Below are 55,758 nucleotides of genomic sequence, written 5' to 3' on the forward strand. Positions count from 1 at the left end.
GTCTCTACCAGCTCGACCGTTTCCGTAGGCGTCTGAGCGCCGACGGCGGCTTGCTGCGGGTGATCCGGGCATCCGCCTACTACGAGCTGATCTGTCAGCTCGCCGGCTACGGCGAGATGCTGCCCACCGCGGTGTCTCCGGTCCTCGTGACGACGCTGGATCACGGTGCCGTGGACGGCCGGCTGCGGCGCGCGAGCAGACCCCGGGCCGCCGCTCGCGCCGGGGCCGGCTGGGCACGGGCCTGAGCGAAGGACCTACCTCTGCGGCTGCCCCGGCAGCCCGCGTGCCGCGACCACGTCCTGGGCGATGTCGAACAGCTTGCGGTTCTCGTGCGAGGACAGCCGTTGCAGCACGGCGAAGGCAAGGTCGTCTTGGAGGTCGTACTTCACCATGATGATCCCGAGCGCCTTCCCGATCGCGGTACGCCGGTCGTTGGCCAGCCGCAGCCCGTCGATCTGTTGCGCGGACGCCACCGCCATCGCCGCGTGCACGGCCAGGACGCGGGCCATCTCCTGCGCCTCGTCGTCGAACGCGTCGTGCTCGGTCGAGTAGACGTTCAGAGCCCCGAGCTGCCGGTCGTTGGTGAACAGCTGCGTGCACAGCATGCTCTTGATGCCGTGATCCGCCACCATGCGCGGACCCCACTGCGGCCAGCGGTCCTCACGCGCCAGGTCACTGGCGACGACCTGCTCGTGCTCCCAGGCCGCGTCCAGGCACGGTCCCTCCCAGAGCTCGACCTGGAGCTCGTCGCCACGCTGGGCGGCCACCGAGGTCGCGCCGATAGTGTCCACCCGGCGCCCGCGTTGGGCGATCGAGATGCCCGACTCCGTGTGCGGACCGAGCAGCTCCACCGCCGCTCGGCAGATGCGATCCCCGACCTGCCCGACGTCCTCCCCGGACTGCACCTCCCGGGCGATCTCTGCCATGCGGGCACTGATCTCATCAGAGGCCATACGTGCGACGCTACCGGTCCGTCGGGCGCTTGGGAACCGAGGTTCAGCCCACCGCGGACCCTGCCGACGTGCACGTGCGGCAGGGGCAGCTGCTGCGGCCGAGCAGGTCGACGACGACCGTGTGGGTGTCGGCCCCGAGGTCCGGACCGGGACCGCTGACGGGCACCGAACGCTCCCCCAGGAGGGGGACGATCCCGGGGAAGGCGACCGCCGCGGTTGTGCCGCCGACGTCGACGGGCAGGTGCTGGACCATGCCGCGGGCGACGTACTGCTGGTCGGTGGCGATGTCCTCGGCCGTGTAGATCGGTCCGGCCGGCACGCCCGCAGCGTCGAGGACCTCCAGCACCGCGGCGCGGCTGCGGGCGCCGGTCCAGGCGTTGACGGCGTCGTCGATCTCCTCGCGCGCCGCCCATCGGCCGGCGTTGGTGGCGAGGTCGGGTCGGGTGGCGAGGTCGGGGCGCTCGATGGCGTGCATGAACCGCCCGTAGATCGAGTCGCCGTTGCCGGCCACGACGACCGTCTCCCCGCCGGCGCAGCTGTAGGCGTTCGAGGGGGCGATGCCCTCCATCCGGCCGCCGGCGCGCGCCCGCAGGACGCCGTGCGCGGAGTAGTCGGGCAGCAGCGACTCCATCATCGAGAACACCGCCTCGTGCAGCGCGACGTCGACGTGCCGCTCTGTCGGCGCCCACGGGCGCTCACCCCGGGTGCGCCGGTTGCCGCGGTCGAAGAGCGACATCACGATCCCGAACGCGGCGTACAGCCCGGCGATGGAGTCGCCGATCGAGACGCCCACCCGCGACGGCGGCCGGTCGCTCTCGCCGACCAGCTCGCGCAAGCCGCCGTACGCCTCCGCGACCGCGGCGAACCCGGGACGCTGGGACATCGGGCCGGTCTGGCCGAACGCGGAGATCCGGGAGACGACGAGCTCGGGGTTGCGCGCGGCCAGCACGTCGGCGCCCAGGCCCCACTTGTCGAGGGTGCCGGGCCGGAAGTTCTCGATCAGGACGTCGGAGACCGCGACCAGGTCGAGCACGGTGTCGCGCCCCTCCTCGGTGCGCAGGTCGAGCTCGATCGAGCGCTTGCCGCGGTTGATGGTGCGAAAGAGCATCGAGGTGTCCCCGGCGTAGAGCCGCCAGTTGCGCAGCTCGTCACCGGTCCGCGGGCGTTCGACCTTGATCACCTCGGCGCCGAAGTCGGCCAGCAGCCGGCCGGCCGTGGGGGCCGCGATGTAGTTGCCGAGCTCGATCACCCGGACCCCGGCCAGCGGGAGCGCCTCTGCGTCCGGGGTCGATGCGGTGGTGGCCTCGGATGCGCTGTCGGTCATGGGTCCATGATCTCGGCACCTGCGCCCGGGAGCGCTGCTCGACCGCGGGGTGGTCTGGCCCGGGGGTGCTCGCGATCGCGGGTGGTCTGGCCTGGGGGTGCGCGTAATCGCGCAATTGCTGGGAAAAGCACCGGTCCCGGCACGAACCAGGTGTTTTTCCCAGCAATTGCGCGGATAGACACCGACCCCGGCCGCGACCGGGGCTCACCCCATCGCCGGCGAGAGTGCTCGGGCCAGCAGGTCCGGGTGGGTCAGCGGCACCATGTGGGCGCCGGCGCCGAGCTCGACCACCTGCCGCCCGCCGCCGGCCTCAGCGGCACCGCCCGAGCCGTCACCGGCGGCGCCCGCGCCCGTGCCCCGGCCAGCCAGCGACCACAGCCAGTCGCGCCGCGCGATGCGGTCGTGGGCGCCGCGGACCAGCACGACCGGGCAGCTGACCTCGGACAGGGTGGCGGCGAGGTCGTCGCGGCGGGCGACGTCCATGGTCGCGAGCATCGAGCGCAGCGTCGTACGCCGGTACTGGCGCACGAGCAGGGGCACCTGGCGCGGGTCCTCGTGGACGGCGGTCCGCAGCCACAGCGCGGCGAGACCGGGCCAGGAGCGGGCGCGCGGGTCGGTGGCCGGGCCCACGAGGACGAGCCGGGACACCAGGTCGGGGCGCAGCCGGGCGGCGTGCGCGACGACCTGGCAGCTCGAGGAGTGACCCAGCAGGGTCGTCGGCGCCGACAGCCCGTCGCACAGCTCCCGCGCGAGCTCGGCCAGCGACGGCGCGCCGGTGGGCTCGACCGGCAGGCCGTACCCGGGCAGCAGGCGCACCGCCTCCTCCCCCACGCCCCAGCGGGCCAGCACACCGCGCCACGCCTCGACCCCGAGCCCGAGTCCAGGTACGGCGACGATGGAAGCACTCACGGCGCCAGTGTGCCGGGTCACCCGAAGGCCCCGCCCGCACGCGGCGGCGCTGGGTACCGGCGCGCATGGCCCGATCCACCAGACCTACCCGAGCCGCGGTCGCCGCCACCGACTCCTGGACCGACCCCGACGGCATCCGTTCCCCGGCCGGCGAGGTCCACGCCTGGCTGCCCGGCACCAACCAGACCGTGTGCGGTGTACCGATCAAGAAGGCGCGGCTGGGCCGGTTCTCCCACATCGACTGGCTCGACGTGCAGCCGGCGACCGGACGCGACGCGGACCGGGTGGCCTCCGTGTGCCGCCGGTGCCTCGCCGGCACCGGTCACCGCCGCGACGAGAAGCCCTGGACGCGGACCGACCCGCGCCCCTGAGGGACGCGGGCCGGTCTCTTCTCGGCTCGAGCTCAGCGGGTCTTGCGCGGGGCCTTCAGCTGCAGCCCGGCCACGACGCCGGCGTGGTCGGAGGCCCAGCGCGGCGTGGTCTCGGCGATCGGCGTGGCGCCGACCACGCGCGCGAAGCGGGTCTGGACGCCACGGGTCAGGATCAGGTCGATCCGGGTGCGCAGGCTCTTCGTCGGGTTGTCCAGCGTGCCGCTCTGGCAGCAGGTGAAGCCGGGCGCGCTGCCGCGGACCGCCCACACGTCGTCGAACCAGCGGCGCGTCAGGTCGGCGTACGTGCTGGTCGTGGAGACGTCCGGGTCGGCAGGCGAGTTGAAGTCGCCGGTCGCGATCACCGGGCGGCCGGCCTTGGCCGGACCGGCGAGGAACTCGGCGGCCTGCGCCTCCTGCACCGCGGCGAAGCGGCCGATCTCCAGGTGGGTGTTGAGGAAGCGGAACTTCGAGCCACGCAGCGTGCCGTCGACGTACACCCAGCCGCGCCCGAAGTCGAGGGTGAGGCCATCGGTGCCCGGCACCGGGAAGGACTGCTGCTTCGCGTAGCGGCCGGTCACGGCCTTCCCGAGCTCGAGGCCGCGGATCCCCTTGCGGACCAGGATCACGTCACGGTCCTGCAGCGTCACCGCGCAGTCGAAGCTGCTGGTCGAGGCGACGTTCACGCAGCCGAACTGCGGTGCCACCAGCGGCACCGGGCCGATGGTCGCGTTGTCCACGACCCCGGCGACGCGGTAGGACAGGCCCTCCTTGCGCAGTGCGGACTGCAGGATCCGCAGGAAGTCGTACGACGGGGGGTTCGCGCCGGCGGCCAGCGGGAGCGTCGTCCAGCGGGTGACCTCCTGCAGGCCGATGAGGTGCGGCTTGGTGCGCGCGACGGTCTTGGCGATCGCGGCGGCGCGGACCGGGAACCTGCTGGCCACGGCGCCGCCGTAGATCTGCGCGGCCGCGCCGAGGAACTCCCCGGCCGTGCCGGCGTCGAGCGCCGGGTCGAGCGAGGAGCCCAGGTAGAGGTTCTGCGTCATCACCTTCAGCTTCGGACCGCGCTTGGCTTTCCCGGGCTTGGCCTTCCCGGGCGCCTCCCCCTGCCGCTCCGAGACCGCCGCGGAGCCCGGGGCACCGCGCTCGGCGGTCGCGGGACCGCCCGCGGCGAGCATGCCGACCACCAGGGCGGCGGAGGCGGGGAGGGCGAGCAGGCGGTGCGTGAGTCTCATAGGTGCGTGTCCGATCGACGTGGCGGTCCTCGCTGACCGCGGTGGAGGCCACTGTGCGTGCCCTCGGCGCCCCGCGCATCCCCGTTCCGGGGGTAATGGGACTCCGGTCCAGACCGCCCGGCCTCAGCGTCGGCTCGAGGGTCTCGACCAACCGTCGGTGGCGGCTGAGAGGCTGTCCCCATGTCCCGGGTCGCGCTCTCCCGACTGCCCGGCGATCGGGTGCTGGTCGTCGACGGGACGGCCCGCCGCGAGCTCGCCGCGGCCGACCTGGCCGCCTACGTCGCCGCGCGCGAGGCCGACTCGCCGCGCTGGGTCTGGGACGACACCGCGCGCTGGTATCCCCCGCTGCTGGCCGCCGGCGTGCGGGTGGCTCGGTGTCAGGACCTCCGTCTCACCCACCACCTGCTGCGCCGCGCCCCGGCCGTGGACGCCGGGCTGCTGGTCGGCGAGCAGTCGGCGCACTGGGACCGCCTCGGCCCGAGCACCCCCTCGGACCCCGCGCTCTTCGCGGTCGACGACGCCTCCGAGTGCCTGCGCGCCGACCTCGAGGACGCCCGTCAGCTCGAGGCGGTCGCCGCCTCCGCGGAGGCCGGCCGGCTGCGGCTGCTGCTCGCCGCCGAGTCGGCCGGGGCCCTGGTCGCCGCCGAGATGACCTACGCCGGGGTGCCGTGGCGCGTGGACGTGCACGAGCGCCTGCTCACCGACCTGCTCGGCCCGCGGCCACCCCGTGGCGCCCGGCCGCGGGGCCTCGAGGCGCTGGTGCAGGAGGTGCGCAGCGCGTTCGACGCCCCCGGGCTCAACCCCGACTCGCGCCCCGAGCTGCTCGCTGCGCTGCGGCGTGCGGGCCTGGAGGTGGGCGACATCCGCGCGTCCACGCTGCGCGCGCTCGACCACCCCGGCATCGCGCCGCTGCTGCGCTACAAACAGCTCGCCCATCTGTTCTCGACCAACGGCTGGGCCTGGGTCGACCAGTGGGCCAGCGGGGGTCGGTTCCGCCCGTCGTACCAGCCCGCGGGCTCGGCCACCGGCCGCTGGTCCTCCAACGGCGGCGGGGCGCTGTCGTTCCCGGCGCAGGTGCGGCCCGCCGTTGTCGCCGACGACGGCTGGCTCCTGGTGGTCGCCGACGTCGCCCAGCTCGAGCCGCGCGTGCTGGCCGCGATGAGCGGGGACCGGGCGCTGGCCCGCTCCGCACGCGGCACCGACCTCTACCAGGGGATGGTCGACGACGGCGCCGTCGCCACCCGCAACGACGCCAAGCTCGGCCTGCTGGGGGCGATGTACGGCGCCACCAGCGGCGAGAGCGGTCGAATGGTCGCCGGGCTCACCCGGCGCTACCCCGAGGCGTTCGGCCTGGTCGAGCGGGCGGCGCGCGCGGGCGAGCGCGGCGAGGCGGTGCGCACCCTGCTGGGGCGCGGCTCCCCCGCGCTCGGCGAGAGCTGGGAGCTCGACACCGGCGACGCCCCGGCGGACCCCGACGCCCAGGCGCGGCTGCGCCGGGCGTACGGCCGTTTCACCCGCAACTTCGTGGTCCAGGGCACCGGCGCGGAGTGGGCGCTGTGCTGGCTCGCCGACCTGCGCAACCGGCTGTGGCGCCTCGGCGGCCCCGGTCCGCTCGTCTCACGCCCGCACCTGGTCCTCTTCCTCCACGACGAGGTCGTCGTGCACACTCCCGCAGCCCTCGCCGAGGCGGTCGCCGCCGAGGCGCGCGAGGCCGCCGCGACCGCGGGTCGGCTGCTGTTCGGCGACGCCCCCGTCGACTTCCCGCTGACGGTCTCCACGGTGCGGTCGTACGCCGAGGCGGGCAAGGCCGGCGCGGAGCTCCCGGCCACCTGATCCATCGACGCTCCCGGCTCGCCGAGCCGGGCCGCCTGCATGACGTGCCCGCCCCCGGGCCAGTAACGTCCGGACATGGAGTCCGAGGAGCGGGTCCGACACATCGTGGTGATGGGTGTCTCGGGAGTCGGCAAGACCACCATCGCGAAGGGCATCTCCACGTTCACCGGCTGGACCTTCGCCGAGGGCGACGCGTTCCACCCCGAGGCCAACGTCGCGAAGATGCACGAGGGTCACCCGCTGACCGACGAGGACCGGTGGCCGTGGCTGCGGGCGATCGGCGCGTGGATGTCCGCGGAGATCGCCGAGGGACGATCGGCAGTCATCACCTGCTCGGCACTGCGCCGGGCCTACCGCGACCTGCTGCGCGAGGACCGGCCCGAGGTGGAGTTCTGCCACCTCGCGGCGCAGGCGGATCTCATCGGCGACCGGCTCAGCCACCGCGACGGCCACTTCATGCCCCCCTCCCTGCTCCCCAGCCAGTACGCCACGCTCGAGCCGCTGGAGGACGACGAGCCCGGCGTCACCGTCTCGGTCGAGGGCCCGGTCCCCGACGTGCTCACCCGGGTCGTCGCCTCCCTGCACCTTCCCGACCGTCGCGCCGACGATCACCCCGACCCGACACCCGACCAGAGAACCCAGACAACGGAGTGACCCATGGAGCTCACCGACGCCGGCAACACCCAGCTCGTCATCGCCGCCCTGCTCGGCATCGCCGCCGTGGTGGTGCTCATCGTGTGGGCCAAGGTGCACCCGTTCCTCTCGCTCATGCTCGGCTCGGCGGTGATGGGCGCCGTCGCGGGCGTCGCACCGCTGGACATCGTCGAGAGCTTCACGGCCGGGTTCGGTGACACCGTCGGATCGGTCGGCCTGCTGATCGCGCTCGGCGCCATGGTGGGCAAGATCCTCAGCGACTCCGGCGGCAGCGACACGATCGTCGACACCATCATCGGCCGGGTCGGCAAGGCCGGGCTGCCCTGGGCGATGGCGCTGATCGCGGCCATCCTGGGCCTCCCGCTGTTCTTCGAGGTCGGCGTGGTGCTCCTGGTCCCGGTCGTCATCCTGGTCGCCCGCAAGATGGACATCCCGATCATGCGCGTCGGCATCCCCGCCCTGGCCGGGCTGTCGGTGCTCCACGGCCTGGTGCCGCCGCACCCCGGCCCGCTCGTCGCGATCGACAACCTCGGCGCCGACCTCGGCCTGACCCTGCTGTTCGGGCTGATCGTCGCCTTCCCCACCCTGGTCATCTGCGGGCCGCTGCTGGCCCGCTTCATCGAGCAGTGGGTCCCCACCCACGCCACCACGCTGGCGATGTCACCGGCCGGCTCCGCGGGCACCGGCACGGCCGACGCCGGCCCCGGCGGTCCTGACGGCCCCGACGGTCCGGCCGCCGCGCCGGAGGAGGCGCGCACCCCGCTGGCCGAGGGCGTCACCCGGCGCCCCGGCTTCGCGGCCGCCGTCATGTGCATCACCTTGCCGGTGGTGCTGATGCTCGCCCGGGCGATCGCGGAGCTCACGATCGACAACGACGACAGCCGGGTGCTGCAGACCCTGGTCTTCATCGGTACGCCGGCCGTCGCGCTGCTCGCCGCGGTGCTCGTCTCGATGTGGTTCCTGGGCTTCCGCACCGGGATGAACCGCACCCAGGTGGAGCGCTCGCTGGGCTCCGGGCTGCCGGGGATCGCGTCGATCCTGCTGATCGTCGCCGCCGGTGGCGGCTTCAAGGCGATGCTGGTCGACGCCGGCGTCGGTGACGTGATCGGCGACTGGGCCACGGACTCCGGCATCTCCGCGCTCCTGCTGGGCTGGCTGGTCGCCGTCGGGGTCCGGCTGGCCACCGGCTCCGCGACCGTGGCGACGATCACCGCCAGCGGCATCGTCAGCGGCGTGGCCTCCAACCTCGACTCCCCCGAGCTGGCCCTGCTGGTGCTCGCGATCGGGTGCGGCTCGGTGTTCTTCAGCCACGTCAACGACGCCGGCTTCTGGCTGGTCAAGGAGTACTTCGGGCTCACCATCGGGCAGACCATCAAGTCCTGGTCGGTGATGGAGACCGCGATCTCCGTGGTCGGGCTGGCCTTCGTGATGCTCCTGAGCCTGCTGGTCTAGGCACCGGGCGCGCTCATCGTGCGCCCCCACCGGGGGCCGACGCACGCAGACCGCGCTCGGCGAAGTCCACGAGCCACGCGAAGCTGTCATCCACGTCGGTGGGCATCGCGAACCCACCGGCCGCCTCGAGCACGGCGAAGCCGTGGAGCAGGCTGCGCAGCGTCCGCAGCGCGTGGACGGTGTCGGCCTCGTCGATCCCGTAGCCCACCAGCACCCCGGCCAGGGAGTCCAGGACACGTGCGCCGGCAGCGACGAGCGGGTCGTCCGGCCGGCCGTCGGGGTCGACGCGGACGGTGGCGGCATAGCGGCCGGGATGGGCGAGGACGTAGCCGCGGAACGTCAGTGCCGCGGCCGCCAGGGCGTCCTTGCCCGCGCGGCCGGCCACCGCGTCGCGCAGGGCGTCGCCCAGCTCGACGAGGGCGAGCACCGCGATCCGCCGGGTCAGGTCGGCCTGGCCCTCGACGTGCTTGTAGAGCGAGGGGGCGCGGACACCGAGCCGCTCGGCGAGGAGCCCCATCGTCACGTTCGCCAGCCCGACCTCGTCGGCGAGCGCGGCGGCGCCGGCCACCACGGCCTGCGGGTCGAGGCCTGCCCTAGGCACGGGCATGTGCCTCGAGGAAGGCCAGCAGCAGCGCGAGCGTCTCGTCGGGGAACTGCGTGTGCGGGTAGTGGCCGGCGCCCTCGATCACCTCCAGCGTCGCGAGACCCGGCGGCATCGCCGCGACGATCGCCTCGCCCTCCGCGCGCGGGTCCGCCCAGTCGGGGTCGAGCGACCCCTCGACCACGAGCGCGGGACATCCGACCCGGCCGAGGTGGGCCCCGGCGTCGACCGGGGCCGAGCGGCCCATGCTCCGCAGCGCCTGCATCCGGCCCGGCTCGCCGAGCTCGGTCTCGATGCGCCGCAGCTGCTCCTCCCAGTCCGCCGGCCGGCGGCCCGGGTAGGCCACCTCCAGGTAGCGCCGCCACCAGGTCGCGCTGCCGAGCGCGGCGGCCATCAGCAGCCGGAGCATCGCCGTGCGGTGCCGGGCGGCGCGCAGGTCGCGCAGGCGCAGCGCCTGCTTGCGGGTGAACGGCGCCAGCTCGACGATGCCGGTCACCAGGTCCGGGGCCTGCGCCGCCGCGATGGTCACCGCGCCGCCGGAGACCGAGTGGCCGACGAGCACCGCGGGACCACCGAGGTGGCGCACCAGAGCGAGCAGGTCCCCCGCGATGTCGGTGCGCGTGTACGCCGACCACGCCGCGCTCGAGCGCCCGCAGCCGCGCAGGTCGAGCGCCGCGACCCGATAGCCGGCCTCGAGCAGACCGGGCGTCACGAACCGGTACGCCGCGCGGCTGTCGCCCATCCCGTGGGCCAGGACGACCAGCGGGCCGGTGCCGGCCACCTCGTAGGCGATGCGTCCGCCCTGGCGAGCGAGAAACTCGGTCATGTCAGCCTCCTTGGCTAATGTTCATAGCCTCCAGGCTAACACCGTTAGCCCCCGCTGCGCCTCACCCGGCCGAGCTGCCCACCGACCGCCTGTCCGACTGCCTGTCCGCCCGCCTGCCTGCCGACCGGGCGGCGAGGATGGACCGGCGCTTGTCGAGGGAGACGACGAGGGTCACCAGGACCGCCACCCCGAGGATGCGCAGCCAGCTCTCCCAGCCCAGCGGGGCGGTCTGGAACAGCGTGTTCATGGCCGGCACGTAGGTCAGGGCCAGCTGCCCGATCGCCTGCACCGTGACGCCGACCAGCAGCCACTTGTTGGTGAACAGCCCGACCTTCCACGACGCGCCGGTCAGCGAGCGGCAGATGAAGAGGTAGAACGCCTCGACCGTCACGAACAGGTTCACCGCCGCGGTCCGGCTCGCCTCGAGCGACGACCCCGCGTCCCGCTCGTACTGGAACACCCACCACGAGCCCACCACCAGCAGCGCGGAGACCAGCGCGGTGCGCCAGACCATCGGACGGGTGAGCAGCGGCTGACGCGGGTCTCGGGGCGGGCGGTCCATGATCCCGGCCTCCTTGGGCTCCCAGGCCAGCATCAGGCCGAGCGCGACCGCCGTGGTCATGTTGATCCACAGGATCTGGGTGGGAAGGATCGGCAGGCTGGTGCCGAGCAGGATCGCGACCAGGATGACCAGGCCCTCGCCGAGGTTCGTGGGCAGCGTCCACACGATGAACTTCGTCAGGTTGTCGAAGACCCCGCGACCCTCCTCCACGGCCGCCTGGATGGTCGCGAACTCGTCGTCGACCAGCACCATGTCGGCGGCGTCCTTCGCCGCCTCGGTGCCGACGACCCCCATCGCGATCCCGATGTCGGCCTGCTTGAGCGCGGGTGCGTCGTTGACGCCGTCGCCGGTCATCGCGACCACGTGGTGGCGGGCCTGCAGCGCGCCCACCAGCCGGAGCTTCTGGTCCGGGCTCACCCGGGCGAAGACCGAGGTGCGCTCGACGGCGTCGGGCAGGTCCTCGTCGGCGATCCGCTCGAGCTCGCTGCCGGTGAGCACGCCGGCGGGGGCCCCGTCCCCGAGGATCCCGACCTGGCGGGCGATCGACTGCGCCGTCGTCGCGTGGTCGCCGGTGATCATCTTGACCTGCAGCCCCGCATCGCGACAGGTCCGCACCGAGGTCCGCGCGGTGTCGCGGGGCGGGTCCATCATCGCCTGCAGCCCGGTGAGCACCAGGCCGTGGCCGCGGCCCGCCGCGAGGTCCTCGAGGGCGTCGGGACCGGGGTCGAACGCGATGGCGGTGGCCAGCACGCGCATGCCCCCTGCGGCCAGCCGCTCGGCGGCCGCATGCACGGCGTCCTCCTCGAGCGGTCGGCTCGTGCCGTCGCTGCCCATCTGGGCGGCGCAGCGCGCGAGCACCCGCTCGACCCCGCCCTTCACCAGCAGCACCTGCTGCCCGGTGGCAGGGTCGGTGTTGACGGTGGCCATGTACTGCCGCTCGGAGGTGAACGGCACCGAGCCCGTGCGCGGCATCGCATGGGGAGTGATCCCGAAGCGCTGGGCGACGACCAGCATCGCGGTCTCGGTCGGGTCCCCGATGCCGACGCCGTCCTCGCCGAGTCGGGACTCGTTGCAGGTGGCACCCGCGACGAGCGTCCAGCGCAACGCCTCGTCGACGAGGGTCTCGGGGTGCGCGGCGACCGCGCCGGCGGGCTGCCCGGTCCCGTGCCCGACCGGACCCTCGACCGGACCCTCGACCGGGACCTCCTGGGTGCTGGTCCACAGCGTCTGCACGGTCATCCGGTTCTCGGTCAGCGTGCCGGTCTTGTCCGAGCAGATCACCGTCGCCCCGCCGAGCGTCTCGACCGCGGGCAGACGGCGGATCACCGCGTGCCGCTTGGCCATCCGGGAGACGCCGATCGCGAGGGTGATCGCCACGGCGGCCGGTAACCCCTCGGGGATCGCGCCGACGGCCAGTGCGACCACGGCGACGAACATGTCGGCAGCCGGCTCCCCGCGCAGGACGCCGACGACGAAGGTGAGCGCGGCCAGGCCCAGGATGATCGCGGTGAGCCAGGCGCTGAACGACGCGAGCTTGCGGGTCAGCGGGGTGGCCATCGTGTCCGCGCTGCCGATCAAGCGGTGGATCTCGCCCAGCTGCGTGGCGGCGCCGGTGGCGACGGTGATGCCCGACCCCGTGCCGCTGGTGATCAACGTGCCGGAGTAGAGCATGTTGCGCCGGTCGGCCACCACGGTGTCGCTCGGCAGCAGGGAGTCGGCCTTGTCCACCGGCAACGACTCACCCGTGAGCGCAGACTCATCCGCCCGCAGCTCGGTCCCCTGGACCAGGCGCAGGTCCGCGGGGACCTTGTCACCGGCCTCGACCAGCACCAGGTCGCCGGGCGCCAGGTCCTCCGAGGAGACCGTCCGCACCGACCCACCACGCACGACCCTGGCCTCGGTGCGCACCATCGAACGCAGCGCGTCGAGGGCCGACTCCGCCTTGGACTCCTGGATGAAGCCCAGGATCGCGTTGACCACCACGACGCCGGCGATCACCGAGGCATCGACGTACTCGCCGAGCAGGAACGTGACGACGCCCGCCGCGATGAGGACGTAGACCAGCGGGCTGTGCATCTGGCGCAGGAAGCGCAGCACGGGGCCGGTGGTGTGCGGTCGCGGCAGCTGGTTCGGTCCGTAGACCTCGAGGCGCCGGGCCGCCTCCTCGGGAGCCAGGCCGTCGTCGGCATCGGTGTGCAGGAGCGTCAGGACGTCGGCGACCACGAGGTCGTGATAGGTCCGTTCGCGGGGGTCAGCAGTCTCCACGTCCATCCTTCGAGTCGAACGCCGCGGCGGGGTGTGCCACAGGGCCGATGGTCCCACCCGTGCGGGTCGTCCTCGCACCGGCGGTGCCACACCGCGGGTCGCGTGCCCAACGGCTCGGGTGGAGCACCTCGCAGGACCCCGCCTGGGTGGGACGTTCGTCCCGAGGGACAGCGGACCCGGGCCCTGCTGCGCGCGCTCGGCGCGCGAGACCTTGGGGGTTTACCGGCGAGCCAAGGTGGGAGTCATCGTGTCCCGTCCAGCCCGGGCGTCGAGCGTCGTGCTCAGCGTCCCCCTGCGAGATCTCGATCCCGCGTTGCGCTTCGCGGTGCGCGAGGCACAGCTCCTCGGCAGCAGCCTGCGCATCGTCGGCCACGAGGGCGCCGGACCACGCGACCGCACTGGTCCCTCGCCGCCGATGGAGCGCGCGCTTCGCACCGCCCGGGCGCTGGCCGGGCCGGCGGCCGTGATCACCGCGGAGCTGCACCCGAGCCCGGTGGTGGAGTCCGCGCTGCGCGCCGATCCCGACGCCCGCGTCGTGGTCGTGCAGCGCAGCGACGTCGATCCGCTCCTGGAGGCGCTGGGCAATCTGGAGGCGTCCGCCAGCGTCCCCGCGGTGGCCTGTGTGCCGCCGGGATGGCACGTCGTCGCGGACCCGCGACACCCGATCACCGTCGCCGTCGACGACCCGGTGGACTCACGCCACCTCCTGCGCGCGGCGCTGGGCTTCGCGGCCAGCCACCGCCTCCCGCTGCGCGTCGTGCACGCCTGGGCGCTGAACCAGCCCTCGGGTGGCTCGCCGCCCACGGAGGCCGTGCTCAGCCGGTGGTCGCACCTCATCGGCGAGGAGCTCGGTCGGATGCGCGAGAGCACGGACGTCTTCGTCAACCTCGAGATCCAGCTCGCCCCGCCGGCCCAGGCACTGGTGGAGCACTCGCGCGAGTCGACGGCCCTGCTGATCGGCGCGCGCCGCGCGGCGTACGGCGCAGCTCCCGGGCTCGGGCTGCTCACCCGCGTGCTGCTGCAGCAGGCCGCCTGCCCGGTCATCGTGGTGCCTGACGCCCCGGTCTCCGCGCTGCACCCCGGCAGCGCCGACGGCAGCGCGCCGCCCCTGAGCGGACGGTTCTGAGGGGGCCGGTCCGAGCAAGGCAGCGGCGCTACCCCGGGACGTCGTCGGGCGAGGGCACCCACCACAGCAGGCTGGTGCCGCGGTCCTTCGCCGAGGAGACCGTCAGCGACCCGCCGCGACGCTCGGCGCGGAGCCGGACGTTGGCCAGCCCGCTCTCCTGGACGTCGTCGGGCATCCCACGGCCGTCGTCGCTCACCCGCACGGTGACGCCGTCTCCGACGCTGACCTCCACCGCGCAGATCGCCGAGTGGGCGTGGCGCACCGCGTTGGACAGCGCCTCGGTCAGCACCGCCAGCACGTCGGGGAGCAGATCGTCGGCGCCGAGGAGCCGGACCGGCCCTCGGAACTCCAGCGTGGGGTGGAACCGCATCATCCGAGCCGCCCGCTCGACCACCTCGACGACGACGGCGCGCGGGTCCCCGGCGTCCGGCTTGGCGCGCAGCCCGAAGATCGTGCGACGGATGTCGCGGATGGTCACGTCGATCTCCTCGATCGTGGTGTCCAGGCGCCTGCTCATCTCCTCGGCGTCGCCGATGCCGGCCGTGCCCTGCAGCTCCAGGCCGATCGCGAAGAGCCGTTGGATGACCAGGTCATGCAGGTCCCGGGCGATCCGGTCCCGGTCCTCCAGCACCGCCAACCGCTGCTGGTCGCGCCGGGCACGGGCGACGTGCAACGCGAGTGCGGCCTGCTCAGCGAACAGCATCGGCATCGTCGGGTCCCGCGAGACGTCGGCCGGGTCGACGTCGTTCCACCAGGCCAGGCCGACCACGCCCTCGACCCCGATCGCGCTGCGCAGCGGGACGACCAGGGCCGGGCCGGCACGCGGGCCGCCGAGCGCCCCGGCGACGTCGACCGCGCGGGGGTGCTCCGCGAGACACCGCACCGTCAACGGGCGCCCGGACACGGCCACGCACCGCTCCAGCGAGCGGGTGAAGTCCAGCTTGTCCATCACGGCCGGATCGGCCGGCAGCCCGGAGACCGCCTGCAGCACCTGGTGCGCGGGATCGGGTCCGACGACGACCCAGGCCACGTCCGCCCCGGCGAGCTCCCGGGTGCGGTCGGCCACGATCTGCAGCGCGTTGTGGTCGGCCTCGGGCCGCAGGAGGGCGGTGGTCAGGTCGGCCGCGGCGGCCAACCAGCGCTCGCGGCGCTGCGCGTCCTCGCGCAGGCGGGCGTTGTCGATCGCCACCTCCGCGGCAGCAGCGAGCGCCAGGACGATCTGCTCGTCGTGCGCGGTGAAGTCCGTGCCGTCCACCTTGTCGGTGAGGAAGAGGGTGCCGGGCTCCTTCTCCCCCAGCCCGACCGGGACGCCGAGATAGGAGCCCGTCGGGGACTCCAGCAGCCCGAAGCCCTCGGGCAGCTCGGTGAGCTGGGCGACCTCCTCGTCGGTGAGGCCGTGGGCGACGAGGGGGCGCTGGCGGGTTCCGGATCCGACCACGAGCACCGCGTGGCGAGCCCGCGCGATGTCGGCGGCGGCCTCGATGATGACGCCCAGCAGGTCCTCCAAAGAGAGGTCGGCCGCCATCGTCACGACCGCGTCGAGCAGCAGGTGCCAGCGGTCCGGCTCGACGTCCAGGCCGTCGATCTGCTGGGTGGCGATCCGCATCAGGTCCTCAAATGACGTGTCGTCCCTCGTCGTGGACGACCGCCCCTCACGCAGCTCTCCCGAGATGTCTCGCATGGTGCTCCTATGCGAAGGACCGCAGGCCACGTCGGCCGCGATCCACTGTCGAAGGTAACAGCCGTGGTCGACACCGGCCCCGCCCGATCACGACCACCGTTTCGGCGGCCCAGCCACCGTGTCGACGGTACGCCGGGGGCCTCGGACGGTCTCCTCCCGTGCGCGGCCGTCACATCCGGGCCGAGCCTGGTCACCGAGGGGCGACGCCCTGACGCGCGGCGATGATCGCGGCCTGGGTCCGAGACTCCACGCCGAGCTTGCCCAGCATCGTGGAGACGTAGTTCTTGGTCGTCTTCTCCGCCAAACCCAGCCGGGCCGCGATCTGGCGGTTGGTGAAGCCCTGGCCCACCAGCTCCAGGACCTGGTGCTCCTTGGGGGTCAGGTGTTTGGTCACGGGGTCCTCGGGCGGCCCGTTGCGCAGCCGGCTGAGGACCTGGGCGGTCACCGCGGGGTCGAGCATCGACTGCCCGTCGGCCACCCGCCGGACGGTGTCGATGAAGTCCGCGGACTTCACCTGCTTGAGGACGTAGCCGGCCGCGCCCGCCATGATGGCGGCGAAGAGCGCCTCGTCCTCGTCGTACGACGTCAGCATCAGGGCGGCGATGCCCGGGTCGACCGAGCGGATCTGGCGACAGACCTCCACGCCGGTACCGTCGGGCAGCCGGACGTCGAGGATCGCGATGTCGGGGCGCAGCGCCGGGATGCGACGGGCCGCCTCGCCCGCCCAACCCGACTCCCCGACGACCACGATGTCGCCCTCGCGTTCGAGCAGGCCGCGGATGCCGTGTCTGACGAGCTCATGGTCGTCGAGTAGGAACACCGTCACGGGGCGGCGCGGTTCCTGGTCGGGGTCTGCGGAGGGGTCCCACATGAGACCGACCCTATGACCTGCGCCACACGATCCGCCCCGGTCGCTAGCCATCCCGTCCCGGGACTTTGGTCCCTAGTTTCGATGATGACGAGGCGTACGCCGCGGACTCGTCGCGCACCCGCCGCCGGACGGGCCGGACGGGCGACCTCGGGTCCTTCGACGTGGGGGCCATTCGTCCCTGTCCGAGCGGCCGTCAGCGATCCCACGCTGGCTCTTCAACCTCATCGCAGCGGAGGGAGACGAGCGTGGACGCTGCCACTCACCGAGTCGACATCACCGATCTGGCCGAACGCCTGATCGCCGAGTTCGGCGCCCTTCTCTCCCCCGGTCTGATCCGGCGGGTCGTCTACCAGGCCGACCACCTGGTCCTGCGCTGTGCGAGCACCGCGCGCAACCCTGTCGTGCTCTGCGAGACGATCGCGCGCAGCCTGCTCGACGAGCGCGTCGCCAGCGAGGCGCACGACGGCGACATCGCGCCGGCGTGACCACCGCCGCGATGTCGCGTCGCGCGCGCAGCAGCGCTGCGTGCTGGGACCGGTGCCGCCCCGCTCAGGAGACCGCCGAGCCGATGCAGATGAGCACCAGGCAGAGCACGAACAAGATGATGACCAACGGCATCACGAACCTGACGTAGTGGTCGTAGCGGACCTTCGCCAGCGCGAGCCCGCCCATCACGACCGCGGACGTCGGGGTGATCAGGTTCACCAGCCCGGACGCCGACTGGTACGCCGTCACCACCATCGACCGCTCGACGCCGGCGAAGTCCGCGAGCGGCGCCAGGATCGGCATCGCCAGGGCCGCGTGGCCCGAGGACGACGGCACCAGGAACGCCAGGGGGATGTTGACCAGGAACATCAGCCCGCCGAACAACCAGGACGAGCTGTCGCCGACGACGTTCTCCATCGCATTCAGGATCGTCCCGGTGATCTCGGAGTTGTTCATGATCACCGTGACTCCGCGGGCCAGCACGATGACCAGCCCGACCCCGATGAAGTCCCCGGCGCCGGAGACCACCGTGTCGGTCACGCCCTTCTCCCCCATGCCGCCGAGCACCCCGACCACGATCGACATCGCCACGAAGAGCGCGGCGAGCTCGGGGAAGTACCAGTCCAGCTGCCAGGAGTAGCTCTCGGCCTCCGGGCCATTGATGACCTGGGCCCACGGGACGATCGAGAAGATCATGAACACGAAGGTGACCCCGACGATGCTGAGCACCAGCTTGTCGCGTCCGCTGAGCGGTCCGGCGTCGCGGGTTCCCTGGGCGCGCAGCTCGTCATCGCCCTCCGCCTCGCCGACCATCGAGGCGCTGGGGTTGGCTTTCACCTTCCGGGCGTAGCGCAGCACCCACCAGATCCCCACCGGGACCAGCAGGACGTACATGAGCAGGCGGAAGGCGATGCCGTCGCCGATCGAGATGTCGGCGGCCCCAGAGGCCACGCCGGTGGCGAACGGGTTCACCGTCGAGGCCAGCACGCCCACACCGGCGCCGACCATGATGACCCCCACGACGACCAGGCGGTCGTAGCCGAGCGCCAAGATGAGCGGGATGATCAGCGCGTAGAAGCCGAGCGTCTCCTCGGCCATGCCCTCGGTGGTGCCGCCGATGGAGAACAGGATCATCAACACGATGATCAGCACCGAGCTGCGGGTGCGCATCCGCGACGCGACGCGCGCGACCCCGTTCTCGATGGCACCGGTGCGCATGCACATCGTGATGAACACGCCGATGGCGATCACGAAGAAGAAGACCCCGGCGGCGCCGTACAGCTCGCCGACCTCGTAGGGGCCGACGAACCCGTCGTCGTTGAGGACGCCGTACAGGCCGTTGATCGGCGCGAGGAACAGCTGACCGAACCTCTGCCCGAGGGTGAGCGGGTCGCTGGTCTCCTCGTAGCTGCCGGGGATCGGGCGGCCGGTGTCCGGGTCGTTCTGGTAGCTGCCGGTCGGCACGACGAAGGCGAGCAACCAGACCAGCAAGGTGACCGCGGCGAGCACCGTGAGGGCGCTCGGGAACCGGAAGGTCTTGGGCTCGGAGCTCGACGTGTCGATCGCGTGGTCAGGAGTACGGCGTCGGCGGAAGGAAACCATGGGCCTGCCTCTCTGCTCGGCAATGAGCCTGCTCAACGAAGCATCCGGCGCTGGTGCGTGAGACCTGCCGAGGGTCATAGCCGCAGTGGGACCTTGGACCCTCATGGTCGCTGCGGCGCAGGCGTTGTGTGGGAAGCCAACCAAGCAGAAGGAGGGGCCATGGCGCTCCAGGTCAATTCCGAAGTCGGCCTTCTCAAGCGGGTGATCTTGCACCGGCCCGGGCTGGAACTGAAGCGGCTGACACCGAGCAACAAGGACGAGTTCCTGTTCGACGACGTGCTGTGGGTCAAGCGGGCCCAGATGGAGCACGACGCGTTCGCGAGCACCCTGCGCGACGTCGGGGTCGAGGTGCACCTGCTCGGTGACCTGCTCCAGGAGACGCTCGCCATCCCCGAGGCACGCAAGCACGTGCTGAGCCACACCCTGGACGAGCGCCTCTACGGCCCGTTGGCCATCGACACGATCTACGGACACCTGGACTCGTTGCCGGACCAGGCGCTCTCGGAGATCCTGATCGGTGGTCTGACCAAGGCCGAGCTGCTCGAGCACGTCGGCGAGCCGTCCTCCGTGGTCATCCAGGCACTCGAGCCGCACGACTTCCTGCTGACCCCGCTGCCGAACCACCTGTTCACGCGCGACACCTCGGCCTGGATCTATGACGGGGTCTCGATCAACGCGATGCGCAAGCGGGCCCGCATGCGCGAGACGCTCCACTACGACGCGATCTACCGCTGGCACCCGTTCTTCGCCGGCCAGGACTTCAACGCCTGGGGCGAGGGTGCCGCGGCCGGCGCCGCCACGACGGAGGGCGGCGACATCCTCGTGATCGGCCGCGGCGTGGTGCTGGTCGGCATGAGCGAGCGCACGACGCCGCAGGGTGTCGAGCGCCTGGCCCGGCGGCTGTTCCAGGAGGGCAGCGCCGAGACCATCGTGGCCCTCTCGATGCCGATGAGCCGGGCGTTCATGCACCTCGACACCGTCATGACGATGGTCGATGAGGAGACGTTCACCAAGTACGCCGGCCTCGGGATGCTGCCGTCGTACACGATCAAGCGCGGTGACAAGCCCGGCGAGCTGGACGTGACCTCGCACGCTCCCGACGACATGCACAACGCGATCGCGCAGGCACTCGGGCTGGAGAAGCTGCGCATCCTCACACCGATCCAGGACGTGCACGCGGCCGAGCGCGAGCAGTGGGACGACGGCTGCAACGTGCTCGCCCTGCGTCCCGGCGTCGTGGTCGCCTACGAGCGCGCCGTCACCACCAACACCTACCTGCGCAAGAAGGGGGTCGAGGTCATCACCATCGCCGGGAACGAGCTCGGCCGCGGCCGCGGCGGACCGCGCTGCATGAGCTGCCCGCTCGAGCGCGAAGGGATCTGATCGCGATGGCTTTCAACCTGCGACACCGCAGCTTCCTCAAGGAGCTGGACTTCACCGCCAAGGAGTGGACGTTCATGCTCGATCTGGCGGCCGAGCTCAAGCAGGCGAAGTACGCCGGCTCCGAGCAGCCCCGGCTGAGCGGCAAGAACATCGCGCTGATCTTCGAGAAGACCTCGACGCGCACCCGCTGCTCCTTCGAGGTGGCGGCGTTCGACCAGGGCGCCCGGGTCACCTACCTCGACCCCTCGGGGTCCCAGATCGGCCACAAGGAGTCGATGGAGGACACCGCCCGGGTGCTGGGCCGGTTCTACGACGGCATCGAGTACCGCGGGTCGCGGCAGGAGAACGTCGAGACCCTCGCGAAATACTCCGGGGTCCCGGTCTGGAACGGGCTGACCGACGAGTGGCACCCCACCCAGATGCTCTGCGACATGCTCACGATGCGCGAGCACTGTGCCAAGCAGGACCGCGACATCACGTTCGCCTACCTGGGCGACGCCCGCAACAACATGGGCAACTCGCTGCTGGTCACCGGCGCGATGATGGGCATGGACGTGCGGGTCGTCGCCCCGAAGGCGCTGTGGAACACCCAAGAGATCGTCGACGCGGCCCAGGCCCGGGCCCAGGAGACAGGCGCCCGGATCACCCAGACCGAGGACGTCCGTGCCGGCGTGGAGGGGGCCGACTTCCTCTACACCGACGTCTGGGTCTCCATGGGCGAGCCGCCGGAGGTCTGGGACGAGCGCATCGACCTGCTCCGCGACTACCAGGTGACGGCCCAGGTCATGGAGGCCACCGGCAACCCGCAGGCCAAGTTCATGCACTGCCTGCCGGCGTTCCACGACCGCCACACCAAGGTCGGCGAGGACCTCTTCCAGCGCACCGGGATGGAGGCCCTCGAGGTCACCGACGAGGTCTTCGAGTCCCCCGCCTCGATCGTCTTCGACCAGGCCGAGAACCGGATGCACACGATCAAGGCCGTGCTCGTGGCCACCCTGGGGGCCTGACATGCGCATCGTGGCCGCCCTCGGCGGGAACGCGCTGCTCCAGCGCGGCCAGCGCCCGGACGCCGACGTCCAGCAGGCCAACGTGCGCCGCGCGATCGCGGCCCTGGCCCCGCTCGCCAACGAGCACGAGCTGGTGATCACCCACGGCAACGGCCCGCAGGTCGGTGTCCTGGCGCTGCAGAGCGCCTCCGACCCGCGCCTCACCTCGCCGTACCCCTTCGACGTGCTGGGCGCCCAGACCCAGGGGATGATCGGCTACTGGCTGCTGCAGGCGCTGCAGAACGAGATCCCGCGGCATCCGGTCGCGGCGATCATCAACCAGACGCTGGTCGAGGCCAACGACCCGGCCTTCGAGAACCCCACCAAGTTCGTCGGTGAGACCTACGACGAGCAGACCGCGCGCAAGCTGGCCGCCGAGCGCGGCTGGCAGATCCGCCAGGACGGCGAGTCCTGGCGACGCGTCGTGGGATCCCCGCGTCCCCAGCGCATCGTGGAGACGCCGCTGATCCGGCTGCTCCTCGAGAGCGGCGCCATCATCATCTGCGCGGGTGGTGGCGGGGTGCCGGTGGTGCGCGACGAGACCGGCGAGCTGCGCGGTGTCGAAGCCGTCGTCGACAAGGACCTCGCCAGCTCGGTGCTCGCCGAGGCCCTGGACGCGGATGCGCTGCTGGTGCTCACCGACGTCCCGGCGGTGATGCGCGACTTCGGCACACCCGACCAGGCGCCGATCCACCGCGAGACGCCGCCGGGACTGCGTGCGGTGACGTACGCCGCGGGCTCGATGGGACCGAAGGTCGAGGCGGCCTGCCGCTTCGTCGAGGTCACCGGCGGGGTGGCGGCCATCGGCAGCCTCGACGAGGCCTCCGCGATCCTCGACGGCAAGTCGGGGACGATCGTCACCACGAACGGGCGCTACCGCGACTGACGCGACACCCGGCGCCCCCCGGGGCGCTGTGACGGCTGCCGTCCGGCCCGCCGGCCGGACAGCAGCCGCGTCGGCAGCCGCGTAAGCAGCGTCCGGGGCCCTCCTGCGTGCCCGCGGTGACGCGGCAGTCGTCGTCGCAGGCCGGTGGCAGTGACACGAGGAGCCCGATGACCGAGCAGCTCGACGTCGCCGGGGGCCTCAGCGCGGCCGAGGCCGCCGAGCTCCTCGCCCGGCACGGACCGAACGAGATCCCCCCGGCCCCGCAGGAACCCGCGTGGCGCAAGTTCCTCGCCCAGCTGACGCACCTGCTGGCGATCCTGCTGTGGGTCGCCGCGGCACTCGCCGTACTGGCGGGGTTGCCCGAGCTCGCCGCCGCGGTGGTCGTGATCATCGTGCTCAACGCGGTCTTCGCCTTCTGGCAGGAGTACCGCGCCGACCGGTCCGCCCAGCAGCTGCTCGCGCTCGTCCCGGCGCGGACGCGCGTCGTGCGCGACCACCGGGTCACCGACGTCGACGTCGTCGACCTGGTGCCGGGCGACCTGGTGCTGCTCGCCGCCGGGGACCGGGTGGGTGCCGACGGGGTCGTGGCGGCGGGTGACGGGCTGTCCTTCGACGAGTCGGTGCTCACCGGGGAGAGCGTCGCGGTGCCGCACCCGCCCGGCGAGCGGGCGCTGTGCGGGACCTACGTCGTGCAGGGCGAGGGCCGGCTGCAGGTGGACGCGACCGGCGCGAGCACCACGCTCGCGGGCATCTCCGAGCTCGCGAGCAGCGCCGAGCGACCGCCGAGCCCGATGACCGTGCAGCTCAACAAGGTGGTCCGGGTGATCGCGATCATCGCGACCACCACCGGTGTCGGCCTGGGGGCCGCGTCCCTCGGCCTGGGCCTCGGGGTCACCGAGGCGTTCCTCTTCGGCGTCGGCGTCTCGGTCGCCCTGGTCCCGGAGGGGATCTTGCCGACCGTCACCTTGTCGCTGGCCCGCGGGGCCCAGCAGATGGCCGGACGCCAGGCGCTGGTGCGTCGCCTCGACGCCGTGGAGACGCTGGGCGCGACGACGTTCATCTGCACCGACAAGACCGGGACCCTGACCCAGAACCGGATGAACGTCGTGGAGGTGGCCACGCCGCACGGACGGGTCCGGGTGCACGGAAGCGGCTACCGCCCCGACGCCGAGCTGCTGGGCGAGCCGGACGCCCGGCGCGACGTGGTGACGGCGGCGATGCACGCGACCCGGTGCGTCACCGGCCGGGTCCGCGAGAACGAGGGCACCTGGAGCGCGTCCGGCGACCCGATGGAGGCGGCCCTGCACTGCCTCGCGCTGCGCGCGGGCGCGGACACCACCGACCCCGACGAGCGCTGCGCCTACAGCGCCGAGCGCATGCGGAGCTCCGCGCTCACCGCCGGCGTGGTCTCGGTGCTCGGCGCCCCCGAGTCGGTCCTGGCCCGCTGCACGAGCGTGCCCGACGGCGTCGCCGCGCAGGTGGCCGACCTCACCGACGCCGGCTATCGCGTGCTCGCCGTGGCCAGCGGGCGCTGGGACGGGGCCGCGGGGCAGGAGATGGAGCAGGACCTCAGCCTCGCCGGACTGCTGGCGCTGCAGGACCCGCCGCGCGAGGACGTCTCGGAGGCGCTGGCCACCTGCCGGCGGGCGGGCATCAAGGTCGCGATGATCACCGGCGACCACCCGCGCACGGGAGCCGCGATCGCCCGGCAGATCGGCCTGCTCGGGCCGCGCGGTGTCGTGCTGGACGGCGCCGACCTCCCCGAGGACGACGAGGGCCTCGCGGCGGCCATCGACGGCGAGGCCGCGGACGGCGCGGTGGTCGCCCGCGCGACTCCGGCCGACAAGCTGCGCATCGCCCGGGCGCTGCGGGGGCGCGGGCACGTGGTGGCGATGACCGGGGACGGCGTCAACGACGCTCCCGCGCTGCGGGAGGCCGACGTCGGCGTGGCGATGGGGGCCAGCGGCAGCGACGTCGCCCGAGAGGCCGCCGACATGGTCCTGCTCGACGACCACTTCGTCACCATCGTGACCGCCATCGAGCTGGGGCGGGCGACCTTCCTCAACGTCCGGCGCTTCCTCACCTACCACCTGAGCGACAACGTCGCCGAGCTCACGCCGTTCGCCGCCTGGGCACTGAGCGGCGGCGACCTGCCGCTGGCGATCGGGGTCCTGCAGGTGCTGGCCCTGGACATCGGCACCGACATGCTGCCCGCCCTGGCGCTCGGCGCGGAGCCCGCGCGGCGCGCGGTGATGGCTGGTCCCCCGCGCCGCCGGATCGTGGACCGCGCCGTCGTGGTGCGCGCGTTCCTCGTGCTCGGCGCCACCGAGGCGGTCCTCGCGCTGGGCGCGTTCACCGCCGTGCTGCTCGCCGGCGGCTGGCGCTGGGGTGAGGACCCCTCCGACGCGCTGCTCGCGACCGCCTCCGGCACCGCCTTCGCCGCGATCGCCCTGGGCCAGATCGCCAACGCCTTCGCGTGCCGCAGCGCCTCCCGGCCGGTGTGGCAGATGCGGCCCACCGGCAACCGGCTGCTGCTGGCCGCGGTGGCGGCCGAGGTCGTGCTGCTGCTGGTGTTCCTCGGGGTCCCGTGGATGCGGGACCTGCTCGGCGGCGGCTGGCCCTCGGGGCTCGGCTGGGCGCTGGCGGCGCTCGCCGTACCCGCGGTGCTGGTGGCGGACGCCTCCTCGAAGGCCCTGGGACGGCGGCGCCGGAGCGGGCCGCCGGCCCCCATGCCTCGCGGGGCCCCGCGGTGACCGACCAGGGCCGGCCGAGGAGGGTCCTGCTCCCGGTCGGCGGGGTCGAGGACCACCACGCGGGGGTCGCGTTCGCGGCCCAGGAGGCGGTACGCCGGGGCTGCGACATCGACGTCCTGCACGTGGCCCACCCGGCCGGACGCGAGGACGGGTCGGGGGTCTTGGACATGGCGGAGACCGTCGTCGAGCGCACCGTCGAGGCCGCCCGGCGCTCGCTGGGTCGCGCGCGTCCCGCCGTGCGCGGTCGGCTCGCACGAGGCGACGTCGTACCAGCGCTGGTCGAGGACAGCCGGCAGGTGGCACTGGTCGTGCTCACCCGCCGCCACGCGCGGGGAGCCGTCGTGCTCAGCACGATGACCGTGGCCAACGCCCTCGGCGCGCACGCGCATGCACCGGTCGCCGTCGTACCGCCCCGCTGGAGCCCGGGCACCACGACCGCGCCGATCCTCGTCGGGATCGGGGGCCGGCACGCGGAGTCGCGCCATGTCCTCCGGGCCGGGCTGGAGCAGGCGCGCCGCTGCGGTGCCCGGGCGGAGCTGGTGCACGGCTGGTGGTACTCCGACGCCTACGACGACCTGGTCCTGTCCGGCCCGACCGGCAGGGCCGAGACCGCGCGCCGGCGGGCCCGGCTCGCCGCGGAGCTGGCGCCGGTGCTCGCGGACTTCCGCGACATCGACGTGCGCCTCCGGGTCGAGCACGGCCGACCCGCACGGCTCCTGCTCGAGGCGACCGAGCGCGCCCAGCTCGTGGTGCTGGGTCGCCACCAGCCGTTGCTGCCCTTCGGCTCCGAGCTCGGGCCGCTCACCCGGGCGGTGATCTCCGGCGCGGCCTGCCCCGCCCTGATCGTCGGCTCGCCCGCGCCGGCCGCCGGCCCCTGAGCGGCCCCGAGCCGCTTCGGGGTCCGCTTCGGGCCGATCAGGGGCGCTCAGGGGCGGGCGGCGCTCACGACCCGGTGCGGGTGATCGGGATCTTGCGGGAGCCGCCGGCATCACCGGCCGGCATCGAGACGGTGAGCTGGCCCTTGGCGTACTCCGCCGAGATGTCCTCCGCGCGGGTGCCGGGCGGCAGCGGGATCGACCGGGCGAAGCTGCCGTAGCGGATCTCGGTGCGGTGCCGGTGGTGCTCCTCGGCGCGGCGTTCCCCGCGCAGCTGGAGCATGTCACCGTCGATGGACAGCTCGAGGTCCTTCTCCGGGTCCACGCCGGGGAGATCGACCCGGATGAAGCGCCGGTCCCCGTCGACCCACTCCTCGATGCGCACCTGGGGTTGGTCGACGGTCGAGTTCATCCAGCTCATCAGCTCGGCGAAGAGTGACTGGTTCTCGCGCTGCAGCTGCTTGCTCATGTCGGGGGTTCCTCTCGTCGCGGGCGGCGTCCTGCCTCTGGTCACGCAAACGGCCCCGGCTCCCGCACGGCAGGGCAGAACGTCCTCGCCGGTGCCGGGCGTTCGGCCTCACGCCCTCGCGGGCCGACGCCACGCGCGCCCGCGAAGGACAGCGGCCCGGGTCCGACCTCGATACGCCGACGGCGGGTCCAAGGTCATCCGCGACCAGCGCCATTGGGCCCTGCGACCGGCGGCGCGGCGCCGGCCACGGTAGTGCCATGAGCACCGCCCACGACTCCCCCGACAGCACCGGGACCGGCTACCTCGAGCGACACCGCCGAGCGACCGCCACCGGGGCCCTCGTGCTGCTGGTGCTTCTCGGAGTGCTGCTGGGAGCCGCCGTCGGCATGGGCCTGGTCCGCCTCGTCCATCTGCTCCTCGACACCGTCCCCGGCATGGCATGAGCCGGCGCCGCCTTCTCGCCTCCGAGCCTCGCCCGGACGAGGAACCCCAGGAGGATCCATGCAGCTGACACTTCCCACCGGACTCACCCTGGACCCCGCCCTGGTCGCGCTCTACCAAGACCTGCACCAGCATCCGGAGCTCGGCTTCAAGGAGCACCGCACCGCCTCGCTGGTCGCCGAGCACCTGCGCACGATCGGCATCGAGACCACCACCGGCGTCGGCGGCACCGGTGTCGTGGGGGTGCTGCGCAACGGACCCGGGCCGACCGCGCTGCTGCGCGCCGACATGGACGCCCTGCCGGTCACCGAGGACACCGGGCTCGACTACGCGAGCACGGTGACCGGCGTGAGCCACGCCTGCGGTCACGACCTGCACACCACCTGTCTGCTCGGGGCGGCGCAGCAGCTGGCCGCCGACCGCTCCACGTGGTCAGGGACGCTGGTCCTGGTCTTCCAGCCGGCCGAGGAGCTCGCGGCCGGCGCCCAGGCCCTGGTCGACGACGGGCTCTACGAGCGCTTCCCGAAGCCGGACGTCGTCCTCGGACAGCATGTGGCGCCGCTGCCCGCCGGGAAGATCGCCGGGCACCCGGGGGCGTCGTACGCCGGCTCGGACTCGCTGCGGGTGACCCTGCTGGGCAAGGGAGCCCACGGGTCGATGCCGCAGAGCTCCGTGGACCCGGTGGTGATGGCCGCCGCGACCGTGCTGCGGCTGCAGACGATCATCTCCCGCGAGCTGCCCAGCACCGAGGTCGCGGTGCTCACCGTCGGATCGCTGCACGCGGGGCAGGCGGCGAACGTGATCCCCGGCGAGGCCGAGCTCCAGCTGAACATCCGCAGCTACGACGAGGCCAGCCGCCAGCACATCCTGGACAGCGTCGAGCGGATCGTGCGCGGCGAGGCCACCGTGGCCGGCGCCCCCCAAGAGCCCACGATCGTCGAGTTCGAGCGGTTCCCGGTCGTGATCAACGACCACGACGCGCTGGCGCGCACGTTCGCGGCGTTCGGCGACTGGCTCGGACCCGACCACCTGCTCGACCCGGGCGCGGGCGCCGGGAGCGAGGACGTCGGCATCCTGGCCACGAGCGCCGGTGCACCGCTGTCGTTCTGGTTGCTGGGCGGCAGCGACCCGTCGCTGTTCACCACCGGCGACATGACCGACCCCGCACTGCTCAAGGTGCCCTCGAACCACTCCCCGAAGTACGCGCCGGTCATCGACCCGACGCTTCCGCTGGGGATCACCGCGCTGGTCACGGCAGCGCGGACCTGGCTGCCGACGCGGACTGCGTGACACGTCGGCGGTCAGGCTGAGGGGCACGGCCGAGGTTTCCCCCCGACGCCGTGCCCCTCAGGCCTGCGGTCTGCCCGCCACAAGGGCCGACTCGGCGCGCCATTGGCGCCGACTCGCGCAACCATTGGCGCCGACTCGGCGGGGTGTCCTAGGAGGGCGGGGCGGCGGCGCAGGCGACGCAGGTGCTGGCCGCCGGGCGGACGGCGAGCCGCTCCGCCGGGATCGGCCGTCCGCAGCGGACGCACACCCCGTAGCTCCCGGCCGCCACCCGCTCCAGTGCGGCGTCGATCTCGGCGAGCCGCTGCTCGGCGAGGCGGACGTGGGTGTCGACCTGCGAGCGCTCGTAGGCGATCGTGTGCCCCTCGGGGTCGTGCTCGTCGTCGGCGTTGGAGTCGCGCGAGGCCTCCACGAACCGTTCCCGGTCACCGCGCAGCCCCGCGAGCCGCTCCAGCACCGCCTGGCGCTCCGCCGCGAGCCGTGCCGCCGCTTCGTCGGGGCTCGTGGTCACTCCAGGCCGCCGTCGCCCGGGACTCCTGACGGCGCCCGCTGCTCACTGACCTGCTCCCCGGACAGGCCCGGGGTCGGGGTGGGAGTACCGGTCGGGGTTGTCTCGTCCGGCTCCTCGGAGGCCCCGTCGCTCGGCGTCGGCGTCGGCGTGGGCGTCGGGGTGGGCGTCGGCGTCGGCGTCGCGTCGTCGGGTGCCTCGCTCGTGCCCTCGGACGGCGTCGTGCCTCCGTCCTGGTCCTGGCCGCCGTCGCGGTCCGGGTCGTCCCGGTCCTTGCGATCGCGGTCGGGGGTGTCCCGATCGGTGTCCGAGCCGGTCAACCGGCTGATCGAGGTGCCGCCGCCCTTGTCCGAGCCGCCGGTGTAGGAGGAGACCGGGTTGCCGAGCACGGCCTCGACCACGCTGAGCGCCAGGACCGCGGCCGCGAAGGTGCCGGCGGCGTACACCCCGATCCGTCGCCAGGGCAGCGCGCGCAGCCGCTCGCCCCACGAGCGCGGCACACGCTGCACGGCCTCATCGAGCTCGGCCTCGGCCTCGGCCAGCCGCTCACCGGCGTCGTCGAGCTCGTCGTGATCGGCAGCGGGGTCCTGAACGGCCCGTCGTACGTCGGCCTGCGCGACACCCACCTTCTGCAGCGCCTGCTGGTGGACGGCCGCCACCTTCTGCCGCGAGCGGGCCAGACCCTGGCTGTAGAGCGCGGTGGTCACGGTCGCGGCCACGCTGCCGAGCGCTGCCCCGACCAGGGTCCCTGCCGCTCCCAGCGTGGAGAGCAGGACCGCGCTCGATACCGCCGCCAGGGCGCCGGCAGCGGTCCGTACCCAGTCGATGTCCAGTCGGTCTTTCTTCTCCTCAGCCATATCGCCCTTGACGGTACCGGCCGAGCCCACCCGCTCCCATGGGCCAGCTCACCCGCTGCGGTGCCCCCCGCTCGGCTCCGGCGACAGGGGTGTCCAAGACCACAGGCGCACGCCGGTGCGTCTCGCTCGCGGGGTTCGACCGCGTGCTAGCGTCCTCGGCGAAAGGGAGTAGTCCCCAACATCCGCGTCGACATGCTGACCCCCGGGTCCGGTGCGGAAGGCCACCACTGGTGGCGGACGAGACTTTCGACCAGCTTGCCGACCCGTTGAGGGCGCCTGGTCGAGAGACGTCCCCGCAGCCCGGGTCGCCCTCGACCTCGCGTCGAGAGGAACCGATGTCCGCCTTCCTGCTGTCCACCGCCGTCATCTTCATCGCCGAGCTCGGCGACAAGAGCCAACTCATGGCGATGACCTTCGCCGCCCGGTACCGCGTCCGTGACGTGCTGATCGGCATCACCGTCGCCACCGCGATCGTCCACCTCGCCTCGGTGGGCATCGGGTACGCGATCGGCGACGCCTTCGCCGACTACCAGGGCTGGATCGGGATCGTGGCCGGTGTGGCCTTCCTCGGCTTCGGCGCCTGGACCCTGCGCGGGGACGAGCTCACCGAGGAGGAGGCCAACAAGGCCCGCACCGCCTCCGGCGCGGCGATCCTCGCCGTGGGTGTGGCGTTCTTCCTCGCCGAGCTGGGCGACAAGACCATGCTCGCGACGATCACGCTGGCCACCCAGGAGGGCTGGCTCGGCACCTGGATCGGCTCCACGGTCGGCATGGTGGCCGCCGACGCGCTCGCGATCGTGGTCGGCGCGCTGCTCGGCCGCAAGCTGCCGGAGAAGGTGATCAAGTACGGCGCCGCGGCGCTGTTCGCGATCTTCGGCGTGCTGCTGCTCGTCGAGGGTGTCGGCGCGATCTGAGCCGCCGGAGCGAGGTTGATCACCCGGGCGTCGGTGACCGGCACAATCTGGCGCGGGTACCGATGCGATATGAAAGGCTGAGACGCAGACGCCGGGTGCCTCCGGCGACGACGACTGCGCCGCCGCCGACGAGAGGCATGCATTGACCACCGAGGAATCCGGCCACGTCCGCGTACCTGCGCGGCGGCCCGACCTCGAGCTGGCCGAGCTGGGCGTCGCCCACGAGGATGCCCACGTGATCGGGCAGCTCGCGGTGGCCGCAGCCGGCATCGGCACCTTCGACTGGGACCTGCGCACCGGGGTCTTCGACGGCGACGACCGGTTGCTGGAGCTGCTGGGCACCAGCCACGCCGAGTTCGACCACACCGTCGGGGCCTTCGAGACGCTCGTGCACCCGGAGGACCGCGTCCGGCTGCGGGAGTTGCTCGCCGACGCCGTGCGCATCTGCGGGGACTACGCGGCCGACTTCCGGGTGGTGCTCGCCGACGGCGAGGTCCGCTGGATCACCTCGCGCGGCCGCGCCCTCGCCGGGCCCGACCACGGCCCGAGCCGCGTCCTGGGAGCCGCGTTCGACACCACCGCCGCCCACGCGGGCGAGGTCCGCGTCACCCGGGTGCTGGAGGCCATGCCCACGGCCTTCTTCCAGCTCAGCCCGGACTGGCGCTTCTCCTACGCCAACGCCGAAGCCGAGCGGGTGCTGCAGAAGAGCCGCGAGGAGATCAACGGCGCGGTGATCTGGGAGCTGTTCCCGGCGGCGGTCGGCAGCGACTTCGAGACCCACTACCGCGGCGCGATGCAGTCCGGGCAGCCCACCATGTTCGACGCCTACTACCCGCCGCCGCTGGACGCCTGGTACGAGGTGCGCGCCTGGCCGCACTCCGACGGCCTCGCGGTGTACTTCAACGACGTCACCTCGCGACGCCAGTCCGACGCCCTGCTCGACGAGGCGGTACGCCGCAGCGAGCTGCTGGCCGGCGTCAGCGACGCGCTGACCGGCACCCTCGACGCCGAGAAGGCGGTCGCCCGGCTCGCGCGCCTGCTGGTGCCCGAGCTCGCGGACTGGTGCCTGGTCACCCTCGTCAAGGACGGCCCCGCCGACTGGCGCCAACGCCTCGAGGACGTCGGCTGGTGGCACGCCGAGCCGAACATGCTCCCGGTCGTGGAGCGCTACGCCGCCGCGCGGATCCCGGCGCTCAGCGACGAGTCGTTCGTCGCCCAGGCGCTCGGGGGCTCCGAACCGGTCCTGATCCCGCGCGACGCGACGCTCGCCATCAGCGGGGTGCTCTCCCGCGACGACGCGCGCGGGCTGCTCCACGAGCTCGCCCCCTCCTCGGGCATCGTCGTCCCACTGCGCGGTCGCGGGCGCACGGTCGGTCTGGTCTCGGCCTTCCGCGGCCCCGAACAAGGCGGGTTCAGCGAGGACGACCAGCGCACGATGCGCGAGATCGCGGCCCGGGCAGGACTGGCGATCGACAACGCCCGGCTCTACGGCGAGCAGCGCGCGCTGGCCGAGGGCCTGCAGCGCAGCCTGCTGACCGCTCCCCCGGAGCCGGAGCACCTGGAGATCGCGGTGCGCTACGAGCCCGCCGGGCAGGCCGCCCAGGTCGGCGGAGACTGGTACGACGCGTTCGTGCAACGCGACGGTGGCACGGTGGCCGTCATCGGCGATGTCGTGGGCCACGACATCGCCGCCGCCGCGGCGATGGGCCAGCTGCGCAGCCTGCTGCGCGGCATCGCCGTGCACACGGGCGCCGGCCCCGCCGAGGTGCTACGCGGCGTCGACGAGGCGATGGACACCCTCGACCTCGGCACCACCGCCACCGCGATCGTGGCCCGCATCGAGCAGACCCCGGCCGAGGTCGCCGCGCACACCGCGCGGCTGCGCTGGAGCAGCGCCGGGCACCCGCCGCCGGTGCTCATCCGGCGCGACGGCACCGTCGCCGTCCTCTCCCCCGAGGAGCCCAATCTGCTGCTCGGCTTCGCCCCCGACGTGGAGCGCGTCGACGCCGAGGTGGTCCTGGGCCGCGGCGACGTCGTGCTGTTCTACACCGACGGCCTGGTCGAGGAGCGCGACGAGGGCATCGACGAGAGCATCGAGCGGCTCGCCGAGACCCTCGGCGACCTCACCGACCTGGGCCTGGAGGAGGGCTGCGACGAGCTGCTCGCCCGCATGCGGCCCGAGCGCCGCGAGGACGACGTGGCGCTGCTGGTGATCAGGCTGCGCTGAGCACTACCCGGCGTCGCCACCGGCGGCGCTCGCCTGCTCACCCGCGCCTCCCTGCTCCCCGGCGCTCCGGGCGCCGCCGGTCGCGGTGCCCGGCACCAGCGCCAGCTCGATGCGGCGTTCCTCGACCGAGGCCGACACCAGGCGCACCCGCACCTCCGCGCCGAGCGCGAGGTCCTCCTCGGCACGCAGCGTCGCCTCGACCGCGGGCTCCTCGATGGTGATCTCGCCGCGGCGCGGGTCCTCGTCGTCCACGTCGACCACCACCGCCGCGAACTCCTCACCGACCCGTTCGTGCAGGATCCCCGCCTCCACCAGCGACAGCACCGCCCGCTCGTGGGCGCCGGCGACGCGTGCGGAGTCGCGCAGCACGCCGGGCAGGGTGGGGAGCGCCTCGCGCACCCAGTCCGGCACCGGTTCCCCGGCGCACACCGCGAGGCAGACCTCGCCCGCGAACCGGTCACCGAGGCGGCGCAGCGGCGCGGTCACGTGGGCGTACTCCGAGGCCAGCCCGGCGTGCTGTGCCTGCGCCGGCAGCTCGCCGTCGAACGCGGCGTAGCCGCTGCCGCGCAGCAGCCGGGTGCAGGCCACCACCATCGCCGCGTGGTGCGGCCGAGCGGGGTCGAGGGTGCGGACGAAGTCGGGGTAGAGCAGCTCGGCGGGCCAGCTGATGCCGAGCGCGTGCGCGGTGCGGTGCAGGCGCAGCACGTCGCGCCGGGCGGGTGGCGGCAGGGTGCGCAACAGGCCGACCTGCGCGTGCAGCATCAGCGTGGCCGCGGCGAAGCCGGTGAGCAGCGAGAGCTGGGCGTTCCACTCCTCGACCGGCAGCTGGCGGCGGAACGTCAGGCGCCAGTGCTCGCCGTCGACGGAGATCTCCTGGTCCGGCAACGGCAGCGAGACCCCGCCCCGCGCGGCCTCCCGGGCCAGGCGCAGCGGGCCGAGCTCGGCGAGCAGCCGCAGCGACTCCGGCGCCGTGCCGGCGTCGATCTGCTCCTGCGCCTCCGCATAGCTCAGCTGGGCGCGGGAGCGCACCAGCGCCCGCTCGACGAGGACGTCCGTGCCTTCCCCGTCGGCGTCCACCCGGATGGTCCACAGCAGCGCCGGGCGGACCCGGTCCGGCAGCAGGGACGCGGCGTCCTCGGAGAGCACCCGGGGGTGCAGCGGGACGGCCGCGTCCGCGCCGTACAGCGTCTCCCCGCGGCGCCGGGCCTCCACGTCGACGGGGTCCCCGGGCCGCACGAACGCCGCCACGTCGGCGATCGCGTAGTGCACCAGGTAGCCGTCGCCCGCCCGCGCGATGTGCAGGGCCTGGTCGAGGTCGCGTGAGCCGGGCGGGTCGATGGTGAGCATCGCCAGGTCGGTGCGGTCGAGCGCGGGGAGCATGGGCGCGGCGGCGCTCGCGCGGGCGGCGGACTCGACCTCGGGTGGGAACTCGGGGCTCACGCCCAGCTCGGCACGGATCCGCTCGATGCCCGCGCGCAGTGACGCAGCCGCCACTCCCTCGTGGAGGCTGCGGACCCGGACGACGCGACTCGACGGCATGACGGCACGATAGCCACGTGCTGATCCTGCTGCCTCCCAGCGAGGGCAAGGCCGCGCCCCGGCGTGGCCACCCGCTCGACCTCGCGACGCTGTCCCTGCCGGTCCTCACCGAGCCCCGCGCCCTGCTCCTGGACACGCTGGTCGACCTCTGCTCGGGCGACCCCGAGAAGGCGGCCGAGGTGCTCGAGATCGGCCGCACCCAGCTCGCGCTGGTCGGCGCCAACGCGACCCTGCCGCAGGCGCCCACAGCCCGCGCGGACGCCGTCTACACCGGGGTGCTGTACGACGCGTTGGATGTCGCGACCCTGTCCCCCGCCGCGAAGCGCCGCCTCGGCAGCCGGGTCGCGATCGCCTCGGCGCTGTTCGGCCTGGTCCGCCCGTCCGACCGGATCCCGGCGTACCGCCTCTCCGGCGGGACCAGCCTCCCCGGCGTCGGACCGGTCGCCGCGGTCTGGCGCGAGCACCTCGGCCCGGCCGTCACCGAGGCGCTCGGCGACGGGCTGCTCGTCGACCTGCGCTCGAGTGCGTACGCCGCGTTCTGGCGGGCGCCGGCCGACCTCGCGCCCCGGGTGGCCACCGTGCGGGTGCTGCACGAGTCCGGCGGCCGGCGCAAGGTGGTCAGCCACTTCAACAAGGCGACCAAGGGCCGCATCGTGCGCGCGCTGATGGAGTCCGGTGCCGCCCCGCACACGCCCGAGGCGCTGGCCGAGGTGCTGCGCGAGCTGTCCTGGCACGTCGAGGTGGGTGCCCCCACGGCGAAGGGCACCCAGCTCGACGTCGTCGTCAGCGACCTCTGAGGAGGACCGCGGCTACCAGCGGGTCGGGTCCACGAACGTGTCGAGGCCCGGCGGCTGGGCGTTGTAGAGCCGCATCGAGGCGCGCGGCTCGCTCTCGCCGGGACCCGGCGGGTAGAACGACAGCACCGTCACCGACGCCGGGGTCAGCTCCATGCGGAACACCGCGTCGAGCGGTGCGCCGACGGCGTGCGCGACCAGCGTCTTGATCGGCGTGACGTGGCTGACCACCACGATCGTGCGCCCGGCGTGCTCGTCGAGCACGCGCTCCAGCCCGGCGAGGACGCGCTTCTCCACGACCCGGAAGGACTCCCCGCCGCGCGGGGCGTTGTCGAGCGAGCCCAGCCAGGAGTCCAGCTCCTCGCGGTGCCGCTCGGCGACCTCGCCGAAGGTGAGCCCGTCCCAGTGGCCGAACTCCATCTCCGCGAAGCCCGCCTCCTCGGCCAGCGGGACGCCGAGGACCTCGCTGACGATCGCGGCCGACTCGCGGGTGCGGCGTACCGGCGAGGCGACGACCAGGTCGACCTGCTCGGCGATCGGGGCGATCCAGTCCGCGGTCGCGCGGACCTGGGCGCGCCCCTCGTCGCTGAGGCCCGGGTTGGCGCTGGCCAGGCCGCCGGAGAAGCGCTTCTCCAGGGTGTGGGCGGTGACGCCGTGGCGCACCAGGATCAGCGTGGTCGGGGCACCGGTGCCGGCCGACCAGCCGCGGGCCTGGGCCTGGATGCTGGCCGGGCGCTCGCCCTCCGCCGCCGAGGCGGGGCTCTCGATCTCCTCGATCAGCGACTCCTCGTCGCTGGTGTCGAGGTGCACGGTCACGCCGTGGCGGCGCCCGTCGAGGGCCTCGTTGGCGAGCCGGTCGGCGTAGGCGTTCTCGGCGCGCGGCACCCAGGTGTACGTCGTGCCGAACGGCGCGAGGCCGGTGGCCTCCGCGGCGAGCGGGATCATGTCGGGGTGCTTGATCTTCCAGCGCCCCGACATCTGCTCGACGACGAGCTTGGAGTCCATGCGGACCTCGACCTCGGCGTCGGGCGCGTGCGCGGCGGCCAGGCGCAGCCCGGCGATCAGCCCGGAGTACTCCGCGACGTTGTTGGTCGCCACCCCCAGGGTGGTGCCGTCCTCGGCGATCACCTCGCCGGTGTCGGCATCGCGGAGCACCGCGCCGTACGCCGACGGGCCGGGGTTGCCCCGCGAGCCGCCGTCGGCCTCGATGACGACGCGGCGCGCGCTCACAGCCCGGACTCGGCGGTGCGCACCAGGATGCGCGAGCACTCCTCGCACCGCACGACCGTGTCGGCCGGCGTCGCCTTGATCGAGGCGATCTCGGCGGCGTCGATGCCGAGCTGGCAGCCGTTGCAGCGACGCTGGCGCAGCTCGGCCGCGCCGATGCCGGCCTTGGCCGCGCGCAGCTTGTCGTAGAGCGCCAGCAGGTCGGTCGGCAGGCCCTCCACGGCCGGACCGCGCTGGGCCTCGACGTCGACGAGCTTGGCGTCGAGCTCGCGCTGCTTCTCCTCGCGGGAGGCCTCGAGCTCGGTGATCTCCGCCTCGGTCTCGGTGAGCATGGTGGTGAGCTCGTCGAGGCGGGCCTGGGCGGTCTCGAGGCGCTCCATGACCTCGAGCTCCTGGTCCTCCAGGCTCGCGATGCGACGCTCGAGGGACTGCAGCTCGTGGCCCATCCGCTCGAGGTCGCGCGGGTTGGCGATCAGGCCCTGGTCGATGCGGTCGCGGTCGCGGTCGCGGCGGGTCTTGACCTGCTCGACGTCGGCGTCGACCTTGGACTGCTCCAGGGTCAGGTCGTCGACGTCGATGCGGGCGTCACGGACGAGGTTGGCGACGTCGGCGCGCTTGGCGGACAGCTCGGCGAGGCGGGCGATCTCGGGGAGGCGGGCACGCTGGTGCCGCAGCTGGTCGGCGCGGGTGTCGAGCGCCTGGACATCGAGAAGCTTCAGCTGGGCGTACGGGTCGGCTTTCAGCGCGGGGCTCCTGGTGCTTCGGGGTGGGACGGACGGAAGGTCCACGGATCGGTGCACGTCGTGCTGACCCGGGTCTCCACCGTATCGCCCCGCGCCTGCTTCACGCGCGCCTCCACGACCGGCAGCCAGGTCCACTCCGCCGCCCAGTGCGCCACGTCCACGAGGGCGGGGCCGCCCTTCTCCACGAACTCGGACGCCGGGTGGTGCCGCAGGTCACTCGTGACGTAGACGTCGGCGTCAGTGCCGGCGACCGTGTCGAGCAGGAAGTCGCCCGATCCGCCGCACAGCGCCACGCGTCGTACCGCTCGGTCGGGGTCACCCGCGACCCGCACGCCGTGGGCGGTCGCGGGCAGCGCGGCGGCGATGGCCTGCGCGAACTCCCCCAGCGTGGTGCGCTCGACGGTCCCGATGCGCCCGGTCCCGGTCGCGGCGATCTGCGGGTCCGCCAGCTCGACCACGTCGTACGCCGGCTCCTCGTAGGGGTGCGCCCGCAGCAGCGCGGTGACCACGCGGGCGCGCAGGTGGCGCTCCAGCACGACCTCCACGCGCTCCTCGGCGACCACCTCGGGCACGCCGACCGCGCCGATGCTCGGCTGGGCGCCCGCCAGCGGGCGGAAGCGGCCCTGCCCCGGGGTGGAGAACGATGCGTGGTCGTAGTCCCCGATCCGGCCAGCGCCCGCCTCGGCCAGCGCCGCGCGCACGACCTGGGCGGCGTCGACCGGCACGAAGACGGTCAGCTTGTCGAGGGCGGCCGCGGGGGCCGGGAGGATCGGGCGCAGGTCGCTCAGCCCGAGCGCGTGGGCGAGCGCCTCGGAGACGCCGCCCTCGGCCTGGTCGGCGTTGGTGTGGGCGGTGAGCAGCCCGCACCCCGCCTTGGCCAGGGTGGCGAGGGTGCGTCCCTTGGGGGTGGTGGCCGGGACGCCGTGGACGGCCTTGAGGAACAGCGGGTGGTGCACGACCAGCAGGTCCGCGCCCCACGCGGCGGCCTCGCGGGCCACGGCCTCGGTCGGGTCGACGGCGAACATCACCTTCGAGACCCGGGCGTCGGGGTCACCCAGCACGAGCCCGACGGCGTCCCATGACTCCGCACTGGCCGGCGGGTACCACCCGTGGAGCAGGTCGACGAGGTCGCGCAGGGTCGGCTCGGAGGAGGGCATGGCGCTCAGGCTAGCGGGGGGATGCGCAGGCACCCGGACTACGCTCGGGCTCATGTCAGTCGTGAAGATCAACGCCATCTCGGTTCCCCCGCAGGCCGCCGAGGAGCTCGAGCGCCGCTTCGCCGCGCGCGCCCACACCGTCGAGGGCTCGCCCGGCTTCGAGGGCTTCGAGCTGCTCCGACCGACCGCCGGAGAGGAGCGCTACTTCGTCGTCACCCGCTGGGCCGACGAGGAGTCCTTCGCCGCCTGGCGCGACGGCGACGCCCGCACCGCCCACGCCGGCCAGCACGGCAAGCCCGTCGCCTCCGGCGCCGAGCTCCTGGAGTTCGAGGTCGTCCTCGACGTCAAGCCCTCCGCCTGACCCCTCTCGCCGAGTCGGCGCCAATGGCGGCCCCAGTCGGCGCCAGTGGCGCCGACTCGGCGCACCATTCGTGCCGACTCGGCGGGGGTCAGTTGACCTGGCGGTCGCGGCCCTCCCAGTACGGCGCGCGCAGCTTGAACTTCTGCAGCTTGCCGGTGGCGGTGCGGGCCAGGTCGGTGCGGAACTCCACGGCGGTCGGGGCCTTGTAGCTCGCGGCCCGCTCCTTGCACCAGGCGATCAGGTCGGCCTCGGTGACCTGCTCGCCGGGCGCGAGGACGACCAGGGCCATGATCGTCTCGCCCCACTTCTCGTCGGGCACGCCGATCACCGCGACCTCGGCGACCGCCGGGTGGGAGAACAGCACGTCCTCGACCTCGATCGAGGAGACGTTCTCGCCGCCGGTGATGATCACGTCCTTCTTGCGGTCCTTGATCGTGAGGTAGCCCTCCGCATCGATCGTGCCGCCGTCGCCGGTGTGGAACCAGCCGTCCGCGAGCGCCGCCGCGGTCTCCTCCGGCTTCTCCCAGTAGCCCTCGAGCACGACGTTCGAGCGGGCCAGCACCTCGTGGTCCGGCCCGAGCGCGAGTCGTACGCCGAGGGCCGGCGCCCCGGCGCGCACCAGCTTGGCGGCTCGCTCCTCGGTGCTGAGGTGGTCCCACTCCTGGCGCGAGCGGTTGATGGTGAGCAGCGGGGAGGTCTCGGTGAGCCCGTAGATCTGGATGAACTCCCAGCCCAGCTCCTCCTCCACCCGTGCGACGGTCCGCGTGGGCGGCGGCGCGCCGGCCACGATGATGCGGACCTTGTCGCGGCCGGGGATCGGCCCCTCCCAGGTCTGGGCGGCCTCCAGCACCGCGGCCACCACTGCCGGCGCCGCGCACATGAAGGTCACGCCGTGCTCCTCGACGCGCCGCAGGATCTCCGCGCCGTCGATCTTGCGGATCACCACCTGCTTGACGCCGAGGCCGGTGGCCGCGAACGGCATCCCCCAACCGTTCGCATGAAATTGCGGGAGCGTGTGCAGGTACACGTCACGGTCGCTCACGCCGGCGTGCATCGCGAACGTCGTGGCGTTGACCCAGATGTTGCGGTGGGTGATCTGCACGCCCTTGGGCCGGGCGGTCGTGCCGGAGGTGTAGTTGATGCACGCCGTGGCGTTCTCGTCCGGCTCCCACGGCCGCGGCTCGGCGCCGGGCGGGGCGTAGAGGTCGTCGTCGTTCCCCAGCACGAAGCGGTGCTCACAGGTGACCGAGGCGAGTGCCTCGTCGATCTCGGGGTCGACGTAGAGCACCCGGGCACCGGACTGCTCGACGATGTACTGGACCTCCTCGGGCCGCAGCCGGAAGTTCACCGGCACGAGCACCCGGCCGAACCCCGCGACCCCGAAGAACGAGGTCAGCAGCCGGGCGCTGTTGTGGCTCACCACCGCCACCCGCTCCCCGAACCCGATCCCGAGCTCGTCGAGCCGCGCGGCCTGCCGGCGGGCGAGCTCGCCGATCTCGGCGTAGGTGAGCGTGCCCTGCGAGGGCGCGGGCTGGTCGGGCTCGTCCACCACGCCGACGCGGTCGGCGTACACGCCCTCCGCACGGTCGATGAAGTCGGACACACTGAACGGGACGATCACGGCATCTCCTCCGAGCATCGATGGTGACGCAGGCCACTGTAGTGATCGACCCGCTCCGCGCAGATGAGAGCCCTCTCATGCGGTCCTCACGCGCGGCCCATGATGAGGCAGGATCATCCGCACCATGAGCAAGCTGTGGCAGGTCCTCCTCGGGCTCGGCCTGGTGCTGCCCCTGGGCGGGTACGTCGCGGGCTCGCTCGCCGCCACCTCCGCCGAGGACCCCGCCCCCCGCCCTCCGATCGTGCTGGAGACGACGTCCTCCGACGGCCGGCCGGTGCCGGGCACGACGTTCTCCCCCGCGCCCGGCACCGGGGAGCGCGAGGACCCCGAGGACGACATCGAGGTCGTCGTCCCGCAGCCGGGCGAGGTCGGCCCCGACGACACAGACGACACAGACGACACCGAGGACACCGACGACGCAGACGACCTCGACGAGGCAGATGACCTCGACGACCGGGACGGGGACGACGACGACTGAGCACCCGGCCTCGCGCCCGGACGCCCGACTGCGCAGGTCGGGCGTCTCCGTGCGCGCCCGCATCACCTTCACCGTGGCGCTGCTGGTCGGCCTGACCCTCGGCGGCGCCGGCCTCATCGTCTACCTGGTGGAGAGCCAGCGCATCGAGGCGCAGACCACCGAGGAGGTCGAGCAGGAGCTCGACGAGTTCGACCTGCTGAGCCGCGAGGGCGTCGACCCGCAGACCGGCGCGCCGTTCGCGTCGGTCAAGGACGTCCTGGTGCTGTTCATGGAGCGCAACGTCCCCGACGACGACGAGCTGCTCGTCGGCTGGGTCGGCGACCGTCCGGTGGTGCGCTCCCCCGCGGACCCGCTGGCCGAGGACCCCGCGTTCCAGGCCGCGGCGCGCCCACTGGTGAGGGACGGCGGCAGCGCCCGGCTGGAGACCTCCGAGAGCGAGATCCTGATCGCCAGCCAGCCGCTGACCCGCGGACGCGAGCGCGGCGCGCTGCTGGTGGTGATCAAGCTCGCCGAGGACCGTGCGGAGCTGATCGACACGATGCGCACCTACGCCGTGGTCTCGCTGCTGTCGATGCTGCTGATCACGGCGTTCGCGTTCTGGCAGGCCGGCCGCCTGCTGGCGCCGCTGCGCACGCTGCGCGAGACCGCCGACGAGCTGGGCGCCACCGACCTGTCGCGCCGCATCCCCGAGTCCGGCAACGACGACATCACCGCACTGACCCGCACCGTCAACAGCATGCTGGCGCGCCTGGACTCCGCGTTCGCCCGCCAGCGCGAGTTCCTCGACGACGCCGGTCACGAGCTCAAGACACCCCTGACCGTGCTGCGCGGACACCTCGAGCTCCTCGATGTCGGCAGCCCCCAGGACGTGGCCGAGACCAAGGAGCTCCTGCTCGACGAGGTGGACCGGATGTCGCGACTGGTCGGCGACCTGATCCTGCTCGCCAAGAGCGACCGTCCGGACTTCGTCCGGCTCGCGCCGGTGGACCTCGCTGCGCTCACCGACGACGTGGCCGCCAAGGCCCGCGGGCTCGGCGAGCGGCACTGGGTCGTCGACTCCCGCGCCGAGGGCACGGCGTACGCCGACGCGCAGCGGCTGACCCAGGCCGTGCTCGCCCTGTGCGACAACGCCATCAAGCACACCGGGCCCGGCGACACCATCGCCGTCGGCTCGGCGCGCGACGCCTCCGGGCTGCACTGGTGGGTACGCGACACCGGCCCGGGCGTCCCCGAGGCGGACCGCGAGAGGATCTTCGAGCGCTTCGGCCGCAGCACGGTCCCGGCCGACGACGAGGGCTTCGGCCTCGGCCTGTCCATCGTCCGCGCCATCGCCCAGGCCCACGGCGGCACGGTGGCGCTGGACCCGACCTGGACGGAGGGGACCAAGGTGGTCCTGACCGTCCCCACCCGCACCCGCACCCAGCACCCGGAGGTCCCCGCGTGGCCCGCATCCTGATCGTCGAGGACGAGGCGCGCATCGCGTCCTTCGTCGCCAAGGGCCTGCGCGCCGAGGGCCATCTGGCCACCGTCGTCGGCGACGGCCCCGGCGGGCTGGACCGCGCCCTGAGCGGGGACTTCGACCTGATGGTCCTCGACATCGGGCTGCCCGGGATGGACGGCTTCGCCGTGCTCGAGCAGCTGCGCGCCCAGGGCTCACGGATGCCCGTGATCGTGCTCACCGCACGGGACTCGGTGACCGACACCGTGTCGGCGTTGGAGGGCGGCGCCGACGACTACATGCCGAAGCCGTTCCGCTTCGCCGAGCTCATCGCCCGGGTGCGGCTGCGCCTGCGCCAGGCCCAGCCGGGCGGCGAGGCCGGCGCCCGCGACACGGTGGACGCCGGCGGACTGCGCCTCGACCTGCGCACCCGCCGCGCCACCGTCGCCGGGCGCCAGGTCGACCTGTCCGCCCGGGAGTTCTCCCTCGCCGAGATCTTCATGCTCAACCCCGGCCAGGTGCTGTCGCGCGAGCAGCTCCTCGACCACGTCTGGGGCCTCGACTTCGACCCCGGCTCCAACGTCGTCGACGTGTACGTCGGCTACCTGCGCCGCAAGTTCGGCGCGGCCCGCATCGAGACCGTGCGGGGCATGGGCTACCGCTTCGTCAGCGCACCTTGAACCCGGCGAAGCGCGCCCGCGGCTGACGCGCCAGGGCCGGCTCCAGCATCTCGGCGAACTCTGCCGGCAGCGGTCGGCGCGCGGGGTCCTTGTCCAGGCCGGCGTGCAGCGCCTCGACGACCTCGCCGGGCACTCCGTCGGGCAGCGCGCGCGGCGCCTGGACCAGCTGCGGCCACCGCTCGCGTACGTCGCGGGCCTTCAGGTCCCCCGACTCGAAGGGCCGGTAGCCGGCCACGGCCTCGAACACCGTCGCGGCCAGCCCCCACACGTCGCTCGCCGGGCACGGCACCCCCGCGCCCCCGGGGTCGGCCTGCTCGGGGGCGAGGTAGGCGTCGGTGCCGATCACGCTGCGCAGGGAGCCGGCCGCGTCGACCGGACGGGCCACCGAGAGGTCGATCAGCCGGGCCGGCGCGCCCATGATCACGTTGGCCGCCTTGATGTCCAGGTGGGTCCACCCGAGGCCGCGCAGGTAGTGCAGTGCGCCGGCGACCTCGATCGCCAGCGGCAGGTACTGCTGCTCGGGGAGCGGGCCGTACCTGCGCACCAGCGTGGACAGGCGCGGCCCGTCGACCTGTTCGAGGACGACGTGGGGCCGCGGCCCGTCCAGCCGGTGCCGCAGGGCGCGCACCACCACCGGGTGGTTGACGGTCGCGAGCGCCTCCACCTCGCGGCGCAGGCCACGCAGGCTGTCCGGGTCCTCGACCTGCCCCGGCCGCAGCACCTTCACCACCACCGGCCCGTAGGTGACCTCGTCGAAGGCGAGGTAGGCCTCGTAGGCCGACCCGCCGCCGAGCAGCCGCACGACACTGAGCTCTGGCGTGATCGGCTCGCCCTCGCGCAGGTCCCACCCGTCGCGGGCCGTCTCCGGGACCGCGGCGCGCGGCGGGGCGGTGGTGACGTTCATCGGCTCTCCTCCTTGGTGGTCGCGCCTTGCTGGTCGCGCCTGGGGGCGTCGCTCAGCGGCGGACGGCGCGGGTGTCGTTGCGGGAGCGGTCGTTGGTGGAGTTCTTCGTGCGGTCCCGGGTCTTGTCTCCGCCGTCCCGGGTCCAGTCCTTGGTGAGGTCGCCGCGGCTGCGGTCGCGGTCCCGGCTGACAGCGGTGACCCGGCTGTTGGTGTTGTCCGCGCGCGAGCGGCTGTCACCGGTGTCGCGGCTGCGGGTGTCGCGGGTCGCCTTGGTCTTGCCGGTGTTGGTGGCGGCGTCCCGGCCGAAGGTGTCGTCGTCGTCCTCGTCGTCGACCGCCAGCACCACGTCGGGCCGGTCGTCCTTGCGCTGGTAGGCGCCCTCGTCGGCCGCGACGCTCGGGGTCTGGAACGCGACGAGACCGGCCGCGACACCTCCGGCGACGCCCAGGGTGGCGATGCTCACGAGCTTCTTCATGATCGTTCCTCTCTGCCGGGTCCGGGCCCGGCACGCAGAGATGGTCCGCCTCCCGAGTGGCGGCGGATCCGTGCTGACACCGACTCTCACCGCCCACGGTGAGCCGCCGATGAGCCCCCGATGAGAGCACTCTCACGTCCCGCTGGATGTCGTGAGGAGGGGCCCGCACGCCTATCGTTGTGAAGAACAACAATTGCCTTCGACAACCTTGATGGAGCACTGCATGAGTACACCCACCGTCGCGACCGGTTTCCCGGCCGCCGCCTCCGGACCCTCGGGAAGTCCGTTGAAGCCTCTGGTGGGGCTGTTGCTCGGCATGTTCGTCTCGATGCTGGCGACGACCGTCGTCAGCACCTCGCTGCCGGTGATCCTCGCCGACCTCGGCGGTGGCCAGACGGCGTACACCTGGGTCGTCACCGCCACCCTGCTCACCACCGCCGTCTCCACCCCGATCTGGGGCAAGCTGGCCGACCTCTTCGACCGCAAGCTGCTGCTCCAGCTGGCCCTGGTGATCTTCATCCTGGCCAGCGCCGCCGCCGGCTTCGCCCAGAACAGCGAGTGGCTGATCGGCTGCCGCGCCATCCAGGGCATCGGCGCCGGCGGTCTGGGCGCACTGACCCAGATCGCGATGGCGGACATCATCTCGCCGCGCGAGCGCGGCAAGTACATGGGTCTGTTCGGTGGCGTGATGGCGCTGGCCACCGTCGGCGGACCGCTCATCGGCGGCGCGATCACCGACCTCTCGAACTGGCGCTACAACTTCTACGTCGCGGTCCCGGTGGCCGTCGTCGCGCTGGTGATGATCCAGAAGACCCTGCACCTGCACCCGTTGCCGAAGCGCAAGGTGAGCATCGACTACGCCGGCATCGTGTTCTTGTCGGCGTCGGTCTCCACCCTGCTGATCTGGATCTCGCTGGTCGGCAGCTCCTTCGCCTGGGCCAGCTCCACCACCGCCTGGATGGTCGGCGGCACCGTCGTCGGCATCGCCGCCTTCATCGCCGTGGAGCTGCGGGCCACCGAGCCGCTGATCCCGCTGACGCTGTTCCGCAACCGCACCTTCACCTGGGCGGTCATCGGCAGCCTCTCGGTCGGCGTCGCGATGTTCGGCACCACCGTCTTCTTGTCGCAGTACATGCAGCTGGCCCGCGGCGCCTCGGCCACCGAGTCCGGCCTGATGACGCTGCCGATGATGCTGGGCCTCTTCCTGGTCTCCTCGGTGGCGGGGCGCCAGATCACCAAGACCGGCGTCTGGAAGCCCTACGTGCTCGGCGGCTCGATCCTGCTGACGATCGGCATGGGCCTGATGGGCACGATCGAGTACGACACCAACTTCGTGCTGGTCTCGGTCTACATGTTCGTCCTCGGCTCCGGCGTCGGCCTGGTGATGCAGAACCTGGTGCTCGTCGTGCAGAACGCCGTGCCCCCGCGTGACCTCGGTGTCGCGAGCTCCGGGGTGAACTTCTTCCGCACCGTCGGCGGCACCATCGGCGTCGCCGTCCTCGGCGCGGTGCTCGGCAACAAGGTCACCTCCCACATGGCCGAGCGCGCCGGCGACCTGCAGGCGGCCATCGGCTCGCTCGGGTCCCAGGGCAAGGAGGTCGCCGTGGCCCTGCAGAGCGGCTCCATCCCCGCGGTGAGCAGCCTTCCCGAGCCGGTGCGGGCCGTCGTGGAGTCGGTGTACGGCGCCTCGGTGGCCGACATCTTCGTGGTGGCCGCCCCGATGGGCCTGCTGACCGTGATCGCCGTGGCGCTGCTGCCGAACCTCGCGCTCGGCACGCTGACGCGCCACGAGAAGTTCAGCGCCGAGGAGAGCGCGGTGGCCCTGGCGGCCACCGCCGAGGCCGCGGCCGGCCAGAACGGACCGGAGCACCCCGGTGACGGACGCGACCACCGCTGACCTGGCCGAGGCCGTCGGTGAGATCGAGGCCCAGTTCACCCGGATGGCGGCGGCCTCGCGCCGCCGCCTGCGGGAGCACGCGAGCAGCGTCCACCCCGACCTCACGCCGCTCGGCTTCGCCCTGCTCACCGCCTCCCAGCACCTCGGCCGGTGCCCGCAGAGCGCCCTCGTGCAGCGGATGCAGGCCGACAAGGGCGCGGTCAGCCGGGCGGTCGCTCAGCTGGAGCACTTCGGACTGATCCGCCGCGAGGCCGATCCCGCCGACCGGCGCAGCCAGCTCCTCGAGCTCACTCCCGCCGGCAGGGCGGCCCTCGCCGGGGTCGACTCCCGCTCCCGCGAGCTGCTGCACGGGCAGCTCGAGGGCTGGACGCTCGCCGAGGTCCAGCAGCTCCGTGACCTGCTGACCCGACTCAACGACGCGGCGCGCGTCCTGCCCGGCGCGGGTCCCGGGACTTCCGACTCCCCGGCTCGTTCGGAGACCTGAGGCTCGGTAGCCTGACGGCGCCGCCGACGAGAGGGACCCGATGAGCACACCGCTGCTGTGGACCCGCGCCGTGGTCCTCGCCGTGGCCGCGCTCGGTGCCGGGGTCGTCTCCCACGTCGCCGCCGACGGCTCGCTCCCCGGTCCCCTCGCGCTGCTCGTGCTTCTCGGGCTGACGAGCGTCGTCGCGGTGCCCTTCCTGCGCGCACGCGCCTCGACCGGGCGCCTCGTGCTGCTGGTCGTGGGCGGGCAGGCGCTCACCCATGCAGCGCTGAGCGCCCTCGCCGGCCACGCCGGGGACCGGGCCGGGTCGACCCTGGCGGCGCCTGCCGCACCCGGCGGTGCCCTGCTCGAGATCACCGACTCCTCGGGCCGGCGTACCGGCTCCCTGCTCGACCAGTACGCCGCGGCGTCCGACGCCGCACCCGCCGGCGCGGCGAGCGACCCGCTCACCGGGCTGGTCACCGGGCTGCTCGACCTCGCCCGGCACCAGCTCGCCCATCTCACCGAGCAGGGCCCGGCGATGCTCCTCACGCACACGCTGGGCGCGGTGGCCCTGGGGCTGTGGCTCGCGGTCGGCGAGCGCGCCCTGTGGCACCTGCTCCACCTCGGCGCGGCCCGGCTGGCGAGCGCCGCCCGCGCCCACCTCGTGCTGCGCGGCGCACTGGCCGCCGTGCGCGACACCCTGAGCGCCGGGCGCCCCTGCCCGCCGGTCGTCGCCGGCTGGCGTCCGCCCCTCGACCAGGTGCTCGGCCACCAGGTCGCCCGGCGCGGGCCACCGCGTCTCCTCCCCGCCTGAGCCAGCGCGCCGCGCGCCACCCACCCCTGTCCGGAGGAGACCCCATGCACCGCACCACCACCCGCCACCGCACCCGCCGTTCCGCCCTCGGCGCGCTCGCCCTCGCCGGCGCACTCGCGCTCACCGCCTGCGGCGACGACGCCGAGCCCGCCGAGCAGTCCGGCTCCGCCGCCACCAGCGGCCCCGAGATCGTCGTGACCGACCCGTGGGTCCGCGCGACCGACGGGGCCGAGGACACCTCGATGACCGCAGCCTTCATGGACCTGGCCAACGAGGGCGACGAGGCGGTCACGCTCGTCTCCGCCTCGAGCGAGGTCGCCGGCACCGTCGAGATCCACGAGATGGCGAACGTCGACGGCAAGGCCGTCATGCAGGAGGCCGAGGACGGCGTCGAGCTCAAGGCCCGAGGCGGCCAGCTGCTCCAGCCCGGCGGCTACCACGTCATGCTGATGGGCCTCTCCGACGAGCTCGCCGCGGGCGACGAGGTCACGCTGACCCTGGAGTTCTCCGACGGGAGCACCCAGGAGATCACCGCGCCGGTCAAGGCCTTCACCGAGGAGGAGGGCGACTACCACGACCACGGCTCCCACGACCACGGCGACGAGGGCCACGGCGACGAGGACCACGAGCACCCGTGAGCACCTCGGGAGTCGGACGCCGCGGCTTCCTGGGCTACGTCGGCACGGCGGTCGCGGGTGCGGCCGCCGGTGTCGGCGGCGCGACGCTGGCGGGGTCGAGCAGCCGCGCCGAGGACCAGGCGCCTGCCGCCGACACGTCGGCCTGGGCCGGGCGCACGATCGCGCCGCACGGTCCGCACCAGCCCGGCGTGGCGGCCGCGCCCGCCCACGTCACCGAGCTCGTCGCGCTGGACCTGCTGGCCGGCACCGACCGTGACGCGCTCGGGCGGCTGATGCGGGTGTGGACCGGCGACGTCGAGGCCCTGACGCAGGGTCGCCCCGCGCCGGGTGACACCGCGCCCTGGCTGGCCACCGCCAACGCCGACCTGACGATCACCGTCGGGGTGGGCCCGGGGGCGTTCGGCCCACGCCGCCTCCGCACTCCCCCGCCCGGTTTCGGCGAGGTGCCGCCCATGCGCCACGACCGGCTGCAGGAGCGCTGGAACGGCGGGGACCTGGTGCTGCACGTCGCCGGGCGCGACGCCACCACCGTGGCGCACGCCGTACGACGTCTGGTCGCGGACGCGGCGCCGTTCGCGACCCTGCGCTGGCGCCAGCAGGGCTCGTGGAACGGCACGGGTCCGCAGGGGCAGCCGGTCACCGGACGCAACCTGTTCGGGCAGGTCGACGGGTCGGCCAACCCGCGGCCCGGGACCCCGCTGTTCGACCAGACGGTCTGGATCCCCGACGGGCCCTGGGCCGGTGGCACCACGCTGGTGGTGCGCCGGATCCGGATGGACCTCGACACCTGGGACGAGCTCACCCGCGACGAGCAGGAGCAGTCCGTGGGCCGGCGCCTCGACGACGGGGCACCACTGAGCGGGGGTGGCGAGCTCGACGACATCGACCTGCGCGCCCGATCCGGCGGACGCCCGGTCATCGCGCGCGACGCCCACGCCCGGCGGTCCCACCCGGGGCTCAACGGCGGGCGCCGGATCTTCCGCAAGGGCGCCAACTACGTGCTCGACACCGAGCGCGGGGTCGAGTCCGGGCTGTTGTTCCAGAGCTTCCAGGCCGACCTGCTGGATCAGTTCGTCCCGATCCAGCGGAGCCTCGACGAGCTCGACTCGCTCAACGAGTGGACCACCGCGATCGGCTCGGCGAGCTTCGCGGTGCTGCCGGGCTTCGAGGCCGGCAGCTGGCTGGGCGAACCCCTCCTGGCCTGACCCCGCCCAGTCGGCACCAATGGTGCGCCCAGTCGGCGCTCATGGCGTGCGTGCTCCGGCCCGGCTGAGACGCCACCGGCTCGAGCCGACGGTGCGCCAAGGCGTGGGGGTCGGTGGGCTGGGGCCGGTCATCACCGCGCAATTGCTGGGAAAAACACCGACCGCCGCGCCGTACCGGTGTTTTTCCCAGCAATTGCGCCGAAAGACACCTCCCCCACCCGCTCGGCGTCAGCGCCGCCAGGCGCGCAGCAGCCGCCCGCCCGGCTCCTCCTCGATGCGGGGCGAGGCGGACTGCTCCCACACCCGGCGCCACGGCGCCACGTCCGGCCCCGCGGGGTCGGGGGTGGCGCCCCGGGCGGCGCGGCGCCGCGCCGCCCACCAGGTCGTCGCGTCCTCGTCGAGCAGCTCCGCCAGCGCGGTGCGGATGCGCGGGGCGAACTCGCGCGCCGACTCCCCCGGCGCCACCCGCAGCGGCTCACCGAACCTGATCGTCAGCTGGCGCCGCCCGCGGCTGGGCCAGTCCTGCCCGCGCGGCATCGCGGCGAAGGTCCCCCGGTGCGCCACCGGCACCACGGGCACGCCGTGGGCGTGCGCGAGGTGGGCCGCGCCCATCCGGAAGGTGCCGGTCCAGCCGTCGCGAGAGCGGGTGCCCTCGGGAAAGATCACCAGGCTCCAGCCCTCGGCCAGCACCTCCCCGGGGGTGGCCGCCATCGACCCGCCGTGCCGGTCGATCGGGAAGGTGTTGAACAGCAGCGAGGACCCCACCGCGCGCCACCAGGTGTCGAAGAAGTAGTCGGCCGCCGCGGCGACCGCCGTACGCCGGCGCCACTCGGCGGGCAGCGACAGCAGCACCAGCGGGGTGTCGAGGTGGGAGGCGTGGTTGGCCACGAAGATCACCGGCCCCTCGACCCGGTCCAGCACGTCGAGGCCCTCGACACGGGTGCGGACCTGGGAGCGGAACAACGGCTCCAGCCCCGCCTTCTGCGCGACCTCCCGGGCCGCGACCGCCGGCGGTCTGCGGGACCAGTCGGAGGGGAACACCGAGGTCTGCTGCGCACGCACCCACGGCTCCGCCGATCGCGGGACCTGCGAGCGCCGTCCCCAGCGCCAGCCGCGCGCGACCGTGCGCAGGTCCTCGGCGGTCCCGGCGAGGAAGCCCATCACGTCACCGCACGTCCGCGAGCAGGTGCGGCGGGCTGTGCAGGTAGGTGATCGACGGGGAGGAGCCGACGGTGCCCGAGGCCATCTCGAGGGCGTCGGCGAGCGTCGAGGCGGCCCGGAAGCCGAGCCGGGCCGCGACCTTGCGGTCGGCCCCCACCCAGATCACGTCGCCGACGTGGTCCATCGCGTGCGCCGCCCAGTACCACATGTAGAACGGGTGCACCCCGTGGTAGGCGTGCGAGGTGCGGTAGAGGTGGCGGTACCACTCGTCCTCGGCGAACTGCCGCTCGTACTTCTGCCCGATCACCGCCGGGTCGGTCGACTCGGCCAGCACCTCCTCGTAGAAGTCGACGTAGGAGGGGTGGTGCAGCTGGTCGAACCCCTCGTCGAGCGGGTGGTAGAGCACCACCGCGCCGCCGGGGCGCACCACCGGCTGGTGGCGGTAGGAGTTGAAGAAGTAGCCCAGCCCCATGCAGGTGGCCAGCACCGGGTTCATCGAGCTGTTGACGTTGTAGGGGCCCAGGTAGGGCACCCCGAGCACCAGCACGTCGGACTGCCCCTGCACCTCCACCAACTGCTGGCGGTGCACCCGCTCCAGGGTGCGGGCGTGCACGGCCTCCACCTCGCCCGCGGCGACGCCGGTCAAGCCGTAGGCGCCGCGCAGGTCGTGGAAGAGGCGGTGCCGAAGCCGCTGCGGGGCGAGTGCGAGGCCGCGCTTGACGGCGAGCATCGAGGCCTGGTCGCGCACCGACCACTCCCACTCGCGCTTCTGGAAGAAGTCGTAGGGCCGCGGGAAGACGTCGTTGTCGAGGGTCGTCTCGATCTGGAAGACCTGCACGTGCTCCTTGATCACCCGCCCCATCCGCCACGCCGAGTGGTGCATGGCCGAGCGGGTGTGGTCCATGAACGAGCGCGACTGCACCATCGTGTGCGCGTTGTGGTGGTGGCGCAGCGAGCGGTACGACGCCAGCCCGATCCCCACCGACTTGTGCCCGCCGTCCATCGCGACGAGGTTGACGTTGACGTAGACCACCAGGTCCGACTCGGCCGCGCGACGGCTGATCTCGACGTCCTCGCCCTGCTCGGTGGTGCCGAGGTGGGCCAGGCCCTCGGGGTCCTCGGCGTCGAAGTTGGTGAGCAGTCCCTGGGGGTGGAAGGAGCGGAAGACCCGCTCCCCGACGATGTGGCGCAGCTCGGCGGCGGTCATCCGGCGGTGCAGCGCGTTGGCCGCGACCAGCTCGACGTCGTCCACGCCGGCCTCGGCGGCCAGGGTCAGCACGTGCTCGATGATCCGGCCGCGGATGTCGGGGGCGCGCATGGCCGGCAGCGGCAGGGACACGTCGTCGAAGGCGATCGTGAGCCGCATCCCCGGGCGCAGCAGGGCGGGCAGCGGGTCGGCGTCGACCGGGTGCAAGAGCGCCTCGCGGATCGCCTCGTCCACGTCGGGGACCACCGGCAGTGACTCGGGCGGGTAGACCACGCGGGTGCCGAGCGGGAAGCGCTCCAGGCGGAACCCGAGGCCCTCGTGGACCACCAGCGGCGGGGTGCGGTCGTCGACCTCCAGCACGAATCCGGGACGGCTCATCAGATCTCCTGGGGTGCTGACGGGGAGGGACGCGGGTCGAAGGCCACCTTGACCGTGCCGAGCCGGCCGGCCCCGTGGGCGTGGTCGAGGGCCTCGCGCCAGCGGTGCAGCGGGTAGCGGGCGACGGCGCCGGCCACCTCCGCGAGGGCGGGCGCGGGCAGCAGCGCGGTGGCGATCTCGAAGGCGCTGCGCCCCGCCCAGGCGCCACCCGCGCCCGGCTCGTGCACCGCCGAGGCATAGCTGCCGACGACCTCGAGCTCGCGGAACCACGCCGCCGAGAGGTCCGCGGCGGCGGGCATCCCGGACAGCACGACGCGCCCCCCGGCCCGGGTGGCCTGCAGCACGGTCTCCAGCGAGCGGCGCGACCCGACGGCGTCCACCGCGACGTCCACCCCGCCGAGGAGGTACGGCGAGGACAGCTCGGGCTGCACCTGGAAGGCGCCGGTGGCGCGACGCACCCGGCGCAGCACCTCCTCGGGGCCGACCACCTCGCTGGCCCCCAGCGACGCGGCCAGCGCGCGCTGGTGGGGGTGCTTGGCGACCACGAGCATCTCGCCGGTCGGGGTCAGGGCGCGCAGGGCGAAGGCGGTCAGCAGGCCCACCAGGCCGGCTCCGCTGACCAGCACCCGGTCGTCGGGGCGGACCCCTGCTCGCAGCGCGGTGTGCACCGCGCAGGCCAGCGGCTCGAGCAGCAGCGCCCGGACGTCGTCGACCTCCGCCGGCACGGGATGCAGCTGGCTGCGGTGCGCGACCAGCTGCTGGCCCCACCCGCCGCCGGTGTCGTGGCAGAAGCCGGTCTGCAGGCCGGCCGAGAGCGCACCCACCGTGATCCGCGCGCAGCGGTTGGTCGCGCCCCGGGCGCAGGACGGGCACGGCTCGACGCCGCGGGCCGCGCAGGCGAGCACGGGGTCGAGCACGACGCGGGTGCCGGCCGGCAGGTCCTCGCAGTCGTCGAGCAGCTCGGCCACCACCTCGTGCCCCGGCACGAACGGCAGCGACACGACCGCGGAGAAGTACAGCGACGTCTGCCCGGACAGCATCGAGAGGTCGGAGCCGCAGATGCCCGAGAGCCGGGTGCGCAGCCGCGCCCAGCCGGGCCGGGTTGCCTGCGGCGCGTCGATCGTGACCAGCCGCAGCGGCGCGGCGTACCCGGACAGGATGCCGGGCAGGCGCGCGCCGACCGCGCGGCCGGCGACCGTGCGCGGCAGCGACCGGAACATCTCCAGGGCCAGCATCACCGGGCACCACCGCCGGCGGGGTTCAGGGCGCGACCCGCGGCCGGCGGGCTGGCCCAGTCGACCACCGTCCAGCGGTGGCGGCGCGCGTGGCGGAACAGCGCCACGTCGGGGCGTACGGCGACCGGGTTGCCCACCGCAGCGAGCAGCGGCAGGTCGGAGTGGCTGTCGGCGTAGGCGAAGGACTGCGCCAGGTCCACGTCGTGCGCGGCGGCCCAGGAGCGCAGGAACGCGGCCCGGGACTCCCCCACCAGCGGCGAGCCCGCCAGGTGCCCGGTGCACACACCGCGCTCGTCGACCGCGAGCTCGGCGGCCTCGATGTGGTCGAAGAGCGGGGCCAGCGGCCGGGTCAGCGGGGCGATCGCGCCGGTGATCAGCACCGTGCGCTGCCCGGCGGCACGGTGCTGGCGGATCCGGCGCACCGCGTCGGGTGAGAGGCGGGAGACGACGTGGCCGGCGAGCTGCTCGTCCACGACCTGCTCGAGGTCGGTGAGACGCGCCCCGGCGTACTCGCGGTAGAGCGTGCGCAGGAAGTCGCTGCGCTGGCGCCGGTCGGCCTGCACGAGGGTGGGCACCTTCGCCGCGATCCGGGCCAGCTCGGCGAACCGGGCGCCGGGCGTCAGCTCCCGCAGCCGCATCCACAGGTAGGTCTCGATGACGTTGGAGGACAGCAGCGTGCCGTCCATGTCGAAGAACGCCGCGGTGCCGGGGTGCTCTCCCACCTCGCGGGCGACGCCGGCGGTCCGGGGTCCCCGTGCGGCGCGCAGCTCGTCCATCGCGCGAACCGGCGCGGTGACAGCGGGGCAGTGGATGTCGCGCAGGTAGACCGCCCAGTCGATCGCGGCGGTGTCGAAGGCGAACCGCTCGCGGTCCTCGGCGCTCAGCGAGCTCCACAGCGCGAGCGTGTGGGCGTCGGAGAAGCGCAGCTCGGCCTGGGCGTACTCGCGGTACAGGTCCAGGTAGCGGCGCAGGAACGCCAGTCGCCGCCCCTGCTGGTCCAGGCGCCGGGCGAGGTCGCGGGTGCGGTCCCCGCGCGGCGCATGGCCGAGCACATAGCCGGCGGCCCGGTGCGCCCGCTCGCTGGAGGTGAGCAGCCGCTCCACCGCCGGCGCGCCCGGGAAGCGCCACTCCGGCAGCCGGGCCGCGCCCCGGTCACCGGTGGTGAACGGGTGCTGCTCGAAGTAGCCGCGGACGTGGACGTAGAGCGCCGCGAAGGCCAGCGGGTTGCGGTCCCCCGAGGTGACGTGGAAGTACGCCGGGGCGCCGGGCGCCGGCGGGTGCGCGAGCACCGCGACGAGCGCGGCGACCACGTGGTCGACCGGGACGATGTCGACGATCGTGTCGGCGGCCGCGGGGAACTCCGGCAGCTCTCCGCGCCCGTAGGCGAGGATCAGCGGCTCGGCCATCTTGAAGCCCTCGATCCACCCGGGGTGCGGGCGTGCGAGCGCGGACTCGATGATGCTCGGGCGCACGATCGAGGCGCGGTGCGTGCGTGCCCACCCCTCGACCACCCGCTCGCCGAGCGCCTTGGTGAAGGTGTAGCAGTCGGTCCAGCCCAGGCTGCGTGCCCGCTCGCTGCCGACCCGCGCCAGCTCCTCCTGCACCCACTCGCGCCGCGCGGCCTCCGTCGCGCGGGCCGCCGTGAGCAGCCCGGCGCGCCCGTGCTCCTTCTCGGCCCGGCGGCGCTCCCGGGTCAGGTGCTCGGCGCCCCGCGAGCGCCGCTCGACGTCCGCGCGCTCGGCCAGCCCCCAGGCGAGCTCGGCCTCGAGGTCGACGTCGTGCTCCACCGGGCCCTCCGCGACGTGGCCGCGCCGGCGTCCCGCGACGTAGGCCGTGGAGACGTGCACGTAGTGGATCGCCTCGGGCGAGCGGCGCTCGCGCGCCAGCGCCTCGTCGATGCGGGCGAGCAGGTCGCGGGTGCCGACCACGTTGGTCGCGAAGCCCTGGTCCACCGGCGGGTCGAAGGACACGTCGCCCGCGCAGTGGACGACCCCGTCGAGCCCGTCGGGCAGGGCCGGCGCCTGCGCGAGGTTGCCCTCCAGCACCGCCACCCGCGACGCCATCAGCCGCTCCACCCCGCCGGCGGCCTCGACCACCGGGGCGAAGATCGCCTTGCCGAGCAGCTCGGCGATCCGGTCTGCCGCCCCCTGCGCGCCCCTGGCCCGCACCAGCACCGTCGTGCGACAGCCCGGGGCCTCGCTCAGCAGCAGGTGCAGCAGCGCCTCGCCGACGAAGCCGGTGACCCCGGTGAGCAGCACGTGTCGCGCGTCGAGGCGATCAGCGAGCGACGTCGGCATCGGTCCTCCAGGGCGGGTGGTCCCACGGGCGGCGTCAGCACCGTACGACACCGGCGGCGAGTCCGGACAGGCTCGAGCGACAGGTCGGGGCGCCGCTTCGCGCGACGGCACGCGTTGGCGTCCTGCGGTCGACCCCCCCGTCGGGCGACCGTAGGACACCAACACGGCGCCGGGGCGGGCCGGGGCTCACGCACATCCGGCCGCCAGCACGGCGCGCCCCACTCTGTCGCAAAAACGTACGGCGATCGACTTGTTTCAAACGTGCGCACACGCGAAAAAACAGAACGGTGCCAGGCTGGCCCGATGGACGAGATCGTGGAGTTCGTGCGGGCCCGGATCGAGGAGGACGAGGAGCTCGCCCGCGAGGTCGCGGAGCAGGCCCGCCACGACGAGGGTGCGACGCCCGCCCCAGCCCCCGAGACCGCCGTCGCCGTCACCGGCGTGGCGCGGGTGCTGGGCGACTGCGAGGCCAAGCGGGGGCTCCTGCAGCTGGCCGAGGCGGCGAGCGCCGACGACCTGCCGGGCTACGCCACCGCGATCCGTCAGCTGCTCGCGCTGCCGTACGCCGACCACGCCGACTACCTCGACGCGTGGCGGCCGTGATCCGAGCGACGGCCCAGACCGTGCGCGTGGTGTTCGGTGGGCGCAG

General features: G+C 73.5%; 51 protein-coding genes and 1 tRNA gene (2 of these 52 cut by a window edge). 27 read left to right on the forward strand and 25 right to left on the reverse strand.

The genetic code is table 11. From position 1 onward, the window contains the following. A protein-coding gene (locus GFH29_RS13130; RefSeq protein ID WP_153324291.1) for an STAS domain-containing protein crosses the window boundary here: on the forward strand, window positions 1-245 show its 3' portion. It extends 172 nt beyond the left edge of the window; 245 of the gene's 417 nt are visible here — the last part of the coding sequence; the start codon falls outside the window, past its left edge; its stop codon occupies window positions 243-245. 9 nt (window positions 246-254) lie between these two features. Here GFH29_RS13130 and GFH29_RS13135 read toward each other — a convergent pair whose 3' ends face one another. The 3 genes from GFH29_RS13135 to GFH29_RS13145 all read right to left on the reverse strand — a co-directional run bounded on the left by GFH29_RS13135 (window position 255) and on the right by GFH29_RS13145 (window position 3,186). Beyond that, window positions 255-953 carry a GAF and ANTAR domain-containing protein gene (locus tag GFH29_RS13135; RefSeq protein ID WP_153324292.1) on the reverse strand — a complete coding sequence of 233 codons (699 nt, stop codon included), beginning with the start codon at window positions 951-953 and terminating at the stop codon, window positions 255-257. Window positions 954-996: 43 nt separating this feature from the next. Further along, complete coding sequence (locus tag GFH29_RS13140) at window positions 997-2,277, reverse strand: CaiB/BaiF CoA transferase family protein (protein WP_153324293.1); 1,281 nt, start codon at window positions 2,275-2,277, stop codon at window positions 997-999. 204 nt (window positions 2,278-2,481) lie between these two features. Further along, complete coding sequence (locus tag GFH29_RS13145) at window positions 2,482-3,186, reverse strand: alpha/beta fold hydrolase (RefSeq protein WP_153324294.1); 705 nt, start codon at window positions 3,184-3,186, stop codon at window positions 2,482-2,484. 65 nt (window positions 3,187-3,251) lie between these two features. Between GFH29_RS13145 and GFH29_RS13150 the strand changes: the two genes are divergently transcribed. Beyond that, complete coding sequence (locus tag GFH29_RS13150) at window positions 3,252-3,557, forward strand: hypothetical protein (RefSeq protein ID WP_153324295.1); 306 nt, start codon at window positions 3,252-3,254, stop codon at window positions 3,555-3,557. A 32-nt stretch (window positions 3,558-3,589) separates the two neighbouring features. Here GFH29_RS13150 and GFH29_RS13155 read toward each other — a convergent pair whose 3' ends face one another. After that, window positions 3,590-4,789 carry an endonuclease/exonuclease/phosphatase family protein gene (locus GFH29_RS13155; RefSeq protein ID WP_153324296.1) on the reverse strand — a complete coding sequence of 400 codons (1,200 nt, stop codon included), beginning with the start codon at window positions 4,787-4,789 and terminating at the stop codon, window positions 3,590-3,592. A gap of 180 nt (window positions 4,790-4,969) precedes the next feature. Here GFH29_RS13155 and GFH29_RS13160 point away from each other — a divergent pair, with 180 nt between their 5' ends. From GFH29_RS13160 to GFH29_RS13170, 3 genes are all read left to right on the forward strand, one after another. Further along, window positions 4,970-6,622 (forward strand): bifunctional 3'-5' exonuclease/DNA polymerase, encoded by a 1,653-nt coding sequence (locus GFH29_RS13160; protein ID WP_153324297.1) that lies wholly within the window; start codon window positions 4,970-4,972, stop codon window positions 6,620-6,622. 75 nt (window positions 6,623-6,697) lie between these two features. Further along, entirely contained in the window at window positions 6,698-7,276 is a 579-nt protein-coding gene (locus GFH29_RS13165) for a gluconokinase (RefSeq protein ID WP_153324298.1), read from the forward strand. Between the two features lie 3 nt (window positions 7,277-7,279). Beyond that, on the forward strand, window positions 7,280-8,728 hold the full coding sequence (locus tag GFH29_RS13170) for a GntP family permease (protein ID WP_153324299.1): 1,449 nt from the start codon (window positions 7,280-7,282) through the stop codon (window positions 8,726-8,728). Window positions 8,729-8,741: 13 nt separating this feature from the next. Here the strand turns inward: GFH29_RS13170 and GFH29_RS13175 are convergent, their stop codons facing one another. From GFH29_RS13175 to GFH29_RS13185, 3 genes are all read right to left on the reverse strand, one after another. Further along, window positions 8,742-9,329, reverse strand: a complete 588-nt coding sequence (locus GFH29_RS13175; protein ID WP_228387477.1) for a TetR-like C-terminal domain-containing protein — start codon at window positions 9,327-9,329, stop codon at window positions 8,742-8,744. Beyond that, window positions 9,322-10,155: an alpha/beta fold hydrolase gene (locus tag GFH29_RS13180; RefSeq protein WP_153324300.1), complete on the reverse strand. Its 834-nt coding sequence runs from the start codon at window positions 10,153-10,155 to the stop codon at window positions 9,322-9,324. Before GFH29_RS13180 ends, GFH29_RS13175 begins: the two co-directional genes overlap by 8 nt. A gap of 61 nt (window positions 10,156-10,216) precedes the next feature. Continuing rightward, window positions 10,217-12,982, reverse strand: a complete 2,766-nt coding sequence (locus tag GFH29_RS13185; protein ID WP_228387478.1) for an HAD-IC family P-type ATPase — start codon at window positions 12,980-12,982, stop codon at window positions 10,217-10,219. Between the two features lie 247 nt (window positions 12,983-13,229). Here GFH29_RS13185 and GFH29_RS13190 point away from each other — a divergent pair, with 247 nt between their 5' ends. Beyond that, a complete protein-coding gene (locus tag GFH29_RS13190; protein ID WP_153324302.1) occupies window positions 13,230-14,108 on the forward strand; it encodes a universal stress protein in 879 nt (292 codons plus the stop codon). A 28-nt stretch (window positions 14,109-14,136) separates the two neighbouring features. Here the strand turns inward: GFH29_RS13190 and GFH29_RS13195 are convergent, their stop codons facing one another. Continuing rightward, entirely contained in the window at window positions 14,137-15,714 is a 1,578-nt protein-coding gene (locus tag GFH29_RS13195) for a GAF domain-containing sensor histidine kinase (RefSeq protein WP_153324303.1), read from the reverse strand. A gap of 265 nt (window positions 15,715-15,979) precedes the next feature. Continuing rightward, the gene (locus tag GFH29_RS13200) at window positions 15,980-16,660 is read right to left on the reverse strand and encodes a response regulator (protein ID WP_153324304.1); all 681 of its coding nucleotides are present in this window, start codon (window positions 16,658-16,660) and stop codon (window positions 15,980-15,982) included. Window positions 16,661-16,905: 245 nt separating this feature from the next. Here GFH29_RS13200 and GFH29_RS13205 point away from each other — a divergent pair, with 245 nt between their 5' ends. Further along, window positions 16,906-17,145, forward strand: a complete 240-nt coding sequence (locus tag GFH29_RS13205; protein WP_153324305.1) for a hypothetical protein — start codon at window positions 16,906-16,908, stop codon at window positions 17,143-17,145. 64 nt (window positions 17,146-17,209) lie between these two features. Here GFH29_RS13205 and GFH29_RS13210 read toward each other — a convergent pair whose 3' ends face one another. Beyond that, window positions 17,210-18,748: a YfcC family protein gene (locus tag GFH29_RS13210; RefSeq protein WP_153324306.1), complete on the reverse strand. Its 1,539-nt coding sequence runs from the start codon at window positions 18,746-18,748 to the stop codon at window positions 17,210-17,212. A gap of 159 nt (window positions 18,749-18,907) precedes the next feature. On the opposite strand from GFH29_RS13210, the gene GFH29_RS13215 reads away from it, so the two are divergent. The 5 genes from GFH29_RS13215 to GFH29_RS13235 all read left to right on the forward strand — a co-directional run bounded on the left by GFH29_RS13215 (window position 18,908) and on the right by GFH29_RS13235 (window position 25,694). Further along, window positions 18,908-20,131 carry an arginine deiminase gene (locus GFH29_RS13215; RefSeq protein WP_153324307.1) on the forward strand — a complete coding sequence of 408 codons (1,224 nt, stop codon included), beginning with the start codon at window positions 18,908-18,910 and terminating at the stop codon, window positions 20,129-20,131. 5 nt (window positions 20,132-20,136) lie between these two features. Beyond that, on the forward strand, window positions 20,137-21,138 hold the full coding sequence (gene argF, locus GFH29_RS13220) for an ornithine carbamoyltransferase (protein WP_153324308.1): 1,002 nt from the start codon (window positions 20,137-20,139) through the stop codon (window positions 21,136-21,138). Between the two features lies 1 nt (window position 21,139). Beyond that, window positions 21,140-22,063 (forward strand): carbamate kinase, encoded by a 924-nt coding sequence (gene arcC / locus GFH29_RS13225; RefSeq protein ID WP_153324309.1) that lies wholly within the window; start codon window positions 21,140-21,142, stop codon window positions 22,061-22,063. Window positions 22,064-22,230: 167 nt separating this feature from the next. After that, window positions 22,231-24,816, forward strand: coding sequence for a cation-translocating P-type ATPase (locus GFH29_RS13230; RefSeq protein WP_153324310.1), 2,586 nt, complete (start codon window positions 22,231-22,233; stop codon window positions 24,814-24,816). Next, window positions 24,813-25,694: a universal stress protein gene (locus GFH29_RS13235; protein WP_194289089.1), complete on the forward strand. Its 882-nt coding sequence runs from the start codon at window positions 24,813-24,815 to the stop codon at window positions 25,692-25,694. The genes GFH29_RS13230 and GFH29_RS13235 overlap by 4 nt, the downstream gene beginning before the upstream one ends. 64 nt (window positions 25,695-25,758) lie before the next feature. Here the strand turns inward: GFH29_RS13235 and GFH29_RS13240 are convergent, their stop codons facing one another. After that, window positions 25,759-26,160 carry an Hsp20/alpha crystallin family protein gene (locus GFH29_RS13240; RefSeq protein ID WP_153324312.1) on the reverse strand — a complete coding sequence of 134 codons (402 nt, stop codon included), beginning with the start codon at window positions 26,158-26,160 and terminating at the stop codon, window positions 25,759-25,761. Between the two features lie 257 nt (window positions 26,161-26,417). Between GFH29_RS13240 and GFH29_RS13245 the strand changes: the two genes are divergently transcribed. Both GFH29_RS13245 and GFH29_RS13250 read left to right on the forward strand, forming a co-directional pair. Continuing rightward, on the forward strand, window positions 26,418-26,603 hold the full coding sequence (locus GFH29_RS13245; protein ID WP_153324313.1) for a hypothetical protein: 186 nt from the start codon (window positions 26,418-26,420) through the stop codon (window positions 26,601-26,603). A 58-nt stretch (window positions 26,604-26,661) separates the two neighbouring features. Next, window positions 26,662-27,891: an amidohydrolase gene (locus tag GFH29_RS13250; protein WP_194289090.1), complete on the forward strand. Its 1,230-nt coding sequence runs from the start codon at window positions 26,662-26,664 to the stop codon at window positions 27,889-27,891. A gap of 148 nt (window positions 27,892-28,039) precedes the next feature. Here GFH29_RS13250 and GFH29_RS13255 read toward each other — a convergent pair whose 3' ends face one another. Together GFH29_RS13255 and GFH29_RS20825 are read right to left on the reverse strand one after the other, a co-directional pair. Next, window positions 28,040-28,399: a TraR/DksA family transcriptional regulator gene (locus GFH29_RS13255; RefSeq protein WP_153324314.1), complete on the reverse strand. Its 360-nt coding sequence runs from the start codon at window positions 28,397-28,399 to the stop codon at window positions 28,040-28,042. Continuing rightward, window positions 28,396-29,253: a hypothetical protein gene (locus GFH29_RS20825; protein ID WP_153324315.1), complete on the reverse strand. Its 858-nt coding sequence runs from the start codon at window positions 29,251-29,253 to the stop codon at window positions 28,396-28,398. The genes GFH29_RS13255 and GFH29_RS20825 overlap by 4 nt, the downstream gene beginning before the upstream one ends. A gap of 335 nt (window positions 29,254-29,588) precedes the next feature. Here GFH29_RS20825 and GFH29_RS13265 point away from each other — a divergent pair, with 335 nt between their 5' ends. Then, window positions 29,589-30,167 (forward strand): TMEM165/GDT1 family protein, encoded by a 579-nt coding sequence (locus GFH29_RS13265; protein WP_153324316.1) that lies wholly within the window; start codon window positions 29,589-29,591, stop codon window positions 30,165-30,167. 142 nt (window positions 30,168-30,309) lie between these two features. Continuing rightward, window positions 30,310-32,394: a SpoIIE family protein phosphatase gene (locus GFH29_RS13270; RefSeq protein ID WP_153324317.1), complete on the forward strand. Its 2,085-nt coding sequence runs from the start codon at window positions 30,310-30,312 to the stop codon at window positions 32,392-32,394. 3 nt (window positions 32,395-32,397) lie between these two features. On the opposite strand, the gene GFH29_RS13275 is transcribed toward GFH29_RS13270, so the two are convergent. Beyond that, entirely contained in the window at window positions 32,398-33,933 is a 1,536-nt protein-coding gene (locus GFH29_RS13275) for an RNB domain-containing ribonuclease (protein WP_153324318.1), read from the reverse strand. Between the two features lie 17 nt (window positions 33,934-33,950). Here GFH29_RS13275 and yaaA point away from each other — a divergent pair, with 17 nt between their 5' ends. Then, on the forward strand, window positions 33,951-34,730 hold the full coding sequence (yaaA, locus tag GFH29_RS13280; protein WP_153324319.1) for a peroxide stress protein YaaA: 780 nt from the start codon (window positions 33,951-33,953) through the stop codon (window positions 34,728-34,730). 12 nt (window positions 34,731-34,742) lie between these two features. Here the strand turns inward: yaaA and GFH29_RS13285 are convergent, their stop codons facing one another. From GFH29_RS13285 to GFH29_RS13295, 3 genes are read right to left on the reverse strand one after another with little or no spacing between them, the layout of a single operon-like run. Next, window positions 34,743-35,957 carry a bifunctional RNase H/acid phosphatase gene (locus tag GFH29_RS13285; protein ID WP_153324320.1) on the reverse strand — a complete coding sequence of 405 codons (1,215 nt, stop codon included), beginning with the start codon at window positions 35,955-35,957 and terminating at the stop codon, window positions 34,743-34,745. Then, the gene (locus tag GFH29_RS13290) at window positions 35,954-36,742 is read right to left on the reverse strand and encodes a zinc ribbon domain-containing protein (RefSeq protein ID WP_228387479.1); all 789 of its coding nucleotides are present in this window, start codon (window positions 36,740-36,742) and stop codon (window positions 35,954-35,956) included. Before GFH29_RS13290 ends, GFH29_RS13285 begins: the two co-directional genes overlap by 4 nt. Further along, window positions 36,694-37,854 (reverse strand): Nif3-like dinuclear metal center hexameric protein, encoded by a 1,161-nt coding sequence (locus tag GFH29_RS13295; RefSeq protein ID WP_153324321.1) that lies wholly within the window; start codon window positions 37,852-37,854, stop codon window positions 36,694-36,696. Before GFH29_RS13295 ends, GFH29_RS13290 begins: the two co-directional genes overlap by 49 nt. A gap of 52 nt (window positions 37,855-37,906) precedes the next feature. Here GFH29_RS13295 and GFH29_RS13300 point away from each other — a divergent pair, with 52 nt between their 5' ends. Next, a complete protein-coding gene (locus GFH29_RS13300; RefSeq protein ID WP_153324322.1) occupies window positions 37,907-38,215 on the forward strand; it encodes an antibiotic biosynthesis monooxygenase family protein in 309 nt (102 codons plus the stop codon). A gap of 88 nt (window positions 38,216-38,303) precedes the next feature. On the opposite strand, the gene GFH29_RS13305 is transcribed toward GFH29_RS13300, so the two are convergent. Then, window positions 38,304-39,836: an AMP-binding protein gene (locus GFH29_RS13305; RefSeq protein WP_153324323.1), complete on the reverse strand. Its 1,533-nt coding sequence runs from the start codon at window positions 39,834-39,836 to the stop codon at window positions 38,304-38,306. Between the two features lie 124 nt (window positions 39,837-39,960). Here GFH29_RS13305 and GFH29_RS13310 point away from each other — a divergent pair, with 124 nt between their 5' ends. Genes GFH29_RS13310 through GFH29_RS13320 form a run of 3 tightly spaced genes read left to right on the forward strand, consistent with a single transcriptional unit; the run spans window position 39,961 to window position 42,432 of the window. Further along, window positions 39,961-40,314 (forward strand): hypothetical protein, encoded by a 354-nt coding sequence (locus GFH29_RS13310; RefSeq protein WP_153324324.1) that lies wholly within the window; start codon window positions 39,961-39,963, stop codon window positions 40,312-40,314. After that, window positions 40,277-41,770, forward strand: coding sequence for an ATP-binding protein (locus GFH29_RS13315; RefSeq protein WP_153324325.1), 1,494 nt, complete (start codon window positions 40,277-40,279; stop codon window positions 41,768-41,770). Before GFH29_RS13310 ends, GFH29_RS13315 begins: the two co-directional genes overlap by 38 nt. Continuing rightward, on the forward strand, window positions 41,755-42,432 hold the full coding sequence (locus GFH29_RS13320; protein ID WP_153324326.1) for a response regulator transcription factor: 678 nt from the start codon (window positions 41,755-41,757) through the stop codon (window positions 42,430-42,432). Before GFH29_RS13315 ends, GFH29_RS13320 begins: the two co-directional genes overlap by 16 nt. Here the strand turns inward: GFH29_RS13320 and GFH29_RS13325 are convergent. Both GFH29_RS13325 and GFH29_RS13330 read right to left on the reverse strand, forming a co-directional pair. Continuing rightward, window positions 42,419-43,336, reverse strand: a complete 918-nt coding sequence (locus tag GFH29_RS13325) for a serine/threonine-protein kinase (protein ID WP_153324327.1) — start codon at window positions 43,334-43,336, stop codon at window positions 42,419-42,421. The genes GFH29_RS13320 and GFH29_RS13325 overlap by 14 nt on opposite strands. Before the next feature lie 52 nt (window positions 43,337-43,388). Then, complete coding sequence (locus GFH29_RS13330) at window positions 43,389-43,811, reverse strand: hypothetical protein (RefSeq protein WP_153324328.1); 423 nt, start codon at window positions 43,809-43,811, stop codon at window positions 43,389-43,391. Between the two features lie 223 nt (window positions 43,812-44,034). On the opposite strand from GFH29_RS13330, the gene GFH29_RS13335 reads away from it, so the two are divergent. The 5 genes from GFH29_RS13335 to GFH29_RS13355 are packed head-to-tail and all read left to right on the forward strand — an operon-like array spanning window position 44,035 to window position 48,831. Beyond that, the gene (locus tag GFH29_RS13335; RefSeq protein WP_153324329.1) at window positions 44,035-45,708 is read left to right on the forward strand and encodes an MDR family MFS transporter; all 1,674 of its coding nucleotides are present in this window, start codon (window positions 44,035-44,037) and stop codon (window positions 45,706-45,708) included. Further along, a complete protein-coding gene (locus GFH29_RS13340) occupies window positions 45,686-46,192 on the forward strand; it encodes a MarR family winged helix-turn-helix transcriptional regulator (RefSeq protein ID WP_228387480.1) in 507 nt (168 codons plus the stop codon). The genes GFH29_RS13335 and GFH29_RS13340 overlap by 23 nt, the downstream gene beginning before the upstream one ends. A gap of 40 nt (window positions 46,193-46,232) precedes the next feature. Then, window positions 46,233-46,988 (forward strand): hypothetical protein, encoded by a 756-nt coding sequence (locus GFH29_RS13345; RefSeq protein WP_153324330.1) that lies wholly within the window; start codon window positions 46,233-46,235, stop codon window positions 46,986-46,988. 44 nt (window positions 46,989-47,032) lie between these two features. After that, entirely contained in the window at window positions 47,033-47,626 is a 594-nt protein-coding gene (locus GFH29_RS13350) for a copper chaperone PCu(A)C (protein ID WP_153324331.1), read from the forward strand. Further along, a complete protein-coding gene (locus GFH29_RS13355) occupies window positions 47,623-48,831 on the forward strand; it encodes a Dyp-type peroxidase (protein ID WP_153324332.1) in 1,209 nt (402 codons plus the stop codon). The genes GFH29_RS13350 and GFH29_RS13355 overlap by 4 nt, the downstream gene beginning before the upstream one ends. 228 nt (window positions 48,832-49,059) lie before the next feature. Here the strand turns inward: GFH29_RS13355 and GFH29_RS13360 are convergent, their stop codons facing one another. The 4 genes from GFH29_RS13360 to GFH29_RS13375 are packed head-to-tail and all read right to left on the reverse strand — an operon-like array spanning window position 49,060 to window position 55,109. Then, window positions 49,060-49,992 carry a lysophospholipid acyltransferase family protein gene (locus GFH29_RS13360; RefSeq protein ID WP_153324333.1) on the reverse strand — a complete coding sequence of 311 codons (933 nt, stop codon included), beginning with the start codon at window positions 49,990-49,992 and terminating at the stop codon, window positions 49,060-49,062. A 4-nt stretch (window positions 49,993-49,996) separates the two neighbouring features. Next, window positions 49,997-51,577, reverse strand: a complete 1,581-nt coding sequence (locus tag GFH29_RS13365; protein ID WP_194289091.1) for a lactate racemase domain-containing protein — start codon at window positions 51,575-51,577, stop codon at window positions 49,997-49,999. Then, on the reverse strand, window positions 51,577-52,812 hold the full coding sequence (locus GFH29_RS13370; RefSeq protein WP_153337779.1) for a zinc-dependent alcohol dehydrogenase: 1,236 nt from the start codon (window positions 52,810-52,812) through the stop codon (window positions 51,577-51,579). Before GFH29_RS13370 ends, GFH29_RS13365 begins: the two co-directional genes overlap by 1 nt. Further along, window positions 52,812-55,109: an HAD-IB family hydrolase gene (locus GFH29_RS13375; RefSeq protein WP_153324335.1), complete on the reverse strand. Its 2,298-nt coding sequence runs from the start codon at window positions 55,107-55,109 to the stop codon at window positions 52,812-52,814. The genes GFH29_RS13370 and GFH29_RS13375 overlap by 1 nt, the downstream gene beginning before the upstream one ends. Before the next feature lie 303 nt (window positions 55,110-55,412). Between GFH29_RS13375 and GFH29_RS13380 the strand changes: the two genes are divergently transcribed. After that, window positions 55,413-55,712 (forward strand): DUF6221 family protein, encoded by a 300-nt coding sequence (locus GFH29_RS13380; protein WP_153324336.1) that lies wholly within the window; start codon window positions 55,413-55,415, stop codon window positions 55,710-55,712. Between the two features lie 37 nt (window positions 55,713-55,749). Here the strand turns inward: GFH29_RS13380 and GFH29_RS13385 are convergent. After that, a tRNA-Val gene (locus GFH29_RS13385) sits at window positions 55,750-55,758 on the reverse strand (it continues 63 nt past the right edge of the window).

The organism is Nocardioides sp. dk884, assembly GCF_009557055.1.
Taxonomy (GTDB): domain Bacteria; phylum Actinomycetota; class Actinomycetes; order Propionibacteriales; family Nocardioidaceae; genus Nocardioides.

Excerpts from the sequence above, each read along its gene's own strand:
- GFH29_RS13135 (WP_153324292.1), bottom strand. The coding sequence starts at position 953 with ATGGCCTCTGATGAGATCAGTGCCCGCATGGCAGAGATCGCCCGGGAG.
- GFH29_RS13140 (WP_153324293.1), bottom strand. The coding sequence starts at position 2,277 with ATGACCGACAGCGCATCCGAGGCCACCACCGCATCGACCCCGGACGCA.
- GFH29_RS13150 (WP_153324295.1), top strand. The coding sequence starts at position 3,252 with ATGGCCCGATCCACCAGACCTACCCGAGCCGCGGTCGCCGCCACCGAC.
- GFH29_RS13155 (WP_153324296.1), bottom strand. The coding sequence starts at position 4,789 with ATGAGACTCACGCACCGCCTGCTCGCCCTCCCCGCCTCCGCCGCCCTG.
- GFH29_RS13160 (WP_153324297.1), top strand. The coding sequence starts at position 4,970 with ATGTCCCGGGTCGCGCTCTCCCGACTGCCCGGCGATCGGGTGCTGGTC.
- GFH29_RS13165 (WP_153324298.1), top strand. The coding sequence starts at position 6,698 with ATGGAGTCCGAGGAGCGGGTCCGACACATCGTGGTGATGGGTGTCTCG.
- GFH29_RS13170 (WP_153324299.1), top strand. The coding sequence starts at position 7,280 with ATGGAGCTCACCGACGCCGGCAACACCCAGCTCGTCATCGCCGCCCTG.
- GFH29_RS13180 (WP_153324300.1), bottom strand. The coding sequence starts at position 10,155 with ATGACCGAGTTTCTCGCTCGCCAGGGCGGACGCATCGCCTACGAGGTG.
- GFH29_RS13195 (WP_153324303.1), bottom strand. The coding sequence starts at position 15,714 with ATGCGGATCGCCACCCAGCAGATCGACGGCCTGGACGTCGAGCCGGAC.
- GFH29_RS13200 (WP_153324304.1), bottom strand. The coding sequence starts at position 16,660 with ATGTGGGACCCCTCCGCAGACCCCGACCAGGAACCGCGCCGCCCCGTG.
- GFH29_RS13210 (WP_153324306.1), bottom strand. The coding sequence starts at position 18,748 with ATGGTTTCCTTCCGCCGACGCCGTACTCCTGACCACGCGATCGACACG.
- GFH29_RS13215 (WP_153324307.1), top strand. The coding sequence starts at position 18,908 with ATGGCGCTCCAGGTCAATTCCGAAGTCGGCCTTCTCAAGCGGGTGATC.
- argF (WP_153324308.1), top strand. The coding sequence starts at position 20,137 with ATGGCTTTCAACCTGCGACACCGCAGCTTCCTCAAGGAGCTGGACTTC.
- arcC (WP_153324309.1), top strand. The coding sequence starts at position 21,140 with ATGCGCATCGTGGCCGCCCTCGGCGGGAACGCGCTGCTCCAGCGCGGC.
- GFH29_RS13230 (WP_153324310.1), top strand. The coding sequence starts at position 22,231 with ATGACCGAGCAGCTCGACGTCGCCGGGGGCCTCAGCGCGGCCGAGGCC.
- GFH29_RS13240 (WP_153324312.1), bottom strand. The coding sequence starts at position 26,160 with ATGAGCAAGCAGCTGCAGCGCGAGAACCAGTCACTCTTCGCCGAGCTG.
- GFH29_RS13245 (WP_153324313.1), top strand. The coding sequence starts at position 26,418 with ATGAGCACCGCCCACGACTCCCCCGACAGCACCGGGACCGGCTACCTC.
- GFH29_RS13250 (WP_194289090.1), top strand. The coding sequence starts at position 26,662 with ATGCAGCTGACACTTCCCACCGGACTCACCCTGGACCCCGCCCTGGTC.
- GFH29_RS20825 (WP_153324315.1), bottom strand. The coding sequence starts at position 29,253 with ATGGCTGAGGAGAAGAAAGACCGACTGGACATCGACTGGGTACGGACC.
- GFH29_RS13265 (WP_153324316.1), top strand. The coding sequence starts at position 29,589 with ATGTCCGCCTTCCTGCTGTCCACCGCCGTCATCTTCATCGCCGAGCTC.
- GFH29_RS13275 (WP_153324318.1), bottom strand. The coding sequence starts at position 33,933 with ATGCCGTCGAGTCGCGTCGTCCGGGTCCGCAGCCTCCACGAGGGAGTG.
- GFH29_RS13295 (WP_153324321.1), bottom strand. The coding sequence starts at position 37,854 with ATGCCCTCCTCCGAGCCGACCCTGCGCGACCTCGTCGACCTGCTCCAC.
- GFH29_RS13300 (WP_153324322.1), top strand. The coding sequence starts at position 37,907 with ATGTCAGTCGTGAAGATCAACGCCATCTCGGTTCCCCCGCAGGCCGCC.
- GFH29_RS13310 (WP_153324324.1), top strand. The coding sequence starts at position 39,961 with ATGAGCAAGCTGTGGCAGGTCCTCCTCGGGCTCGGCCTGGTGCTGCCC.
- GFH29_RS13315 (WP_153324325.1), top strand. The coding sequence starts at position 40,277 with ATGACCTCGACGACCGGGACGGGGACGACGACGACTGAGCACCCGGCC.
- GFH29_RS13325 (WP_153324327.1), bottom strand. The coding sequence starts at position 43,336 with ATGAACGTCACCACCGCCCCGCCGCGCGCCGCGGTCCCGGAGACGGCC.
- GFH29_RS13330 (WP_153324328.1), bottom strand. The coding sequence starts at position 43,811 with ATGAAGAAGCTCGTGAGCATCGCCACCCTGGGCGTCGCCGGAGGTGTC.
- GFH29_RS13335 (WP_153324329.1), top strand. The coding sequence starts at position 44,035 with ATGAGTACACCCACCGTCGCGACCGGTTTCCCGGCCGCCGCCTCCGGA.
- GFH29_RS13345 (WP_153324330.1), top strand. The coding sequence starts at position 46,233 with ATGAGCACACCGCTGCTGTGGACCCGCGCCGTGGTCCTCGCCGTGGCC.
- GFH29_RS13350 (WP_153324331.1), top strand. The coding sequence starts at position 47,033 with ATGCACCGCACCACCACCCGCCACCGCACCCGCCGTTCCGCCCTCGGC.
- GFH29_RS13360 (WP_153324333.1), bottom strand. The coding sequence starts at position 49,992 with ATGGGCTTCCTCGCCGGGACCGCCGAGGACCTGCGCACGGTCGCGCGC.
- GFH29_RS13365 (WP_194289091.1), bottom strand. The coding sequence starts at position 51,577 with ATGAGCCGTCCCGGATTCGTGCTGGAGGTCGACGACCGCACCCCGCCG.
- GFH29_RS13370 (WP_153337779.1), bottom strand. The coding sequence starts at position 52,812 with ATGCTGGCCCTGGAGATGTTCCGGTCGCTGCCGCGCACGGTCGCCGGC.
- GFH29_RS13375 (WP_153324335.1), bottom strand. The coding sequence starts at position 55,109 with ATGCCGACGTCGCTCGCTGATCGCCTCGACGCGCGACACGTGCTGCTC.
- GFH29_RS13380 (WP_153324336.1), top strand. The coding sequence starts at position 55,413 with ATGGACGAGATCGTGGAGTTCGTGCGGGCCCGGATCGAGGAGGACGAG.